Origin of the sequence: Parasedimentitalea maritima (assembly GCF_005771405.1) — a bacterium.
Classification (GTDB): Bacteria; Pseudomonadota; Alphaproteobacteria; order Rhodobacterales; family Rhodobacteraceae; genus Parasedimentitalea; species Parasedimentitalea maritima.
This window is the reverse complement of the sequence record NZ_VAUA01000005.1, coordinates 1-57,671: the sequence shown is the minus strand read 5'-3', so window position 1 is coordinate 57,671 and position 57,671 is coordinate 1. Positions and strand designations below refer to the sequence as shown.

The 57,671-nt window shown below is 50.4% G+C and carries 49 protein-coding genes and 1 tRNA gene (1 of these 50 running past the window's edge); 26 read left to right on the top strand and 24 right to left on the bottom strand.

The window, feature by feature from the left end; genetic code table 11:
- Positions 1–130, bottom strand: the 5' portion of a protein-coding gene (locus FEE96_RS10870; RefSeq protein ID WP_138163076.1) for a hypothetical protein. It extends 92 nt beyond the left edge of the window; only the first 130 of its 222 coding nucleotides appear in the window; its start codon is at positions 128–130; its stop codon lies beyond the left edge, outside the window.
- Positions 131–465: 335 nt separating this feature from the next.
- Positions 466–2,283 carry an extracellular solute-binding protein gene (locus tag FEE96_RS10865; protein ID WP_138163075.1) on the bottom strand — a complete coding sequence of 606 codons (1,818 nt, stop codon included), beginning with the start codon at positions 2,281–2,283 and terminating at the stop codon, positions 466–468.
- A 422-nt stretch (positions 2,284–2,705) separates the two neighbouring features.
- On the opposite strand from FEE96_RS10865, the gene FEE96_RS10860 reads away from it, so the two are divergent.
- The gene (locus FEE96_RS10860; protein WP_138163074.1) at positions 2,706–3,479 is read left to right on the top strand and encodes a 3-hydroxybutyrate dehydrogenase; all 774 of its coding nucleotides are present in this window, start codon (positions 2,706–2,708) and stop codon (positions 3,477–3,479) included.
- A gap of 59 nt (positions 3,480–3,538) precedes the next feature.
- Here the strand turns inward: FEE96_RS10860 and FEE96_RS10855 are convergent, their stop codons facing one another.
- The 4 genes from FEE96_RS10855 to FEE96_RS10840 form a co-directional block, all read right to left on the bottom strand.
- Positions 3,539–4,228, bottom strand: coding sequence for a DUF502 domain-containing protein (locus tag FEE96_RS10855; RefSeq protein ID WP_138163073.1), 690 nt, complete (start codon positions 4,226–4,228; stop codon positions 3,539–3,541).
- Between the two features lie 79 nt (positions 4,229–4,307).
- Positions 4,308–5,222 carry a pseudouridine-5'-phosphate glycosidase gene (locus tag FEE96_RS10850; protein ID WP_138163072.1) on the bottom strand — a complete coding sequence of 305 codons (915 nt, stop codon included), beginning with the start codon at positions 5,220–5,222 and terminating at the stop codon, positions 4,308–4,310.
- The gene (locus FEE96_RS10845; protein WP_138163071.1) at positions 5,219–6,127 is read right to left on the bottom strand and encodes a PfkB family carbohydrate kinase; all 909 of its coding nucleotides are present in this window, start codon (positions 6,125–6,127) and stop codon (positions 5,219–5,221) included. The genes FEE96_RS10850 and FEE96_RS10845 overlap by 4 nt, the downstream gene beginning before the upstream one ends.
- Before the next feature lie 45 nt (positions 6,128–6,172).
- Positions 6,173–6,985, bottom strand: coding sequence for a DUF4198 domain-containing protein (locus FEE96_RS10840; protein ID WP_138163070.1), 813 nt, complete (start codon positions 6,983–6,985; stop codon positions 6,173–6,175).
- A gap of 49 nt (positions 6,986–7,034) precedes the next feature.
- Between FEE96_RS10840 and FEE96_RS10835 the strand changes: the two genes are divergently transcribed.
- Entirely contained in the window at positions 7,035–8,129 is a 1,095-nt protein-coding gene (locus FEE96_RS10835; RefSeq protein WP_246079405.1) for a HupE/UreJ family protein, read from the top strand.
- A gap of 10 nt (positions 8,130–8,139) precedes the next feature.
- Here the strand turns inward: FEE96_RS10835 and FEE96_RS10830 are convergent, their stop codons facing one another.
- A complete protein-coding gene (locus FEE96_RS10830) occupies positions 8,140–8,760 on the bottom strand; it encodes a thiamine phosphate synthase (RefSeq protein WP_138163068.1) in 621 nt (206 codons plus the stop codon).
- A gap of 162 nt (positions 8,761–8,922) precedes the next feature.
- Here FEE96_RS10830 and FEE96_RS10825 point away from each other — a divergent pair, with 162 nt between their 5' ends.
- From FEE96_RS10825 to FEE96_RS10815, 3 genes are read left to right on the top strand one after another with little or no spacing between them, the layout of a single operon-like run.
- Positions 8,923–9,672, top strand: coding sequence for an RNA methyltransferase (locus FEE96_RS10825; RefSeq protein WP_138163067.1), 750 nt, complete (start codon positions 8,923–8,925; stop codon positions 9,670–9,672).
- 60 nt (positions 9,673–9,732) lie between these two features.
- Positions 9,733–10,878: a heme A synthase gene (gene ctaA / locus FEE96_RS10820; protein ID WP_138163066.1), complete on the top strand. Its 1,146-nt coding sequence runs from the start codon at positions 9,733–9,735 to the stop codon at positions 10,876–10,878.
- 1 nt (position 10,879) lies between these two features.
- Complete coding sequence (locus FEE96_RS10815) at positions 10,880–12,349, top strand: carboxypeptidase M32 (RefSeq protein WP_138163065.1); 1,470 nt, start codon at positions 10,880–10,882, stop codon at positions 12,347–12,349.
- 101 nt (positions 12,350–12,450) lie between these two features.
- On the opposite strand, the gene FEE96_RS10810 is transcribed toward FEE96_RS10815, so the two are convergent.
- Together FEE96_RS10810 and gyrA are read right to left on the bottom strand one after the other, a co-directional pair.
- Positions 12,451–13,209, bottom strand: coding sequence for a class I SAM-dependent methyltransferase (locus tag FEE96_RS10810; protein ID WP_138163064.1), 759 nt, complete (start codon positions 13,207–13,209; stop codon positions 12,451–12,453).
- A gap of 93 nt (positions 13,210–13,302) precedes the next feature.
- Positions 13,303–15,984 carry a DNA gyrase subunit A gene (gene gyrA / locus FEE96_RS10805; protein ID WP_212744761.1) on the bottom strand — a complete coding sequence of 894 codons (2,682 nt, stop codon included), beginning with the start codon at positions 15,982–15,984 and terminating at the stop codon, positions 13,303–13,305.
- A 224-nt stretch (positions 15,985–16,208) separates the two neighbouring features.
- Between gyrA and FEE96_RS10800 the strand changes: the two genes are divergently transcribed.
- Positions 16,209–16,478 carry an usg protein gene (locus FEE96_RS10800; RefSeq protein ID WP_138163062.1) on the top strand — a complete coding sequence of 90 codons (270 nt, stop codon included), beginning with the start codon at positions 16,209–16,211 and terminating at the stop codon, positions 16,476–16,478.
- Positions 16,479–16,506: 28 nt separating this feature from the next.
- Here FEE96_RS10800 and FEE96_RS10795 read toward each other — a convergent pair whose 3' ends face one another.
- A complete protein-coding gene (locus FEE96_RS10795; RefSeq protein WP_138163403.1) occupies positions 16,507–17,460 on the bottom strand; it encodes a radical SAM protein in 954 nt (317 codons plus the stop codon).
- Between the two features lie 148 nt (positions 17,461–17,608).
- Here FEE96_RS10795 and zwf point away from each other — a divergent pair, with 148 nt between their 5' ends.
- Together zwf and pgl are read left to right on the top strand one after the other, a co-directional pair.
- Positions 17,609–19,084, top strand: a complete 1,476-nt coding sequence (gene zwf, locus FEE96_RS10790; RefSeq protein WP_138163061.1) for a glucose-6-phosphate dehydrogenase — start codon at positions 17,609–17,611, stop codon at positions 19,082–19,084.
- Positions 19,081–19,752 (top strand): 6-phosphogluconolactonase, encoded by a 672-nt coding sequence (gene pgl / locus FEE96_RS10785; RefSeq protein WP_138163060.1) that lies wholly within the window; start codon positions 19,081–19,083, stop codon positions 19,750–19,752. The genes zwf and pgl overlap by 4 nt, the downstream gene beginning before the upstream one ends.
- A 7-nt stretch (positions 19,753–19,759) precedes the next feature.
- Here the strand turns inward: pgl and FEE96_RS10780 are convergent, their stop codons facing one another.
- Together FEE96_RS10780 and FEE96_RS10775 are read right to left on the bottom strand one after the other, a co-directional pair.
- Complete coding sequence (locus FEE96_RS10780; protein ID WP_138163059.1) at positions 19,760–21,991, bottom strand: Hint domain-containing protein; 2,232 nt, start codon at positions 21,989–21,991, stop codon at positions 19,760–19,762.
- Positions 21,992–22,267: 276 nt separating this feature from the next.
- The gene (locus FEE96_RS10775; protein ID WP_138163058.1) at positions 22,268–23,161 is read right to left on the bottom strand and encodes a LysR family transcriptional regulator; all 894 of its coding nucleotides are present in this window, start codon (positions 23,159–23,161) and stop codon (positions 22,268–22,270) included.
- 91 nt (positions 23,162–23,252) lie between these two features.
- Between FEE96_RS10775 and FEE96_RS10770 the strand changes: the two genes are divergently transcribed.
- The 3 genes from FEE96_RS10770 to FEE96_RS10760 all read left to right on the top strand — a co-directional run bounded on the left by FEE96_RS10770 (position 23,253) and on the right by FEE96_RS10760 (position 26,936).
- A complete protein-coding gene (locus tag FEE96_RS10770) occupies positions 23,253–24,044 on the top strand; it encodes a HalD/BesD family halogenase (RefSeq protein ID WP_138163057.1) in 792 nt (263 codons plus the stop codon).
- Between the two features lie 105 nt (positions 24,045–24,149).
- Positions 24,150–25,409, top strand: a complete 1,260-nt coding sequence (locus FEE96_RS10765) for a M24 family metallopeptidase (protein ID WP_138163056.1) — start codon at positions 24,150–24,152, stop codon at positions 25,407–25,409.
- Between the two features lie 45 nt (positions 25,410–25,454).
- Positions 25,455–26,936 carry an aromatic amino acid lyase gene (locus FEE96_RS10760; protein WP_138163055.1) on the top strand — a complete coding sequence of 494 codons (1,482 nt, stop codon included), beginning with the start codon at positions 25,455–25,457 and terminating at the stop codon, positions 26,934–26,936.
- 284 nt (positions 26,937–27,220) lie between these two features.
- Here FEE96_RS10760 and FEE96_RS10755 read toward each other — a convergent pair.
- Positions 27,221–27,294 (bottom strand) — tRNA-Gly (locus tag FEE96_RS10755).
- A 58-nt stretch (positions 27,295–27,352) separates the two neighbouring features.
- Complete coding sequence (locus FEE96_RS10750) at positions 27,353–29,395, bottom strand: ASKHA domain-containing protein (protein WP_138163054.1); 2,043 nt, start codon at positions 29,393–29,395, stop codon at positions 27,353–27,355.
- Between the two features lie 259 nt (positions 29,396–29,654).
- Between FEE96_RS10750 and guaB the strand changes: the two genes are divergently transcribed.
- The 3 genes from guaB (at position 29,655) to FEE96_RS10735 (ending at position 34,732) form a co-directional block, all read left to right on the top strand.
- The gene (gene guaB / locus FEE96_RS10745) at positions 29,655–31,103 is read left to right on the top strand and encodes an IMP dehydrogenase (RefSeq protein ID WP_138163053.1); all 1,449 of its coding nucleotides are present in this window, start codon (positions 29,655–29,657) and stop codon (positions 31,101–31,103) included.
- 51 nt (positions 31,104–31,154) lie between these two features.
- Positions 31,155–32,333 carry an RsmB/NOP family class I SAM-dependent RNA methyltransferase gene (locus FEE96_RS10740; RefSeq protein ID WP_138163052.1) on the top strand — a complete coding sequence of 393 codons (1,179 nt, stop codon included), beginning with the start codon at positions 31,155–31,157 and terminating at the stop codon, positions 32,331–32,333.
- A gap of 92 nt (positions 32,334–32,425) precedes the next feature.
- Positions 32,426–34,732, top strand: coding sequence for a hybrid sensor histidine kinase/response regulator (locus tag FEE96_RS10735; RefSeq protein WP_138163051.1), 2,307 nt, complete (start codon positions 32,426–32,428; stop codon positions 34,730–34,732).
- A gap of 58 nt (positions 34,733–34,790) precedes the next feature.
- Here FEE96_RS10735 and FEE96_RS10730 read toward each other — a convergent pair whose 3' ends face one another.
- Positions 34,791–35,387, bottom strand: a complete 597-nt coding sequence (locus tag FEE96_RS10730) for a gamma-glutamyl kinase (RefSeq protein WP_138163050.1) — start codon at positions 35,385–35,387, stop codon at positions 34,791–34,793.
- Between the two features lie 191 nt (positions 35,388–35,578).
- Between FEE96_RS10730 and recA the strand changes: the two genes are divergently transcribed.
- The 3 genes from recA to FEE96_RS10715 all read left to right on the top strand — a co-directional run bounded on the left by recA (position 35,579) and on the right by FEE96_RS10715 (position 39,740).
- Complete coding sequence (gene recA, locus FEE96_RS10725; protein WP_138163049.1) at positions 35,579–36,646, top strand: recombinase RecA; 1,068 nt, start codon at positions 35,579–35,581, stop codon at positions 36,644–36,646.
- A gap of 149 nt (positions 36,647–36,795) precedes the next feature.
- Positions 36,796–39,450, top strand: coding sequence for an alanine--tRNA ligase (alaS, locus tag FEE96_RS10720; protein ID WP_138163048.1), 2,655 nt, complete (start codon positions 36,796–36,798; stop codon positions 39,448–39,450).
- A 2-nt stretch (positions 39,451–39,452) separates the two neighbouring features.
- Complete coding sequence (locus FEE96_RS10715) at positions 39,453–39,740, top strand: DUF1330 domain-containing protein (protein ID WP_138163047.1); 288 nt, start codon at positions 39,453–39,455, stop codon at positions 39,738–39,740.
- A gap of 102 nt (positions 39,741–39,842) precedes the next feature.
- On the opposite strand, the gene typA is transcribed toward FEE96_RS10715, so the two are convergent.
- A complete protein-coding gene (typA, locus tag FEE96_RS10710; protein WP_138163046.1) occupies positions 39,843–41,663 on the bottom strand; it encodes a translational GTPase TypA in 1,821 nt (606 codons plus the stop codon).
- 123 nt (positions 41,664–41,786) lie between these two features.
- Complete coding sequence (locus FEE96_RS10705) at positions 41,787–42,122, bottom strand: DMT family transporter (RefSeq protein ID WP_138163045.1); 336 nt, start codon at positions 42,120–42,122, stop codon at positions 41,787–41,789.
- A gap of 257 nt (positions 42,123–42,379) precedes the next feature.
- On the opposite strand from FEE96_RS10705, the gene FEE96_RS10700 reads away from it, so the two are divergent.
- Positions 42,380–43,159, top strand: coding sequence for a class II glutamine amidotransferase (locus FEE96_RS10700; RefSeq protein ID WP_138163044.1), 780 nt, complete (start codon positions 42,380–42,382; stop codon positions 43,157–43,159).
- Here the strand turns inward: FEE96_RS10700 and FEE96_RS10695 are convergent.
- The 4 genes from FEE96_RS10695 to FEE96_RS10680 form a co-directional block, all read right to left on the bottom strand.
- A complete protein-coding gene (locus tag FEE96_RS10695; protein WP_138163043.1) occupies positions 43,149–43,718 on the bottom strand; it encodes a TetR/AcrR family transcriptional regulator in 570 nt (189 codons plus the stop codon). The two genes, FEE96_RS10700 and FEE96_RS10695, sit on opposite strands and share 11 nt — an antisense overlap.
- A gap of 255 nt (positions 43,719–43,973) precedes the next feature.
- Complete coding sequence (locus tag FEE96_RS10690) at positions 43,974–45,134, bottom strand: HD domain-containing protein (protein ID WP_138163042.1); 1,161 nt, start codon at positions 45,132–45,134, stop codon at positions 43,974–43,976.
- Complete coding sequence (locus FEE96_RS10685) at positions 45,131–45,379, bottom strand: hypothetical protein (protein WP_138163041.1); 249 nt, start codon at positions 45,377–45,379, stop codon at positions 45,131–45,133. The genes FEE96_RS10690 and FEE96_RS10685 overlap by 4 nt, the downstream gene beginning before the upstream one ends.
- Positions 45,379–46,032, bottom strand: coding sequence for an alpha/beta hydrolase (locus tag FEE96_RS10680; protein WP_138163040.1), 654 nt, complete (start codon positions 46,030–46,032; stop codon positions 45,379–45,381). Before FEE96_RS10680 ends, FEE96_RS10685 begins: the two co-directional genes overlap by 1 nt.
- Before the next feature lie 191 nt (positions 46,033–46,223).
- On the opposite strand from FEE96_RS10680, the gene iscR reads away from it, so the two are divergent.
- The 8 genes from iscR (at position 46,224) to FEE96_RS10640 (ending at position 53,789) form a co-directional block, all read left to right on the top strand.
- On the top strand, positions 46,224–46,685 hold the full coding sequence (gene iscR / locus FEE96_RS10675) for a Fe-S cluster assembly transcriptional regulator IscR (RefSeq protein WP_138163039.1): 462 nt from the start codon (positions 46,224–46,226) through the stop codon (positions 46,683–46,685).
- A gap of 55 nt (positions 46,686–46,740) precedes the next feature.
- The gene (locus tag FEE96_RS10670) at positions 46,741–47,784 is read left to right on the top strand and encodes a cysteine desulfurase family protein (protein WP_138163038.1); all 1,044 of its coding nucleotides are present in this window, start codon (positions 46,741–46,743) and stop codon (positions 47,782–47,784) included.
- A gap of 15 nt (positions 47,785–47,799) precedes the next feature.
- Positions 47,800–49,323: a Fe-S cluster assembly protein SufB gene (gene sufB, locus FEE96_RS10665; protein WP_138163037.1), complete on the top strand. Its 1,524-nt coding sequence runs from the start codon at positions 47,800–47,802 to the stop codon at positions 49,321–49,323.
- 147 nt (positions 49,324–49,470) lie between these two features.
- The gene (gene sufC / locus FEE96_RS10660) at positions 49,471–50,226 is read left to right on the top strand and encodes a Fe-S cluster assembly ATPase SufC (RefSeq protein ID WP_138163036.1); all 756 of its coding nucleotides are present in this window, start codon (positions 49,471–49,473) and stop codon (positions 50,224–50,226) included.
- Positions 50,227–51,507, top strand: a complete 1,281-nt coding sequence (gene sufD, locus FEE96_RS10655) for a Fe-S cluster assembly protein SufD (protein WP_138163035.1) — start codon at positions 50,227–50,229, stop codon at positions 51,505–51,507. It abuts the gene before it with no gap.
- Positions 51,507–51,992: a YIP1 family protein gene (locus tag FEE96_RS10650; RefSeq protein ID WP_138163034.1), complete on the top strand. Its 486-nt coding sequence runs from the start codon at positions 51,507–51,509 to the stop codon at positions 51,990–51,992. Before sufD ends, FEE96_RS10650 begins: the two co-directional genes overlap by 1 nt.
- Positions 51,989–52,576 carry a YIP1 family protein gene (locus FEE96_RS10645; protein ID WP_138163033.1) on the top strand — a complete coding sequence of 196 codons (588 nt, stop codon included), beginning with the start codon at positions 51,989–51,991 and terminating at the stop codon, positions 52,574–52,576. The genes FEE96_RS10650 and FEE96_RS10645 overlap by 4 nt, the downstream gene beginning before the upstream one ends.
- Entirely contained in the window at positions 52,569–53,789 is a 1,221-nt protein-coding gene (locus FEE96_RS10640) for a cysteine desulfurase (RefSeq protein ID WP_138163032.1), read from the top strand. Before FEE96_RS10645 ends, FEE96_RS10640 begins: the two co-directional genes overlap by 8 nt.
- Positions 53,790–54,033: 244 nt before the next feature.
- Here FEE96_RS10640 and FEE96_RS10635 read toward each other — a convergent pair whose 3' ends face one another.
- The 3 genes from FEE96_RS10635 to FEE96_RS10625 all read right to left on the bottom strand — a co-directional run bounded on the left by FEE96_RS10635 (position 54,034) and on the right by FEE96_RS10625 (position 57,251).
- Positions 54,034–54,897 (bottom strand): acyl-CoA thioesterase, encoded by an 864-nt coding sequence (locus tag FEE96_RS10635; protein WP_138163031.1) that lies wholly within the window; start codon positions 54,895–54,897, stop codon positions 54,034–54,036.
- Positions 54,898–54,915: 18 nt separating this feature from the next.
- On the bottom strand, positions 54,916–56,127 hold the full coding sequence (locus FEE96_RS10630) for a serine hydrolase domain-containing protein (protein WP_138163030.1): 1,212 nt from the start codon (positions 56,125–56,127) through the stop codon (positions 54,916–54,918).
- Between the two features lie 95 nt (positions 56,128–56,222).
- Positions 56,223–57,251: a phosphotransferase family protein gene (locus FEE96_RS10625; RefSeq protein WP_138163029.1), complete on the bottom strand. Its 1,029-nt coding sequence runs from the start codon at positions 57,249–57,251 to the stop codon at positions 56,223–56,225.
- Positions 57,252–57,671 lie beyond the last annotated feature (420 nt).

Below are 57,671 nucleotides of genomic sequence, written 5' to 3'. Positions count from 1 at the left end.
CTAGATAAACCACAAACGCCTCCGGATCCTGTAACAACGAAGGTGCTAAGCTTGGTTGCAAATAGGGGAAACGGTTTTGGATACGCGGCAGGCAATTGGCCCAGTCCTTGGAAGCGTTCAAAACGGTCATAGCCAGTCCTCCCACCGGGCAACAACGGTTCTTTTGTCAGTTTAGTGTAACTAGGATTAATCAAAAAAGATACGGTCACAAATTTGAAGGCTGTATCACGTTCCAATGTTTAGCTTAGAGGCCGATCAGCTACGCATATAGACAGGCCTAGGCCTCAAAGTTTGAAATTCAGGATGGCAATTGACTTCGTGACTTGGAGTGAAGTTTTTATTCGAAATAGGGTGGACAGTGCAAAGTGCTTGGGCCCTAACCAACCGGTGAAACAATCTGCCCTTATACTCAGTGTAGTAAAAAGGCAGATTCAGTAAGCATATCCCAAACGCGATAGAGCTGGCTCAGTTTGGTTCGTACCACCAGACATCGGGCATAAAGCCGAGACGGTCACCATAAAGCGGTAATCTATCAGGAAATTGTAACTCTTTGGCATGGGCAATACGACCCTTATCGAACTGCCAGATTGGAATCACGTACCGTCCGGTTGTCAGTGCCCGATCTAGAGCCCGAACAGCAGAAATGAAATGCTCAGCGCTGATTGCATTTAGCATCTCAGGGATCAGAGCCTCTACGGCGGGGCTATCTACGCCCATTAGATTACGTGTCCCGGTTTGGTTTACACCACTACGGCCCCAGTACAGGTACTGCTCATTACCGGGACTTAGTGACAGATCACGGCGATAGCGCGTCATATCAAAATCATAGTCGTTTTGCCTAGAGACATATTGTGCGTTATCAACCGTTTCCGTGGTTATTATGATACCTAAACGTTCAAGAGAACGGGCATACATTTCAACGATGGTCTGCATTTCGCCATCGCCCTGGCGCAAAAGAACTGAGAACTCGAACGCCTCACCAGTTGAATTTTGCAAAACTCCATCTTGGACTTTCCAGCCTGCCTCGCTTAACAATTTAGTTGCGATACGGAGGTTCTTGCGATTGCGTTCGGTACCGTCGCTCATTGGTAAGCTGTACCCGTCCAAAGCACCTGGCAGCAGGGTATCCGCATAAGGTTCTAGTAGATCGCGTACACGACCTTTGGCTGGGCCAGGGTTCATACCGAGAGCAGAATTGGAATAGTAGGAGGTTATACGAGGCTGTGTCCCGCCGGTAACTGTGCCGTTTATGTATTCGAAGTTGAATGCATAAAGGAGAGCTTCTCGTACCCGCCAATCGTCGAAAGGTGCGCGACGGGTGTTCATTGCCAAACCAGTGATGCCCGAAGGGCGCTGGTGAGGGATTTCGGATTTCACTACATCGCCACTCTGAACAGCGGGGAAGTTATAGCCTCGGTCCCATTTGCCAGCGTTGTATTCGCGCACGGCCGTCAATTCGCCAACTTTGAAGGCTTCAAACAACACCGTTTGATCGCCAAAGAATTCAACACGCATTTCGTCAAAGTTCTGTGTGCCCTTCCGAAAGGGTAAGTTCTCCCCCCAATAGTTGGGATTGCGCTGCAAGCTCACATAGCGGCCAGGATCAGAGGCAGCGACGACATAGGCACCTGTACCGATGGGGGCTTCGCTAGGGCCACTGGTTGTGAAATCTTTACCCTCCCATTGTCCTTTTTTCAGGATGGGGCGTAGTCCTGCAATCAAGGCCAATTCTCGATCTTCAGTGTTGAAGACGATCCGAACCTTTCGAGGACCAGTTTGCGTTATGCTCTCAATTTTTGACCAAAAGCCGCGGTACCTAAGGTGGCCAACTGTGCCCAAAGTTTCATATGACCAGATTACGTCGTCGACGGTGACTGGTGAGCCATCGGAAAACCGAGCTTCAGGACGAAGGGTGAATTCAACCCATGAGCGATCGTCAGGGGTTTCGATTGATTCAGCAAGTAGCCCATATAGCGAGAACGGTTCGTCCCATGATCGTCCCATCAGGCTTTCATAACCCCAGAACCGAAGCTGCCAAGGGGCAGTACCTTTTTGTACAAATGGGTTGAGCGTATCAAAGCCACCTGTATTACCGAACACCACACGCCCGCCTTTGGGTGCGTTGGGATTGGCATAAGGGAGGGATGAAAAATCCTCTGGTAGATCGGGTTGTCCGTACATGGCTATTCCATGTGCTGATTCTGCCGTAGCGTGATTAACGCTTAGAAGCAGGGTGATACCTGCCAGCGTTGAAGCGATTTTTGAGAAAAAGTTTGATCTCATTTGGGCAACAATCCTGCTCTGCCTATATTTCCTTGTATTATCAAGCTACCCTTGCCGTCACGCCTTTTCAAACTTTTAGCTTGGATAACGTCAGATTATTGCGTATAACAGTGTTACTGCTCGATAGGTTTCTTGCCTGTATGAAACCTGCCTCAATAACTTGACGCCCGCTTCGCGCGGGCGTTTTTTTGGTTTGACCGTTTTTCTGTTGTCGTGAGCCGTTCATCTTTGAAAGTCCAAGCAATGAAATTTTGAGCTCATTGAGAGTTTTCTCAAGTAGTCGAAGTTAAAGATATCTACAATGTTCGGCCAGCCAGATAAATTGTAAGAACAGCAGATGACGAGCGTTTTCTTTGCAGTTGCAGCATGCCACAATGTGCAAAATTCAAATCCTAGCCATATCGTAAAAAGGGAAGAGATCTATGTCTTTGCGAGGGAAAACTGCTGTTGTCACCGGATCCAATTCGGGAATTGGACTAGGCGTTGCACGAGAGCTGGCGCGTGCAGGCGCAGATCTGGTTTTGAACTCGCTTACTGAGCGAGACGAAGACCATGCATTGGCAGAGGCCATATCAACGGAGTTTGACGTTGTTGCCAAGTATGTCAAAGCGGATATGTCTGTGGGAGAGGAATGCCGCAGCCTAATAGAATCTGCCGGCTCTTGCGATATTTTGGTTAATAACGCCGGAATCCAGCATGTCGCTCCGATTGATGAGTTTCCAAGAGATAAGTGGGATGCGATCATTGCCATCAATCTCAACTCCGTGTTCCACACCACTGCCGCTGCGTTACCGATGATGCGTGCGAAGGGGTGGGGACGGATTGTCAATGTCGCTTCGGCACATGGCCTGACGGCCTCACCTTACAAATCTGCCTATGTCGCGGCCAAGCATGGTGTCGTGGGAATGACCAAAGCTGTGGCATTAGAAACGGCACAGGAGCCGATCACATGTAATGCTGTCTGCCCAGGATATGTGCTGACTCCGTTGGTTGAAGCACAGATACCTGACACTATGAAGGAATACGGCATGGACCGCGAAACAGTCATCAAAGAGGTAATGTTGGCGCGGCAACCATCCAAAGAGTTTGCAACTGTAGAGCAGTTAGGTGGCACGGTTGCGTTTTTGTGCTCTTCAGCGGCAACGCAGATTACTGGTACGACGCTAAGTGTCGACGGCGGATGGACCGCTCTATAAAAAGTGCAGGAGCGGGGCCTTGCCCCGCTTCCTTTGGATATTCGCTATATGAAGCTAACTTAGTCCGCTGCTATTTCAGCTGGTTGGCTTGGATCTTTGGAATTTGGGTAGACCAGCCCGGCTGAGATCACCAGCTTAGCGGCATCTTCAACACTCATTTCCAGCTCAATCACATCTTCTTCCGGAAGAAACAACAGAAACCCAGAGGTCGGGTTTGGAGTGGTAGGTATGAAAATACTCATCAACTTCCCACTGGTTTTGGTATGCGCATATACCTCGCCTTTGGCGGTGGTCGAGACAAAACCGATGGCCCAGATACCAGGGCGCGGATACTGAATGATGCAGGCTTTTTCGAAGCTGCGTTCAGACTGAGCAAATACGGTTTCCGAAATCTGTTTGATTCCAGAATAGATTGACCGCACCACTGGCATACGCTGGACCAGACTTTCGGCGAAAGAAATCAGAGAACGACCCAAAATCCCTTTGGCGATCCAGCCAATGACGATGGTGAACAACAAAAAGATGATCAACCCGATGCCGCGCAGATTGATACCGATGTACTGTTCCGGAAGGATTGTTGAGGGAACTAGCGGCAACACCACACTATCAACCCAGCCCATAACTGACCATAAAAGCCAAATGGTCAGCCCAACCGGGGCGATCACCACGATCCCAGTCAGAAATGATGAGCGCAGGCGGGCAAACAGGCCCGGACGGCGCTGGGGTTCTTGGTCAAATGGCGTTGTCATGGTTCTTTTCGCTGTTGGTTCTGTGCAACCTAGGAAGTTTGAGAAGGCGCGGCAATGGCGCCTCTCTAATCTGTGTCTGTTAACTGCGAAGAGTGATCAGTTCTTTGGCAACATTAGAAGCTAGTCGGGCATTATTACGTACCAATGCAATGTTTGCAGTGAGAGACTTGCCCTCAGTCAGTTCAAATATTCGCTGTAACAGGAATGGAGTGACGGACTTACCACTGATACCCTTGTTGTCGGCCTCTGTCTGGGCTTGAGCGATGATCGGTGCCAGAATTTCGGCAGCGATTTGATCGGTGTCTGGGATCGGGTTGGCAACCAGTTGGCCACCCGGCAATCCTATGGCCTGACGTAGAACATGAGCACTGGCGATCTGCACAGCGTTATCCATTCGTAGCGGTGCAGCAAGGTCGGATTGTGCGGACCAAAACGCCGGAAAACTGTCTTGGCCATAAACTATGACTGGCACGCCATGCGTCTCAAGGACTTCAAGGGTTTTAGGGACATCCAGAATAGCTTTGGCACCCGCTGCAACAACTGTCACCGGGGTTGCAGCCAGCTCCAACAGGTCGGCAGAAATATCGAATGTTTGTTCAGCACCTTTATGGACGCCACCGATGCCGCCTGTTGCGAAGACTTCGATTTCAGAAAGTTTCGCCGCAATCATGGTTGCCGCAACGGTGGTTGCGCCGGTTCCGCCAGTCGCAAGGCAGGCTGCAAAATCTGCCCGTGACAGCTTGGCAACATTTTTTGCCCGGCCCAGTGACTGCAATTGATCTGCCTCGAGACCAACATGCAAACAACCGTCAAGTACAGCGATCGTGGCAGGTGTGGCGCCAGTATCGCGGATGTCTTGTTCAACCTGTGCAGCCACTTCTACGTTCTGCGGATAAGGCATACCGTGTGTGATGATGGTGCTTTCCAGCGCAACAATTGCAGTGTTGTTGGATCTGGCGTCCTGGACCTCGGCAGAATATTTGATGTTGATCACAGTGGTGGTTCTCCTGAAACATAGGTAGCCGCAGCTTTAAGCGCTGATGCGAGAGCTATCTCGCGGGCTTCTCCGCGGGCCTCGGCGGCGATATGGGCGGCCATAAAGGTATCTCCGGCTCCGGTCACACGGGCGACGGTTACGCGGGGCGGGGAAAGGGTGATTGGCGTGTCTGGACCCGCTTCGGTGGCTGAACTGCCGCCGTCGGTCACCAGAACACGGGATGCGCCTCGATCGAGCATAGCCTGCGCGGCGGTTAGACTGTCAGAGAATTCCGCCTGACACATCAAGCCGGCCTCTTCTAGGTTGACGTAAAGCGTTCCACGATTTCGGTTCAGGAATGGGCGTAAACGTTCGGCTTTGCCTGGCGAGGCAGGAGCAACCCGAAGATCAGCAGCGGAAAATTCTGGGGCGGCAGCGATGTCGTCAAGCAGAGACAAAGTCAGATTGCCATCTAACGCTACAAGACCAGAGTAGGGATGTGTCGATGAACCAAGGCTACCATCACGTAAGGGGCGCAGAATTTTGTCGCCGGCCGCTTCAAGTGAGTGTGCGTCAGCAATAGCTGCGATCAGTCCATTTGCGCCTTCTACGGCCATGTAACGATCGGTGGGCAGGTCTTCTGAGCGGTAGATATGGTCAGTCAATAAACCAAGTCGGAGGCAGGCATTGACCAATTCGTTGCCTTCTTCATCTCGGCCAATTGCGCTGAGCAGGGCAGGCTTTAGGCCAAAACGGGCCAAGGTCATCGCAATGTTCATGGCGACGCCGCCCGGTAACCGGGTGATCCTGCCTGGCATATCTGAGCCGCGCCGCATTTCCATGCGCGATCGGCCGATGATGTCCCAAAGCACGGAACCTATGCAAAGGATATTGGTTTCGTCTGATTTGGAGTTCTGTATCATACGCCAGTACTGCCTATTTTTGATCCAGCTCGCAAGGCGCAACCGCTATTCAGGCACTGCAAATGTTAGGGCGGCCCAAAGGGTTTCCCAAACCTGTTCAACGTCATCAGTTGCAGGTCGCAGAACAACTGCATCAACAAGATAAGTGAAACCGGGCTTTACTGGAATGTTTGCCAGTCCTTGAGAGTCTGTATGAAGTTTGGAAACAGTGACTGCATTATCGCCGGCGCGTTCATACACTTCAATCTGTGCATGTGGTCGCACTTTACCTTGGTAAAACAGCCGAACCATAAAGCCTTGTGCTAAATCATCAGTGTACGGGTTGGCGTATGCAAGAAACTCGGTTTCGAGGCCCAACAAACGGTCACTGCCAGTACCGGTGCCAATTGAAACCAATGCTTTGGCATGACGTGAGTAAGACTCGGTAAACCCTTGCCTAGGCAAGCCTCTTAATTGATGTTTTTGGTCTATATCAGCAAAGCCTTTGTGGCCTGCAAACGTCTCAAATTTCTCCCAGGTATCGTACGTAAGCATTTCAGGCACAGTTTCATGGCTGATAATCAGCAGACCATCATCCATCTGATCAATTTGCAATGCGGGAAGGTCTCCCATGCGACCCTGATAAGGGGTGCTGTGGTCACCCAGGGTAACGTCAAAACGATGGGTGCGCCTTGCAAAGTAGACTAGCTTAGGTCCCGCGAAATTCTGCCCGCTGCGCAGGTCTGCGATCACTGGCATGTCTGATTCAACTTGATATTTCTGTGGTTCGATCCAAAACTCGTGAGAAAGAGCGGGTAGGGCAGTTAAAGTCAGCCCGACAATAACAAAGACGAGACGGCGGTACAGGCGAGTGAACATAGACATGACCTTATTGAGAATAGGCCACAGGCTTGCATCTGTGTTTTTGATGTCAAGTCTTGCCTTGTTTGCTCTCGTTTCTACGGCGCGTGCCCATGAGGTTACGCCTACTATTGCAGATTTCCGCGTTGAAAATGGTCAGATTGCCTTTGATCTCCGGCTAAACATTGAGGCGTTTGTCGCCGGGATCAATCTGGATGGCATGAATGATACCAATGACGCGGCACAGGCTACGGATTACGACAGCCTGCGTGCGTTGGACCAAACTGAGCTTGAACCAATGGTGCGCCAGTTTGCTGAAGAATGGCTGGAAACACTAGAACTAACCGCGAATGGCAGCATTCAGCTCAGTGTCACCGAAGTGGTAATCCCTGAAGTTGGGAATGTGGACCTTCCTAGGGCAACCTATCTGTTGCTGAATGGGAGTATTCCGTCCAGCGCGCGAAGTTTGACGATGACCTGGCCGAAAGGGTCAGGCAGTGTGGTGTTGCGGCAGAATGGGGTTGATCAACCCTATACGGGGTTCCTGCAAGGTGGTGAGACAACGCCACCGATTCCTTTGACTGGGGGGGCAGCATTGACACCTTTGGAAGCGTTTGTGGACTATCTGCCCGTAGGCTTCGAGCATATCCTGCCCAAAGGCCTAGACCATATTTTGTTTGTGCTTGGGTTGTTCTTCCTCAGTTCTCGGCTGCGTCCACTAATTTGGCAAGTCAGCGCCTTTACTCTGGCGCATACAATCACACTGGCGCTGGGCATGTTGGGGGTGGTGACTGTCAGCCCTGATATCGTTGAACCACTCATCGCAGCGTCAATAGTATATGTCGCGGTCGAGAATATCTTTACAAGACACCTGAGCCCATGGCGACCATTGGTAATCTTTGGTTTTGGCCTCTTGCACGGGCTAGGATTTGCCTCGGTTTTAGGTGAGTTTGGATTGCCAAGGGACCAATTTATTGCTGCACTTGTTGGCTTTAATGTTGGCGTCGAGCTGGGGCAGTTATGCGTAATTGCAATAGCCTTTGCAGTTGTGGGTGTTTGGTTTAGATCTCACCCTAAGTATCGCGGTAGAATTGCAATACCGGCGTCGATCACCATTGCAGTGATCGGAGCCTATTGGTTTGTCGAACGGGTGTTTCTATAGGACGGATGTCTCAGCCCATTGCAGCGGTCAAACGCTGCAATGCTGCAACGGGATCATCACCACGCCATATTTCATCACCGATCCCGAAAAAATCTGTGTAAGGCGCAATGTTTCGGATCAGGTCTTCTGTCAAACCACCTTCTGCAACCATCGGAACTTCGATCATTTCTGACCACCACTGAAACAATTCTGTTTCTGCGGTGCCGCCATCGCCCAGACCCGAAATCCCCACAGGGCCAAAACAGACGTAGTCGGCACCGGCCTCAGCGGCTGTGATGCCGTCATGGTTTGAGGTACCACAAAAACTTCCAACGATGGCATCCGCGCCCATCGCTTTACGGGTAGCACGCACTGAGCGAGCCGAGTCAGTTAGATGGACCCCGTCAAGACCGAGGCGCTCGGCCAGGATTTGGTGGTCGGAAACTACAATAGCTACATCCCGAGCATGGGCGACTTCCCGAAGGGCATCACCAGCGCGGCTTAAGGTATCCTCGTCACGGCTGGCCATATCCAACCTGAGACAGGCAACGTCGACAGTATCTAGCACTCTGGCCAGTTGATTGGGAAACCGGCCCAGCTCAAAACTCGGTGGCGTGATCAGGTAGATCTGTGGTTTCTCGGGGCTATCCATGAGTTTGATCCTTGTGCTGTCATGCGGCTGTTTAGCGAATAAAGCCGTATACGCAAGTTTTATGGGCATGAAGCAGGGTAATTGAGACTCAGAGATAGTACCAGATCTTGCTCTGACGGCGATTGCGGACTAAATCGAGGAGAATTCTTCAGAAAGAGCAACATGCCCAGCCAGACCCCTCAACCTGCTTTTGTATTGGTGCGCCCACAGATGGGTGAAAATATTGGCGCCGCGGCGCGTGCAATGTGGAACTTTGGTCTGGATCGAATGCGTATTGTGGCGCCTCGGGATGGCTGGCCCAACCCTAAAGCTGTCGCTATGGCATCTGGTGCTGGGCGCTTACTGGATGAGGCACGGTTGAGCCCAGATGTCTCTGATGCGCTCGCCGATTGTTCGTTTGTCTTTGCAACCACTGCGCGGCAACGCGGATTGACCAAACCAGTGTTCAGTCCAGAAGCAGCCATGAAATTGGCTGCAGAGAAGATTACGGCAGGTGAGAAGGTCGCTGTGATGTTTGGTCCTGAACGTGCGGGACTGGAAAATGAAGACATAGCCAAGGCCAATGCCATTATTTCGGTTCCGGTGAACCCGGCTTATGGATCGTTGAACCTGGGTCAATGCGTGTTGTTGACCGCCTATGAATGGCAGCGTCAGGTTGGAGAAATCGAACACGAAACGGTCGACATGGGCAAAGCCAGTTGGGCGACAGGTGTTGAAATCGAAAAACTATCCGAACATTACGAAGAGCGTCTAGAACAAGCCGGCTTCTTTTTCCCACCCGATAAAGCGACAAACATGAAGGTAAATCTACGAAACCTATGGAGCCGTATGGCGCTGACCAATGCGGATGTGCAGATGCTCCACGGAGTGATGCGCCAGATGGTACGTTGGAAGCAGCGCGGTGAAGATTAAGCCGTCTGGACCTCTGCTCAACAGGGAACTAGCGTGGCCACAGATTAAGACGAGGCAAGCATGAGCAAGCGCAATATTTTTGAAGACGTGGAAGGCGATCGTTCTGTCGCCCCAAAAGTACAGTCCGGATTGATTGAGCGAAACAAGAGTGGTGCGCGTAGAGCAATCCGCGCCTGGCTGATGGTACTGTTCGCGCTAGTCGTTGCAATGATTGTTGTAGGTGGATTGACCCGGCTGACTGACAGTGGCTTGTCCATTACCGAATGGAAGCCAGTGACAGGTGCGGTGCCGCCGCTAAGCGAGTCTGATTGGCAGGCCGAGTTCGACAAATACCAACAGATTGATCAGTGGCGTATCGAAAACCAGTGGATGCAGCTTGAAGATTTCAAAGCGATCTATTGGTGGGAATGGAGCCACAGGCAATTGGGCCGGGTCATGGGGGTGATCTGGGCGCTAGGGTTTCTTGGTTTCTTGCTGGCCCGCAAAATTCCAATTGGCTGGACCAATAGACTCGCACTGCCCGGTGTACTAGGCGGATTGCAGGGAGGGATCGGCTGGTGGATGGTTGCGTCAGGTGTCACCCAGGGCGAGGGAATGGTCTCTGTCGCATCCTACCGTCTGGCTGTGCATCTAGGGTTGGCCTTTATCATTCTGGGTTTCATCGCTTGGTACATTCTGATGCTATCGCGTGAAGATCGCGTTTTGATGCAGGCTCGCCGCGCAAAAGAAAAGAAGCTCTTCAGCCTTTCGACTGGTTTGATGCATTTTGCGTTTTTGCAAATTATTCTTGGCGCATTGGTTGCTGGCATAGATGCGGGCCGTACGTATACCGATTGGCCATTGATGGGCGGACAGATAATTCCGCAAAACCTTCTCATGCTTGAACCAATGTGGAAGAATTTCTTTGAAAATCCTGGCCTTGTCCAGTTTATCCACCGTGTCACTGGGTATGTTTTGTTGGTTTTTGGAGTGATTGTCTGGCGCCGTGGACGACATAGCGCACATCCAATTACGCAAAATGCTTTTCATGTCGTATTTGCAATTTTGCTCCTGCAGATTGTTCTTGGCATCACTACCGTCATTTATGGCGCCCCTTGGCAAATCGCCATTCTACACCAACTTTTGGCAGTCGTTCTTTGGTCAGCAGTGCTGCGCGCAAGATTCTTGTCTGCCTATCCCATAACAACTTCGATCAAGGACATCTGATATGAGCGCATTTGACAAACTTATGGCATTCCAGCGCGACACTCAGGCGCTAGGGCAGATTGCCGGGCGATTGGGATGGGACCAGGAAACTATGATGCCACGAGGTGCCGCATCCCAGCGTGGCGATGAAATGGCTGCTCTTGAAGCTGTATTGCATGCCCGTCGTATGGCTCCTCAGGTCGGGGATTGGCTGGAACAGGCTACAGCCTCCGATGAGTCAGGTGCTGCCCAATTGCGTGAAATCCGACGGAGTTACGAACGGGCGAAAAAAGTGCCAGCGGATTTAGCCAAAAAACTGGCACAGGTCACGTCCGAAGCGCAAGGAAAGTGGGCAGCTGCACGGGCAGATGAGGATGTCTCTGCCTTTATACCAGTCCTTCAGGAAGTCGTGGAACTGAAGCGGGAAGAGGGGGCAGCACTTGCTGCTGGCGGTAACGTGTACGATGCTATGGTTCAAGATTATGAACACGGCACCACCAGCGCTCAGATTGCGGAAATTTTCGATGCGATGCGGCCCCGATTGGTCGATTTGCGGGCTACAGTTCTGGAACGTCCTACTCCGAAGCGATTGGAAGGGGTGTTCGACGAAGCCAAACAGATGAAGTTGACCCGTAAGTTGGCTAAGGCGTTTGGCTACGATATGAACCATGGCCGCGTCGACAAGGCCGTGCATCCGTTTAGTTCCGGCAGTGGACAAGACGTGCGCATCACAACGCGTACCAGTGCAAGTGACCCATTTAGTTGTATCTACTCTACCATCCATGAGGTTGGTCATGCCTGCTACGAGCAAAACATTGACAATGACTACCTGCTAACACCACTAGGCTGCGGTGTATCTATGGGCGTGCATGAAAGCCAAAGCAGAATTTATGAGAACCAATTGGGGCGTAGTCGAGCCTTTACCGGTTGGTTGTTTGAGCAGATGGTTGATGTCTTTGGGGATATTGGTGTTGCGGACGCCGATGCATTTTATGCTGCCGTCAATTCTGTACTCAATGGCTATATCCGTACCGAGGCTGACGAAATCCAGTACAATCTTCACGTCATGCTACGGTTCGATCTGGAAAGAGCCTTGATGTCTGGTGACCTCCAAGTTGTTGACCTTGAGGCGGCCTGGAATGACCGTTTCAAAGCCGACTTTGGCTATGATGTCGACAAGCCATCAAATGGCTGCTTGCAGGATGTCCATTGGTCGGTCGGACTATTCGGTTATTTCCCAACCTATTCTTTGGGCAATGTATATGCAGGGTGTTTACACCAGGCATTGCGGAAATCTGTGCCAAACTTGGATCAACAGCTTTCAGTTGGCGATACCTCTGGCGCAGTGAGTTGGCTTCAGAAGAACCTACAGCAACATGGAGGGCTGCGATCTCCTCTGGAGACAATTACCCATGCGGCAGGTTCCCAGCCGACCCATGAACCTTTGTTAGAATACCTGGAAACCAAATTTGCTGATATCTACAATCTCTGAGCTAGCTATTGGGCTTGAATAGCCGAACCTCTGCTTGAAACGGCAGAGGTTCAATTTGAATCAGCGAGGACAAAGTAATCTTTATTCTCCTGAGCCTCTTGTCACTTCTTTTCAAACAGCATCCGTGTTGATTTGTTGTCGTTGTAGACTTCGGTTGTTTTCGACATTTCGAATAGATTTGAAACTGCAGCAGTGTTTGACCGTAAGTACTGTTTTCTCAAATCTAAGCAAACGTAACCACCCTTGTTAATCGTCTCGGCCATCAGGTCTAAATAGTCGTCAATGGGATAGTGAAATCCACACGAGTAAAAGCTGGTGGCGAGATCAAATCCATTTTTAGGAACACTAATGTTTGCCTTGGTAGGGTTGATTTCAGTCACATCGTTAGCGTCCACACCGTTTGCAATAAGCAGGTTGGACGCCGCTTTCAAGCTGGCGTAACCGCTGCCACTCTCTGCCCAGTTATGGTACATCTCGGGGGATTCCTCGATGTCGACTAGGGTGAACTTGGATTTGAAGTCGCGAAACAAGAAGACATCGTTGATCCCCTGACCACATCCAATATCACAGGTATGTTCAATTTTTTTGTTACCCAAAGCGTGCTTAAGAGGAATGTACTCTTGATATATTTCAAGAAATGCACCTTCGATGATACTTTGCTTTCGGGACTTCACTTCATCAGACAAGACTGTCTGGTTCCCCTGTTCCCATTGGAGGCGAGATTTTCGGGAAATTTGCTTTGTTCTCTGGTAGCCCAGTAGCATGCATTCTTCATCAGTAATGCTGCTATAATTCAAAGACAACGTGGCAAGCTCTTCAAGTGAGGAAAGCAGATCAATTGCTGGTCTATCAAAATTCATTTTATCTCCAAGTCTACCAAAGCTGCTGATCCAAAGCATTTTGGATCAGCAGATAAAAAGAGAGCTCAGGTTCTAGAAACACCCTGACAACCGTTAGGTCTCGTTTTCCTCGTCACCATTTTGCTCAGCGATCCAAGCAACCGAAACCACATCTTCGCCTTTACCTGTGTTAAACACTTTAACACCGCCGGCGCTGCGTGATCGGAAGGAAATGCCCTGAACAGGGACCCTGATCGACTGGCCTTTAGAAGTGGCAAGCATGATCTGATCAGCCAATTCGACTGGGAATGTCGCAACAATCTCGTTGCCTTTCATCGCGGCGACCCCTTGTCCTCCACGCCCACTTACGCGGTAATCATGCGAGGAAGTCAGATTTCCTGCACCACTTTTGTTGATGGTGACCAAAAGTTCATTTGCAGCCAGCATTTCTTGATAACGGTCCTCAGGCAATGCGCCGTCGACCTCTTCACCGGTCTCATCTTCGGTAATTTCGCTACCAAGTTCTGTCCGGAACCGCTTGATAAAGGCACTACGCTCAGATGGTTCTGCCTCAAAATGACGAATAACCGACATAGACACCACTCGGTTGTCGTCATTCAGGCGGATGCCTCGTACTCCAGTGGATTTGCGACCCTTGAAGACCCGTACATCTGTTGTTGAAAACCGGATAGCGCGACCTGCATCAGACACCAGCATGACATCGTCATCTTCTGAACAGATCCGCGCATTGACCATCTCAACCCCCTCGGGCAGGTCCATGGCAATCTTACCGTTGCGTTTCACATTGACGAAATCGGACAATGCATTTCGACGGACATCGCCAGCCGTGGTGGCAAAGATGATCTGCAAATTGGCCCAATCATCCTCGGGAACGTCTACCGGCATAATGGCGGCAATCGATACTCCGGGTGGAATTGGCAGGATATTGACCACAGCCTTCCCTTTGGAGGTCCGACCGCCCTGAGGCAGGCGCCAGGTCTTTAGTTTGTAAACCATGCCATCGGTGGTGAAAAACAACAGCTGGGTATGGGTATTGGCAACAAAGAGGGTGGTGATGACATCCTCTTCTTTAGTCTGCATCCCTGACACCCCCTTGCCACCGCGCTTTTGCGCGCGGAAGTCGGCCAGGGGCGTACGCTTGATGTATCCACCTGAGGTCACGGTCACCACCATGTCCTCACGCTCTATCAAATCCTCGTCGTCCATATCACCGGACCAGTCGACGATTTCGGTGCGACGTGGAACAGCAAACTGTTCGCGAACTTCAGTCAGTTCATCCGCAATGATGCCCATGATGCGTTCACGGGAACCAAGAATTTCAAGATACTCTTTGATCTTGCCAGCAAGCTCTTCCAACTCGTCGGTGACTTCTTTGACGCCGATTTGGGTCAAACGCTGAAGCCGCAGTTCCAGAATAGCGCGGGCCTGAGTTTCCGACAGGTTGTAGGTTCCGTCGTCATTGGCAGTGTGGGTCGGATCATCGATCAGGGCAATGTACTGAAGGATCGGCTGGGCCGGCCAACGCCGGGTCATCAGTTTTTCACGCGCCTCAGCGGCATCTGCTGACGCACGGATGGTGGCGACAATTTCGTCGATATTGGTCACGGCAACGGCCAGACCACATAGGATGTGGCTGCGTTCGCGGGCCTTGCGTAACAGATAAGCTGTCCGTCGTGCTACCACGTCCTCGCGGAAGTCGATGAACGAGGTCAGAAACCGGCGCAATGTTAGAGTTTCGGGCCGACCGCCATTCAGCGCCAGCATGTTGCAGCCAAAATAGGTTTGCATGGGGGTGAACCTGAACAATTGATTCATTACCACTTCGGCGGTGGCATCTCGTTTCAACTCGATCACCACACGGACGCCGTTGCGATCAGATTCATCCTGAACGTGGGCCACACCCTCAATCTTTTTATCACGAACCTGCTCGGCGATCTTTTCGATCATAGCCGCTTTGTTCACCTGATACGGAATCTCGTCGATAACAATTGCATAGCGATCACGGCGGATCTCTTCGACACGGGTTTTGGAGCGAATGATGACGGAGCCGCGGCCTTCAAGGTAGGCCTTGCGGGCACCAGTGCGGCCCAGCATTACACCACCGGTAGGGAAGTCGGGGCCGGGAACGTAGTCGATCAGCTGTTCGCTGGTCAGATCTGGGTCCTCGATTAGCGCAAGGGTTGCGTCGATCACTTCGCCCAGGTTGTGTGGTGGAATATTGGTGGCCATGCCGACAGCAATACCACCAGCTCCATTGACCAGCATATTCGGGAACCGGGCCGGCAGAACTGTTGGCTCCTGGTCCTTACCGTCATAGTTATCTTGAAAATCGACTGTGTCTTTGTCGATGTCGCTCAGCAAAAATGCAGCCGGCTTGTCCATCCGGACTTCGGTATAGCGCATCGCTGCAGCGTTATCGCCGTCCATCGAGCCGAAGTTGCCTTGACCATCCAGCAGCGGCAGCGACATAGAAAAGTCCTGCGCCATCCGAACCAGTGCGTCATAGATCGCGCTGTCGCCATGCGGGTGATATTTACCCATCACATCGCCAACAGGTCGAGCCGATTTTCGGTATGACTTGTCGTGAGTGTTACTTGTCTCATGCATTGCATAAAGAATGCGACGGTGGACCGGCTTCAAGCCGTCCCGCAGATCAGGAATGGCACGGCTAACGATGACAGACATCGCATAGTCGAGATAGGAGGTCCGCATTTCGGATTCGATAGAGACGGAAGGACCATCATAAATCGGCCGCGAAGGGGGTGTTTCATCCATATTTTCAGGAGTTTCCGGCGTATCGCTCACGTGTGCTGCCCGTTGTTATTGATGGGTCTATATCTTGTGTATGCACCCTAACAGAGAGGGTATATGGGGCGCAAGCAAGCAGAATTTTTCAGTGCTATTTACACGTTAATATTTTCGTAACCCGCTGTTTTTGAGATAAATTAACATCTTTCGCGCTACCATTGCTTTGTACACTCTAATTTTGGAGGTTTTTGATGGAGCGTAGCGAAACTGAATTGATGCTAAAGGGCTATGGTTTGACCACTGCGGAATTCACTTACCACATGCCTGACTATACCCATGTGTTGAACACTTTTGTTTGGCAAAATTATGATTTGCTGCCAGATCATCCCAAACTGTTTGAGTTTGTCGAATTCTGGCAGCGGGAGATTGAGGGCCCTTTACATTCGGTGCGCTTTAGTCACCGCAAAATGATTAGTCCCGGTGAGTGGCGCAATGTTAAAGGTGTGCTGACCTTGCATTAAAATAGGTCGCCGAATTTGCAGGCTGGAGCTATGCAGAACAGCTGGCTCCACCTAGTACACAAAACTTTGCGCAGTGGGGGTGGTTCAAAGAAACATCCTGTTCTGCGCTAGCCAAAGTCTCACCCAGTTCAAACTCGGCTGTATAGGGCAATAAGGTGCAAGCAAGAACGGTCGGTCGTCTGGCACCTTTGCGTTTCACAACCATGCGAGAGGTTGAACACATGACATCTTTGGGTGATTTACCAAGAATACCCCAGCACGCAGTGGTGATTTCTGGAACTTCGACAGTGTCATCCATTTCCGGAAACAGAACGGTTTGGCTGGGGTTCTGGGCATCTATACTAAAACCATACTGAGCAAACAATTCTTCAAATCCGGCCCGAGAGGCCGCATCGCTCGCCCCCCATTGGCTACGCGCAGCAACGGCTATTTTGAAGCCATTTTCCTGCAACCAACGCATACCCAACAATGACTTTGCAAAACTGCCACGGCCACGTTCTGCGTCGTGTATTTCTTCACTAAAATGATCCAGTGAGACACGTAACACCATCTGTCCTGGGAAATCGGTAAGTAGCTGTATCAACCCAGCCTGCATTGATTTTCGCATCAATGGTTGCATTGCGTTGGTCAGAATCAACACTTTATAGCCACGCTCTAACGCAAAACGGATCATGCCAATGATCTGAGGGTTCATAAAGGGCTCACCACCGGTAAAACCAATTTCTTTGACCGGCCAATTCCTTGCTTCAATCTGATCAAGGTAGTCTTGGACTTCACCTGCGGTCAGATAGACCAGAGCATCGTTGCTTGGTGAACTGAGAATGTAGCAATTTGCACATTCAATATTGCAAAGGGTTCCAGTATTGAACCAAAGTGTTTCGGGATTACTGAGAGCTACTCTCGCACGCTCGTCTCCGTTGGACGTTAGATAGCTATCTTGAAATTTTCCTTGGTTGGCCGCTGGTTGGGGCAAGTCTTTCATCAGGTAATCCCGGGTGGTTTCTTTCATTTAGGTCTAGCCTATACTCGTAGGCGAGTTAAAGTCTGCGAACTAATATATGATGAGGTCGTGATCCAGAGTCATACTAAAATTGGAATGCGTCATACGACGCGGTAGGTAAGGGCAAAGTATGGTTTCGCGCGTCATCCCAGTGGATTTGTTCGATCTGGTAATTTTTGGTGGCACCGGAGATCTTGCTCAGCGTAAGATTTTACCTGCATTGTTTCGCCGTTTCTGCGGTGGGCAGATGCCTAAAGGTGCCCGCATAATTGCAGCCGCACGGACAAACCTGTCTCAATCCGATTATAAGGCTATGATAACTAACGCTATTCAGGCCTATGGCGGCAATCAAGCGAATGACGCTGTTGCATTAGAAGCGTTTCTTGATTGCCTTACCTATACCCGTGTGGACGCTACCGGAGATATCGGTTGGCCCGAGCTCTCTACGTTGATGGCTCAGGGGCAGGGCGCCCGGGTTTCAATCTTCTATTTTTCAGTTGGTCCCAACCTGTTTGGCCCATTGGCCGAGCGTTTGCACAAACATGGCTTGGCTCAAGATAGCAGCCGAATTGTAGTAGAAAAGCCCTTTGGTCGCGATCTTGAGTCTGCTCGCGCCTTAAACGCCACGCTTGCAACTCATTTTAGCGAAGGCCAGATCTATCGGATAGATCACTATTTGGGCAAAGAAACCGTACAAAACCTTATGGCGATCCGATTTGGTAATATGCTGTTCGAGCCGCTGTGGAACAGTCAGTATGTTGATCATATTCAGATTACGGTTGCTGAAACTGTCGGAATTGCAGGGCGTGAGGCCTATTACGACCGGTCAGGTGCCATGCGGGACATGATGCAAAATCATTTGATGCAATTATTGTGCCTTATCGCGATGGAACCTCCTGCAAAATTCGACCCAGACGCGGTACGTGATGAAAAACTAAAGGTAATTCGGGCGCTAGACACTGTTGAGCCACATCACATCGTGCGGGGACAGTATCAGGCTCAGCAAGGTGCTGATGATCGGCATGACTCTTATCGCGAAACTGTTGGTAATCTCCGGTCTACAACCGAAAGTTACATCGCTCTGCGTGCTCATATCAGCAATTGGCGTTGGGCGGGCACACCGTTTTATTTGCGAACTGGTAAAAAACTGGTTGCACGATCCTCAGTGATCAATGTGTTTTTTAAGGATGCGCCACATTCGATTTTTGGAGAAGAGGCAGGCCGCCACGCAAATCTGTTGTCCATCCGCTTACAGCCGAATGAAGGTATCACTTTGAAGGTAACAATCAAAGAGCCTGGCCCTGGTGGCATGCGATTGATGGATGTGCCTTTGGATATGACCTTTTCGGAAGCTTTAGGGGCGGCAGGGGGTAATCCTCCGGACGCTTATGAACGCTTGATCATGGACGTGATCCGCGGCAATCAAACGCTGTTCATGCGTGGAGATGAAGTCGAAGCAGCCTGGGCCTGGACCGACCCGATCATTGCGGGTTGGCAAGCCCGTGGAGATGTGCCCAAACCCTATGATAGTGGCAGCACAGGACCGGATGACGCAGATCTGTTGATGCGTCGCGATTTACGTGAATGGCAAGGGATAAACCCATGAATACTATAGAATACCCAGATCGTGACATGTTGGCGATTGATGTGGCCAATCGATTAGCCGGAGATCTTGAAACCCATTTGTTGAACCACGAAAGAGCCTCTCTTGCCGTTGCAGGCGGCACCACGCCAGCGCCCATATTTGATGACCTCTGTGCCGCTGATCTCGATTGGTCCCGGGTTCGGGTGTTGGCGACTGACGAGCGATGGGTGCCCGTTACCAGCGAACGTTCTAACGCTCGAATGATTGCCAAGCGCCTACTGGTTGACCGTGCAGCGGCAGCCCAATTTTTACCTTTTCATGTTCCAGATCAGGTACCCGAAGATGTAATTGCAGAAGTTGAATCGATAATAGCGCCTGAATTGCCTATCTCAGTTCTGCTATTGGGTATGGGGTCGGATATGCACACGGCTTCGTTGTTTCCTGGTGTGCCAGGACTTGAGGCCGCTCTGGAGGCGACAGCCCCGGTATTAGCAATACTACGACCAGACAGTCAGCCGGAAGCCCGTATAAGCCTGTCAGGGAGGGTTCTGGATGCTGCCATTTCGAAACACTTAGTGATTTACGGTGATGACAAACGAAAAGCGCTTGAACAGGCTATGCTGTTGCCGCCTGAAAAGGCCCCAATACAAGCGGTGTTATCTGAAACCACTGTTCATTGGGCACCGTAAGGCAAAACTAAGGATGCGCGATATTTGCTTGAAGCACGAACGCTTCATGGGATTTTAGCGCACGCCGAGCAGTTGGATAATGGTAGTCTTGGCATTGGAGTTCCGGAAACAGGTCTACCAGTTCCTTGCGTTGTTTTACATCCATACCAACCAATGTCTGGTCCCCAGGCTGAAAACTTTCACTCCATGTTCGATCAGCTTGAATAATTTCATGCTGGTCAAACAGAAGGTGGATGTAAGTAACATCGTTAGAGGTTGCACGTAAGATATTATAATCATTGATTAAGTGCAGCGCTGGGACCAGTACTTCTGGATCACCGAACAGCAGTTCAGACAGAGCACCAGTGATGAGCATTCGGTGTTGAGGTGACACGTACATATCGCGCTCAGGCATACCGTTGCCTAGGGCGTTTGCACGAATTTGTACCGGTGCAAACTGAGGTTTGCTCGCAAGGTCGTGTTCATTCAGATTGCGTCGACCGACCCACCGAATTGTCTGATAGCCGTTGTCGCGTGTAAGCACTTTATCGCCGACGGATAGATGTTCAACCGGAACCTCGCCGTGTGCAGTCAGAATTAGTGACCCTGGTGTGAAGCAAGCGATGACCTCCTCTATATTTGAGAAGGTGAGGCTGCCAGTCACATTTCCAAGCTCATCCAGAATCTCAACTGTTCCAGATTCGTTGTTGTCGGAATCGTAAATGATATTGGTGCGGCTAGGTCCACCAAGCGCGCTAATATCCAGTTGGTCGTAATCATCGCCACCCTCGCCACCGTCGACGACATCACCATCACCGGCAATAATCAGGTCCCGATCATCGCCCCCTGACAAAGTGTCACCGTCATCGCCACCAATCAGGGTGTCATTTCCAGAGCCACCATTGATGCTATCGGATCCAGAACCCCCATCCAGGTAATCATTCCCAGACCCACCATTCAGGGTATCGCGACCCTCGTCTCCATACAGCGTATCGTCTCCGACCCCGCTGTTCATGTAATCGTTACCTGTACCGCCTTCACCATAAAACGAAGATCCTGCAGACGCACCATCGAGGAAGTCGTTTCCAGCATCGAGAAAAATTCGATCTGAGTCTTCGTAGACGCCTATAAATACAAGGTCATTTCCGTCGCCACCATGTATTTCATCATTTCCTTGGCTGCCTGCAAGGGTGTCATGCCCGTCGCCGCCATAGACCGTATCCACGCCCATGCTACCAATCAGCGTGTCGTTACCTTCTTCGCCATAAATCAGGTCATCTTGGTCGCGGCCAAATACGTGGTCATCGCCAGCGCCGGCATAGATCAAATCGTTGCCATATAGCCCTTCAAGACGGTCATCACCATCACCGCCAAGAAGGGTGTCGTCGCCCCAGCCGCCAGTTAGGGTGTCATTGCCGCTACCACCAGAGATTAGATCATCGCCATCACCGCCACTGTGGTAGTCGTGTCCGTCACCTCCATAAAGAGTATCGTTGCCATCGCCGCCTAAAATGGAGTCGTTGCCAAGCCCGCCGTTAACGGAATCGTTTCCATCGCCAGCAAGAATTGTATCGTCACCATCTCCAGCAACAATTTCGTCATCGTTTGATCCATCTAAAGCGTCATTATTGTCGACTCTGTCACCCTCAGGGTCGCCCAGATAAGATGTATCGATCAGGTCAGAACCGTCAGTTCCTTCAACAACGTGGCCAAGAGCGGCGGGGATGGAAAAGCTTAGATCAGATAGGCCAACGCCGCCTGAGATTGGTGCATCTTCTCCATTGCTTAGGGCCACAGCTAACTGTGAAATTGGCCCGGGTAAGAGAACGGTAATATTAGCTGGATCGGCCCCCTCGGCCTCAATCGAAATAGATCCGTCTGGATTAACCGAGACTATTTGATCCGTCACGCCTCCTAGGGACGCAATTACTGTCTCCGAAGGTATTATAACCCCGTCAGCATCGTACGCCCACAAGGTCAGCTTGTCGTCAAACGACGAGCCAATTGAGTTAACATGCTCAAGTTGAAAACTCAGGTTGGTGACCGGATTAGAAAATCCAAAACTGGCAGTTACTGGATCGCTGGCGCCAAACGACCCGAAATCAGAGACGTTATTACCGGATTGGCTTGCATCCCAAGAATCCGCTGAAAATGTCCCCGTAACAGTTGTGCTGTTGCCACCGTCTTCCAGTACCATACTGGCGCTCTCAGCTGTACCGTTTGATCCAGTGAGCCAAATATCGTTGTCGAGGCTTAACATGATCGAAAACACCACTTGGAAGCATTGAACATTACAGGGGCCCAACTATTTAAATTCTGCATATTTGGAGCCCCACGGTCACAATGAGCTGGCCTGACAAAAATGTACTCTCGCCGCATGATGAAGTTTCTTTCACGTCAAAGAGACCATGGCGCGACAGAGGTAAGGTCAACCAGCGCCAGTAATATGGTGAAACTGTGACCAAAATTATTGGATCAGCTGTTTCTTTAGGGGCGGTAGTCGAATGGAGCGGCTGTTTTGCGGCGCGTCAGAGGTCTAATCCAGATCGAGGTATTTCAAGAACAAACGGACTGCGGGTGCCTCTGCCCGTGCATTGGGATAGATGCAAACATAGTCCTTTTTCATTGGCAGTGAGACGCTGGAGGGTGAAACCAACGAACCTGAAAAAAGAGCCGAGCTTACAAGAATGGAAGGTGCAAGGGCGATACCGGCGCCTTGTTTTGCAGCCGAAATTGCAAGCGACGTATCACTCAGAACAAACCCAGGACTTGTGAGAGCTGCGCCGCCAGTGCCCGCTTCACGACGCCAGTCTAACCAAAGCGGTTCGCTGGCGTAACTCGGGCCCCATTTGTTATGGATAAGCTTGGCATCAGGAACATTGGTGAGCATTCCTTCAGGATCGGAGTGCCGCGCCCAAAATGACGGTGCACAGACCGGAATTGCTAAGTCAGAAAACAAGGGGGTTTGGCGGTATTCTGGATAGAACACGGAGCCAAATGTCAGACGAACATCAATCGATTCCCGCTCGAAATCAATTGGATCTTCCTGGACACGTATATCCAAGCAGATACCCGTCTTGTTACTGAATTCTAGCGCCTTCGGGAGAAACCAAAGCTCAGACAGGGCGGGGAGTACACTGACCACCAACTGACGGGAGCGTTTGTTGCTACGCACGATTTGGGCTGCATCAGATAACTCGCTAAAGGCATGCGCAAGTTTCGGGTACATTTCCTCTCCGGCATCGGTCAGAGAGATGCGGTTTCCTTTGCGTAGGAAAAGCTTTTTACCCAAGTGATCTTCGAGACTCTTTACCTGCAAGCTGACGGCGGCAGAGCTGACGCCAAGTTCATTGCCTGCCAGAACAAAACTGCCGCATCTGGCGGCGACCTCAAATGCACGCAATCCATTTAATGAAGGTAGGTTTCGCATCTACACCCTAATTTTTCTTATGGTACCCAATAATTGATCTGGTTGTGATCGTCCAGCACTTGCATTCAATTGAGACAACGGAGGACGAGACATGAACCAGTTTATCGATCTTGAAAAATACCCATTGGACCGGCCGGACAGTGCGGCATACGCCAAATTGGTTGGAAAGTGTCAGACTGACCTTGCCAACGATGGAATGTTCAATCTGCCGGGATTTTTAAAGCCTGGTGTGGCGCAAGCTGCGGCGGATGCTGTCAAACCGGCAATGGACAACGAGTCGTTCAGGCATGCTCGGTGTCACAACGTCTATTTCAGAGACACGGTGCCGGGTATCACCGATGACCACCCAGCGATGAAGAAAGTTGAAACCGTGAACCACACCTTGTGCGCCGACCAGTTGGAAGGCAACCCGGTGATTGATGTTTATGAATGGGCACCTTTTGCAGCGTTTCTGGCGGCAACCAAAGGCAAAGAAAAGCTATATCAGATGGCAGACAAAATGGCCTGCGTAAATGTGCAGGCGACCCGTGACGGCGAGGGTCTGAACTGGCATTTTGACCGGTCGGAATTCACTACAACGATCCTGCTTCAAGCCCCACAAACAGGTGGGCAGCTAGAATTTCGCAAAGACCTGCGTTCGGAGAATGATCAGAACTTTGACGGTGTTGCGGCTGTGTTGGCTGGAAAAGACCCGGAAACCAAACAAATAATGCCCGAACCGGGTGCTCTGAATGTTTTTCGTGGGGTGAATACACCGCACCGTGTGGTTCCGGTTCAGGGCCCAATCGACCGAGTGATTGCTATCTTTTCCTTTTATGAACAGCCCAATGTAATCTTTTCAACCGAAGAGCAGCAGGGCTTCTACGGGCGCTCTATTGGTTGACCTATTCGCTCGCCATCTGAAAATTCAGGTGCGGACTACAACAAAACATGACGGCAAGGTCGCCACTTACTGGTAGAAGCCAGTTCTTCATTACAGGATGTCACAATGACTCAATCCCAGAGTGTCTTCAAAGATGACCGTAAGTTGACGTATTTGAATGGTGAAGGCGCAGATAAGCCGCTGATTAGCCCGGTGCCCAAGACAACGTTGGACAAAGCTCGTTCTTACCGCTTGGATCGTCTACGAGAGCAAATTGTGGTGCATGATGTGGCAGGGCTTTTGCTCTATGATCCAATCAACATCCGATACGCATTTGACAGCTCTAACATGCAGGTCTGGACCAGCCATAATCCAGTTCGGTACGCTCTGATCCTAGCAGATGGTCCGGCGATCCTATGGGAGTTCAAGGGCTGCGAACACTTGAATGATGGTTTAGATGGTATTGACGAAATTCGTACTGCAGTCTCATGGATGTTCATGACCAAGGGCGATAAGGCACCGACAGGCGTCAATATTTGGGCTGACGAAATTGCAGATGTTTTACGTCAACATGGCGGCGGAAACACACGCTTTGCCGCGGATAAACTGGATGGCCCAGGTTTACATGCTCTTGAAAATGTCGGTTTCACCTTTGTTGAGGGGGCAGAGCTTACTGAACGCGCCCGGTCTATCAAGTCGGTTGAAGAAGTCGATTTGATGCGCTGGACAATCCGCGTTTGCGAAGCCGGTATGGCACGGATCTACGATCACTCTGTCCCTGGTGCTACCGAACGTGAACTCTGGGCTCATCTTCACTTTGAAAATGCGCGTTCTGGCGGCGACTGGTTAGAAACCAAACTGTTGGCTTGCGGACCGAACACCAACCCGTGGTACGCCGAGTGTTCCGATCGCATCTGTCAAAAAGGGGAAATGATATCCTTCGACACCGACATGATTGGCCCATACGGCTATTGCGCGGACCTGTCGCGCAGTTGGACTTGTGGCTACACGCCGATGAATAGTACGCAGAAACGGATATATTCAACGGCGCTGAATCAGATCAACCACAACCTGTCCATCCTAGGCCCGGGGATGAGTTTTGCCGAGTACAACGATAAAAGTTGGCGTATCCCTGAGCAACATGCCGATTACCGTTATTCCCTTGCTGTACACGGGGTTGGAATGGCCGATGAATGGCCCGTAATTCCTCTGCATGTAGACTTTGACGACACAGCTACGTCAGGGCAGATCGAACCGGGCATGGTGTTATGTGTTGAGAGCCTGGTTGCCGAGCAGGGATCCGAAAGCGTTAAGCTGGAAACGCAGGTTCTGATAACGGAATCCGGCTATGAAAGACTGGATAGTTTTCCGTGGGAATCCATTTGATTGGGTAGGTTTCTACGCGTGAAAATCCTGCATTGAAAGTGAGCTATGGACGAAGTTTCACACCTGCCGACCCGCGATCCAATTGTTCTGAACGGGGTGTCGCTGACCTGTGAACAGCTGGTTGAGGCGGTACAGCAGAACTCTAAAGTAACGTTTGCACAAGAATCCAGAGCACGGATTCAAGACGGTCGTGAGGTCGTACAGGAGGTCGTGGCCAGCGGTGTCCCTGGATATGGGATCACCACTGGTGTCGGATCGCAAAAGGATTTCATGGTCGCTGCAGACCATGTGCAGGATTTTAACCGTCGACTGGCTCGGGCACATGCAACCCATATCGGCGGCGCAGTGCTGCCAAAAAGTCGTGTACGGGCCGCTTTGATTATCCTCGTCAATGAGTTTTCACTTGGGTTATCCGGCGTTTCGGAACCTTTGGTTCAACTGCTCACTGACAAAATCAACACAGCAATAATGCCCGAGGTATCGCCATACGGGACTGTGGGTGCGGCAGATCTCATACCGATGTCTCAGATCGCGAATTGGCTGCAAAGCACGCCAGAATCTCAGAAACTTGGCATTCCCGGACCCAAAGAAACGTTGTCACTTATCAATACCAACGCGATCACCCTGGCCACCGGAGCTGAAGTTCTGATGGAAGCACGCGCGATCTTGGACTTGGCAAATCTTTCGTTGGCATTTTCGCTTGAAGCGTTTCGCGGTAATCTAGATTCAATCTCTGAACAGGTGAACCTTGCCCATCAACGTCGAGGGCAGGCGCAGGTCAGTGAGAAAGTGCGTTATCTTCTACGCAACAGTAAACTTTGGAACACGGATCAAGCCCGGCGCATTCAGGATCCGCTGAGTTTTCGCTGTGCATCGCAGATCCATGGTTCGCTTAGGGAGTTGCTAGACCGAGCAATTGAGATTTGGGATCAAGAGTTGAATTCCGTAACAGACAATCCGATTGTTGATACTGCTGAACAGTGTGTCCGCTCGCACGGCAATATGGATTCAACCCGTATGACTCTGGCGATTGATGGGTTACGGCAAGCCTTTGCCAAAACACTGGATATCTCTGGTGAGCGGCTCCACAAGCAACAATGGACCGAGTTTTCCGGTCTGCCCACTGGTTTCGCCGATACAAAAAGCCCATTGGGCGGGGTTCAGTTCCTGAACCTTGGACATTTGGCAGCGTCCCTGATCACATCTACAAAGATATGGGCGGCGCCTTCGTTGCTATTGTCTGTAGGCCAACTCGCTGACGGAGTAGAAGATACCGCAGGTCATGCATTACATTCAGTTGCTGATTTTGAACGTATTCTTGAAGCCGCCCGTCAGATTTTGTCCATAGAAATCATAGTATCAGTCTGGGCGATTAACAAACGTGAGTTACCAGTATCAACACTGGGCGAAGGTCTATGGGACTTTGCTGCACAAATTACCCCGCTATTGCCAATCGGGACTGAAGGAATGGATGTTTTTTCAATCGTACCGATCATTGAAACCCTGCGTTCCCACAGACAGAATTGAATTTCTAAGTTATGTTTGATGAGCGCTCATGCAAAAGAGTAAAAAGGCGGTCAATACGGCAATAGTGTCGAATTTTCCGATGCTTATACGGGACAATCGTCAAGCCTGAGGTGAAGTAGATAACGCAGTAAACAGAAAAGTAGGGGGGGGGCTGTAGTAGAGCTTTAAAGAGCTCAACGGCTTGTCCGTCGTTTCTTTGCAACGAAATTTTGTCTAGACCTAAGTATCCGAATAGAAACGCACTTTAGGCAGTTGGAAAGTCAGCGGAAATTTCATGATCTTGATGGAGCGGGTAACGAGAATCGAACTCGTAACTTAAGCTTGGGAAGCTCGCGTGATACCTTTTCACCATACCCGCACATCAAGGATTGGGTATTCCGGCTGAGATGTAGCGTCAATACCCGTTTCTTGATTATTTATTCGCGGCGGCGGCGGCGTTTACGGCCGCCAGACTGTTCACCACCACCTGTGTTGAAATTAACGTCCGGTAGCGTAACAATGCTATTTAGAATGGGGAAAGGCTCGGCCGAGTTCGGGATCGCCGATGCGTTGACAAAATGCTCTTGAAAGCGTGACTCAACTGCGGTCTCAATTTTTTCAATCCGGCGTACTGTGTCTTCGATTTCGGTTCGGGCTTTCGTGTTTAGTAATGCGATGCGGGCTCCGGTGCCGGCGGCATTTCCTGCACTGGTCACCTTGTCCAAGGGGCAATCCGGGATCATCCCCAAAACCATGGCGTGTTTTGCAGAAATATGCGCTCCAAAGGCTCCCGCAAGAATGACCTTGTCAACTGTATCGACACCGAACTTATCCATGAGCAAGCGAGCGCCAGAATACAATGCTGCTTTGGCCATCTGAATTGCACGGATATCCGGGTTTGTGACAGTGATGTTGAGGCCACCTTCTTCTCTGCCATCCCAAATGACGTAAGAGTTGGTGCGCCCATCAGCTATGCACCGCGAAGTTCCTGTTTGTTCGGCTGACCCAATGAGGCCTGATGCATCTAAAAGCCCGGCAAGACGCATCTCAGCAATAGCCTCGATAATGCCTGACCCACAAATCCCAGTGACGCCGGTGGTGGCTATAGCATCGGCAAACCCATCTTCGTTTGACCAAATATCTGATCCAATCACCCTAAAACGAGGTTCCTTGGTTTCTGGGTCTACCTCGATGCGTTCGATAGCACCAGGCGCGGCGCGCTGGCCCGAACTAATCTGCGCCCCCTCAAAGGCTGGACCTGTGGGGGAAGAACATGCCAGTACTTTGTCTGTGTTACCCAAAAGGATTTCGGCGTTGGTGCCAACGTCAACGACCAGCATCAGGTCTTTGGATTTATCGGGGGCCTCAGAGAGTGCCACAGCGGCGGCGTCCGCCCCGACATGCCCTGCAATACAGGGCAGAATGTACACACGGGCAGTGGGATGGATCTCTAGATCCAGTTCTTTCGCATAAAGAGATAAGGCACCGGACGACGTCAGCGCAAAAGGGGCTTGACCCAACTCAAACGGATCAATGCCAAGAAAGAGGTGGTGCATCACAGGGTTGCATACGAACACAGCGTCGACAATCAGTGCTTTGTCAATTTCTGCTTCGTCGGCTACCTGCGCAAACAGTGTATTCATTCCTTCACGGACGGCCTGCGTCATCTCCTGATCGCCGCCTTTGTTCATCATCGAATAGCTGACACGGCTCATCAGGTCTTCACCAAACCTGATCTGAGGGTTCATGATACCCGATGAGGCAACAACATCTCCGGTTTGAAGGTCACACAGGTGCGCAGCGATAGTTGTTGATCCAAGATCAATAGCTAGCCCGTAGATCGAGCCATCATAAAAGCCGGGCCAAATATGCATGATTGTAGGCGGGTGAATTTCATCACCTAAATGTACGGCAACCGTGACTTTCCAGTCTCCCTTTCGCAAAACGGGCTGCATGGATTGCAATATGTGCAGGTCAGCTTTGACGTCTTGCAAGTCCCACTGGGTTTCCAGCGCTTCAATCAACCGTTCCAGATCGCCATTGGGCTTGTGCATGTCGGGATGTTCAACATCGACGTAATACAGCCGGGTTGATGGGTTCATAGTGATATCTCGGACCTCGGCCCGTTTGCGGACCACTTGCCGGTGGACCTGACTTTCTGGAGGAACATCAATCACGATGTCGCCTTGGACCAAAGCCTGGCACCCCAGGCGCCGTCCTTTTGTCAGTCCTCGTATATCATCATACCGTTGCTCGACTTTGTTCCATTCACTTAGTGCAGCCTCTGCGACTGTAACTCCGTGCTTTGGGAACTCTCCATATGATGGGGTGATTTGGCACTTGGAACAAATGCCTCTGCCTCCACAGACCGAATCCAGATCAACACCCAACTGCCTTGCTGCAGTCAGAACTGGTGTTCCAGCCGGGAAGTGGCCGCGTTTACCCGAAGGGGTGAAAAGGACGAGAGGATCGGTGGTCATGATGGCGTCTTCTTGTTGTGTAGGTAAGGCGGAGAATATTGGGTTTTTCTAGGAGCGAAAGGCAGGTTACGCCATTTTCAGGCCTTGCGGCGGCATTTTGTTGTAAACATGTGAGTCAGATGCTGATTTCTGCAGTCAGCGAGTGGAGAACAAACCACTTTCGGCAGCTCCTTGTCGTTTTTTGCGACAGCCCCTTTCCCCCGATCAACATCCATGCGATAGGGTGGCCGCCAAACGGGGCTTTGCATGGGGACAAAAAATGCAGATTCGTGAGGCATTCACCTTTGATGATGTTCTTTTGGTGCCGGCGGCGTCGAGCGTACTACCAAGTACGGCCGATACGCGTACCAATGTAACGCAATCTATAACACTGAATATTCCGTTGCTGAGTTCAGCGATGGATACAGTGACCGAGGCTCGTATGGCAATTGCCATGGCACAGGCCGGTGGAATGGGTGTTATACACAAAAACCTTGACGCTGATGAACAAGCAAAACAAGTTCGGCGGGTCAAACGGTTCGAAAGTGGAATTGTTTATAATCCAATTACTTTGACGGCGGATCAAACGTTGGCCGACGCCAAATCACTGCAAGAACGCTATCGGGTTACCGGTTTTCCCGTTGTGGACGCACAGGGACGGGTGGTCGGCATCGTTACCAATCGAGATATGCGGTTTGCTTCGGATAATAAAACACCCGTCTCAGTGATGATGTCGTCCGATAATCTTGCGGTATTGCAGGAGCCCGCTGATTTGGCCGAAGCCAAATCCCTCATGGAGGCTCGACGGATTGAAAAACTTTTGGTCACCGATGGCGAGGGTAAACTAACCGGGTTGCTGACCTTGAAAGATATTGAACAAGCCGTGCTAAATCCCACTGCGTGTAAAGATGATCTTGGTCGCCTGCGCGTGGCGGCCGCTAGTTCTGTCGGAGATTCAGGTTTTGCCCGCACCGAGGCATTAGTGGACGCAGGCGTTGATATCGTTGTGATTGATACAGCGCATGGTCACTCGGCCGGCGTGATAGAGGCAGTCACACGAGCCAAGGCATTATCGAGCTCGGTTCAAGTGATTGCTGGCAACGTCGCAACTGGTGCTGCAACCAGAGCCCTTATTGATGCCGGGGCGGATGCGATCAAAGTGGGCATTGGCCCTGGTTCGATCTGTACAACCCGAATGGTTGCAGGTGTAGGCGTGCCGCAGCTCACCGCCATCATTGATTGCTCTGCAGCTGCAGGCGACATACCTGTCATAGCAGATGGTGGTATTAAGTTCTCAGGCGATTTTGCTAAAGCGATTGCTGCTGGAGCCTCTTGTGCAATGGTTGGGTCTATGATCGCCGGAACGGATGAAAGCCCTGGAGAAGTCATTCTGTATCAGGGACGTTCGTTTAAGTCATACCGCGGTATGGGAAGCATCGGAGCAATGGCGCGCGGGTCTGCTGATCGCTATTTCCAGAAAGACGCTGCCAGCGATAAGCTAGTCCCTGAGGGCATCGAAGGGCAGGTTCCCTATAAAGGATCTGCGGGCACGGTTGTTCACCAATTGGTCGGCGGCCTGCGCGCTGCGATGGGGTATACTGGCTGTGCCACAGTCGCCGAGATGCGCCAAAATTGCGAGTTCGTTCGTATCACCGGCGCTGGGCTTAAGGAAAGCCATGTGCATGACGTTCAGATTACTCGCGAAAGCCCAAATTACCGGATTGGCTGACCAACAAGGAGCGTAGACGATGAGCAATGAGATAGACCAAAGGGTATCGGCGTGACCCCCGGTGCCCGTTTGCAAGCGGCGATTGAAATTCTCGATCAAATCCTGGACGGCGATGCCGCCGAGAAAGCTCTGACAGGCTGGGCGCGGCGTAGTCGCTTTGCTGGATCTAAAGATCGCGCCGCTGTTCGTGATCACGTATTTACCTCTTTGCGTTGTCTACGCTCACATGCTGCGTTGGGCGGTGCCAGCACTGGACGCGGGTTGATCCTTGGTGCTTTACGCGAGGCAGGAATAGATCCTGATACTCTGTTTAATGGCGTAGGTTATGGTCCAACCGAGCTTAGTGACGACGAGGGTTTGATCGCGCGAGATCCTAGCAGCCCTGCTGAACGCCTTGATATCCCTGAGTGGCTTTGGCCTCAATTCGCGGCCAGCCTGGGCGATGCCGCAGAGGCAGCGGCTGAATCGCTGCGCCATAGGGCCCCAGTTCATTTGCGTGTAAACGCTCGCCGTTCAAAAATTGACCAGGCAATCGAAGATCTAGGCGAAGAAGGTGTCACCTGCGTTGCTCATCCTGCTTCTGAAATGGCGCTGGAGGTAAACGAAGGTGCGCGTAGAATTCGCAATTGCGATGCCTACCAATCAGGTCTGGTTGAATTGCAAGATGCTGCAAGCCAGGCAGTGGTTGAAATTTTGCCACTAACCAATGGCATGAGAGTGCTGGACTATTGTGCTGGCGGAGGTGGAAAAAGCCTGGCAATGGCTGCACGCGCAAACCTGTCACTTTTTGCCCACGACAAAGCACCGCAAAGGATGGAAGATTTACCGTTGCGCGCCGACCGGGCAGGGGTCGATTTGACAGTGCTTACAACCGATACTCTTGACCAAACAGAACCGTTTGACCTTGTACTATGTGATGCGCCCTGTTCTGGATCCGGATCCTGGCGGCGCTCTCCCGAGGGTAAATGGCGCCTAAACGCTGTGCAACTGGCAGAGCTGCAGGATGTTCAGGGTGAAATACTAGACAAGGCTTCGCAGCTGGTCGCTCCTAACGGAGTTCTCGCTTACGTTACATGTTCGGTCCTGGATGGCGAAAACACACATCAAATACAACAATTTATGGAACGTTCATCAGGTTGGAAATTGGAAACGGAACAGGCCTGGCCGGTTCAAGGAGGCACAGATGGTTTCTATGCAGCCGTGTTGACGCGCACAATTACCGATTGCTAGGTGTTCTATAGGGAAAGCTTCCTTTTCTTAACGTGGTCTTAACCCTGAATGCCGCGAAGTAGGCGGCGAAGAATCCAGCTAACGGAGCCGTAATGATCGGTCGCCAAAACTCACCTGTTCCTGACTTTCGCGTTTCTGCGCCTGAAAATGCCCGGCTCGCCGCTACGGTGCTGCTTGCAATCATGATGGTTTCTGCCTCCTGGCTTTTTGGTTGGCCAGATTGGGTGGCGCGCGGTCTGATCGCAGTTGGGCTGACTTTGGTTGCAGTTGCTGCGATGATGGCAGCACAGGCTCGGCTCCGGCTTCGCGCGCGCGCGATGGCTACCGATCTGTTGACTGGGTTCATCGAAAAGGACGCGAGTCCTAGTTTTGTTGCCGATGATGACGGTGTGATTCATGCAAGAAATCCAGCGGCTGCTAAACGGTTTACGGATGCAGAAAAGGAGACTCTTGCAGGAACATTACGGGCAGTACTAGCAAACCCATCCGCGGTTTTGTTTCGGTTACAAAGTCGGGCCCGTGCAGACGGCGCTGCGCAAGAGGATGTCATTACACGTCGTGGCCATGTCAGGCTGTCTGTTCACCAGATGCACGGCGGCAGTTTTTTGTGGCGGGTTGAAGATATTGTTGAACGTAGCAGTTCGGGTAGAAATGCAGAGAGTATTCCAATACCGCTTATGACTGTGGGGCGCACTGGCGCCGTATTATTTATGAACGAGGCTGCACGCAGCTTGGTTGGCAGTCGTGTAAAATCATTGGACCGTGTTTTTGTTGATCTGCCAGTGAGATCTGGACAGATCAATACCATGACGACTGCGAACGGTCCTATTCAGGCGTTGGTGGTTGAAAATACGCGCACCCAAGGGCGCAATGAACTGTATTTCCTTGAAACAGATAGTGCAGAAGGCTCTGAAGGTGGCACCACTTTTGAAAACCTACCGGTGCCGTTCCTAAAAGTAGCGCCCAGTGGTGAGGTTTTATCCGTCAACAAGCTTGCACTTGCCCTAATGGGCGTTGCCAATTGTAACGATAAAAAATTGGGCCAGTTGATGGAGGGGCTAGGGCGGCCAATGTCTGATTGGCTACGCGACACTGCAGATGGTCTTGCCCCTAACAAATCTGAGTTTTTGCGCTTGTCACGCCGGGATAAGGAAGTCTTTGTACAAGTTACTTTGAGCCGGGCGATTGAAGATGGCGTTACTGTTCTAATTGCAGTTCTGAATGATGCAACCGAACTAAAGACCTTGGAAGCACAATTTGTGCAAAGCCAGAAAATGCAGGCGATTGGCCAATTGGCGGGTGGCGTTGCCCATGACTTCAATAACCTTTTGACGGCCATCTCAGGTCATTGCGACCTTTTGCTATTGCGTCATGATCAGGGCGACCAGGACTATGGTGATCTAATTCAGATTCACGAAAATGCCAATCGTGCTGCTGCGTTGGTAAGCCAACTTCTGGCCTTCTCACGTAAGCAAACGTTGTTACCTGAAGTGCTTGATCTACGAGATACTCTTTCCGACTTGACACACCTGTTGAACCGCTTGGTGGGTGAAAAAGTTACGCTTACGCTTAGCCACGACCCTGTCATGCGGTCCATTCGCGCTGACAAGAGGCAGTTGGAACAAGTGTTGATGAACCTTGTTGTGAACGCGCGCGATGCCATGCCTCAAGGGGGGGAGATCCGTATCGAGACAGAGGTCGTCTCCCTGGATCGACCAATTGAGCGCAACCGCGCTACTGTGCCAGCCGGAGATTGGGTTACCGTCAAGGTGCTGGACGAAGGTGAAGGTATTGACCCTGACAAGCTGCAAAAAGTGTTCGAACCGTTTTACACAACTAAACGAACCGGTGAGGGGACAGGCCTAGGGCTTTCCACCGCTTACGGAATCATCAAACAAACTGGCGGATATATCTTTGTCGACTCCATTAAGGGGTCGGGAACAGAATTCACCCTCTATTTTCCTGTTCACAATGCACAAGTCTCACAAGCCAAGACGGCCAAATCAAAGATCGAGGATACCGCTCCAAAGCATGGTGAAGGTGTTGTACTTTTGGTCGAAGACGAAGCACCAGTGCGAGCCTTTGCATCTCGTGCATTGCGACTTCGCGGCTATACTGTACTAGAAGCTGAATCTGCTGAGGATGCGTTGCGTACTCTGGAGGACCCCGGTTTGAATGTAGATGTGTTTGTCACTGATGTGGTGATGCCCGGCATGGATGGACCCAGCTGGGTGCGTGAGGCCCTAAAAACACGCCCGGACACCCGTGTAGTGTTCGTTTCCGGCTACGCAGAAGGAGCGTTTGGCGAGTCACAGCCCAATGTGCCCAATTCGGTTTTCTTGCCAAAGCCGTTTTCGCTAAATCAGCTGACCGAAACAGTACATGAGCAACTTAACTGATTAGCCATCTATTCAAACTTATCTGGGCCGCCGCAAACGGGAGACCAGTTTGCTTCGGCTACAAATTTATACTATTATATAGGGCAAATTCATCTGCACATTTGCGTCGTAGAATGGATTCGGTTTTAGTCGACAACGACAGCTCCATAACAGGACTGACATTTTCTTGTTTAAGGCAAATTTCAGTGTCCAGTCTTTGCTGCAGGAAGGCAATCAGACGCTCCTGCTTTTCATACTTAAACAAGTGAGTCACGGCACACCCATTTGGTTGAGCTGCAAGAAACACGGCCTGACTTCCAACATTTGCAAATGGCGGCTGTTTACCCTTGCAATACGAACGTACGAACTCATCAAATTCAATATCTGTGGTTGCGTTGTCCTTACCCACCATGAATGGCCGACGGCGAAAGCGATACCAACTTCCCAACCAGCTTATAGGCTCACGCATGACTGCAACAACTTCCATTTCAGCATCGCAAACTCTCTGAAACATCGGTCTTACCCAGCGATTGTATCTATAAAGAGGTGCGTGTTTTAGATCTGGTGGACTCGAAATCACCATATCAGCTCGCTCACGCAAGGCGGAATGCAAAGCTGTTGTCCCGGTTTTAGGAACAGATAGGAGAACAAGACGTTCTTTGAAGAAAACCAGCATTTTGTTAGTTCCGGTCGTAAGATCATATGGTTAACACTCATAAACTATTCTTTAACAGTATTGATGAACAGTAAAGGCGTGAAGAATTAATTTGCAATGTTCTCACTTTGATCTCATAAGGAACATTAAGGGAACAAAGCAGTGATTGCCGCCCGCTTTAGGGTGTGACACATAGGGAAGGACTGGGGACAATGGCGGATCTTTTGACCATGAAAGACAAGAAAAGCGGCGATAAACAAAAAGCCCTGGATAGCGCTTTAGCGCAGATCGAGCGTCAGTTCGGTAAGGGTTCAATCATGAAGCTCGGTGATGGCAACGCCATCCAGCAAGTCGAAGCGAGTTCGACTGGCTCGTTGGGGCTGGACATAGCTCTTGGAATTGGCGGTTTGCCAATGGGACGCATAATCGAAATTTACGGACCAGAAAGTTCCGGCAAAACTACCCTGACTCTGCATTGTGTTGCTGAACAACAGAAAAAGGGCGGTGTTTGCGCTTTTGTGGATGCCGAACATGCTCTCGATCCCATGTATGCGCAAAAGCTGGGTGTTAATCTTGATGAATTGTTGATTTCTCAACCTGACACCGGCGAGCAGGCTTTGGAGATTACCGACACATTGGTCCGTTCTGGCGCGGTTAACATGATTGTTGTCGATTCAGTTGCGGCACTTACTCCCAAGTCTGAACTTGAAGGTGATATGGGGGATAGCAGTGTTGGTGTTCAGGCCCGCCTGATGAGCCAGGCAATGCGGAAATTGACAGGTTCGATCAGCAAATCTAAATGCATGGTGATCTTTATCAACCAGATTCGCATGAAGATTGGCGTGATGTTTGGATCACCGGAAACAACCACTGGCGGTAATGCGCTGAAGTTTTATTCATCAGTTCGCCTTGATATTCGCCGTATAGGTGCAATCAAGGATCGAGACGAGGTTGTTGGCAACGCAACCCGGGTGAAAGTGGTGAAAAATAAGGTGGCTCCGCCCTTCAAGCAGGTTGAGTTCGACATCATGTATGGTGAAGGCATCTCCAAAATGGGCGAACTTCTGGATTTGGGGGTGGCAGCCGGTGTCGTCAATAAATCTGGTTCTTGGTTCAGCTATGGTGATGAGCGCATTGGTCAGGGCCGTGAGAACGCCAAGACCTATTTGCGTGAACATTCGCATATTGCCTTTGATATCGAAGACAAGATTCGAGCCGCTCATGGATTAGAATTTGACCGTCCAGCAGTTGCGGATGGAGACGATATCCTAGAAGCCTGAAATTGAAGACTATGGGTACGAGAGGGCGCAATTTTGGTTGCGCCCTTTTTTCGTTTGTATCGGGTCAATGGCAACTGTGGACAGCAACCGACGTGGCAGCTAAACCTGATTGAAATGCTGTCCAAAGCCCGCCAAGAGATCATAAAAACATGCCGACTCTGAACGAAATTCGATCAACCTTTCTGAACTACTATTCCAAACAAGGGCACGAAGTGGTTGCATCTAGCCCGCTGGTGCCGCGAAATGATCCGACATTGATGTTTGTCAATTCGGGGATGGTTCAGTTTAAAAACCTGTTCACGGGTCTGGAAACACGTGACTATAGCCGTGCGACGTCGGCTCAGAAGTGTGTAAGGGCAGGCGGCAAGCACAACGATCTAGACAATGTTGGCTACACTGCTCGTCATCACACTTTCTTTGAAATGCTGGGCAATTTCAGCTTCGGAGACTATTTTAAAAAAGAAGCAATCCCTTTTGCTTGGGAACTGTTGACCAAAGAGTTCGATATTCCCAAGGATCGGTTGTTGGTCACGGTCTACCATACTGATGACGAAGCCGCAGAGATCTGGAAAAAAGTTGCTGGGCTAAGCGACGACCGGATTATTCGTATCCCAACCAATGACAATTTCTGGCAGATGGGTCCGACTGGCCCTTGTGGTCCATGTACTGAAATATTCTTTGATCATGGCGATCATATCCCCGGAGGCCCCCCAGGGAGTCCGGATGAGGATGGTGACCGTTTCATCGAGATCTGGAATGTTGTTTTCATGCAGAACGAGCAGTTTGAAGATGGCTCGATGACAGCACTTGATATGCAGTCGATAGACACCGGCATGGGGTTGGAGCGGATTGGTGCGTTGTTGCAGGGCAGCCATGACAATTATGATACGGATCTGTTCAAAACATTGATCGAAGCCTCGGCCAATGCCACCTCAGTTGATCCCTATGGCGACCAGAACGTGCATCATAGAGTGATTGCAGACCATCTTCGCTCCACGTCCTTTTTGATCGCTGACGGTGTAATGCCCTCAAACGATGGCCGCGGCTATGTTCTTCGACGTATCATGCGCCGAGCCATGCGGCATGCACATTTGCTCGGGGCTAAAGATCCTGTGATGCATCAGCTGGTTCCTACGTTGGTGCAACTTATGGGTAGTGCATATCCTGAGCTTGGCCAGGCTCAGACGTTGATCGAAGAAACCCTGAAACAAGAAGAAACTCGGTTTAAGCAGACTCTGGATCGAGGGCTGAAATTACTTGATGATGAACTGGATGGGCTAGATGAAGGAGCACCTTTATCTGGCAGAGCAGCCTTCAAGCTATATGACACCTACGGATTTCCATTGGACCTGACACAGGATGCTTTGCGCGAAAAAAACCGCAGTGTCGATACCGAAGGCTTTGACAGCGCTATGGCTGAACAAAAGGCCAAGGCCCGAGCCGCTTGGACTGGTTCGGGTGAAGCAGCAGATAGCACCGTTTGGTTTGATATAGCCGAAGAACACGGGGCAACAGATTTCCTAGGTTACGACACTAACGTTGCTGAAGGCCAAATCGTTACACTCGTCCAAAACGGAAACCAGGTTCAAACCGCAGCTCTTGGGAAAGAGGTTCAGATCGTCCTCAATCAAAGCCCGTTTTATGCAGAATCGGGAGGCCAAGTTGGCGACAGCGGTATGGTCCGCAGCGACACTGGAAAAGCACGTGTTACAAGCACGCGTAAGGTGGCAGGAGTGTTCATTCACTTTGCAAATGTCACCGAAGGCAAGATCGATGCGGGCACTGGTGCACAGCTACAGGTCGATCCGGAACGTCGTGCCAATATCCGTGCAAACCATTCTGCCACTCACCTGCTACATGAGGCCCTACGGGAAACCCTTGGAACTCACGTTGCACAGCGCGGATCGCTGAATGCTGACGATCGTTTACGTTTTGACTTTAGTCATTCAAAAGCCATGACAGCTGAGCAATTGTCAAAAGTTGCCGCTGATGTGAACGCCTATATTCGACAAAACACTGTCGTTGAAACTAGAATAATGACGCCTGATGATGCGCGGGAAATCGGTGCGCAGGCTTTGTTCGGCGAAAAATATGGTGACGAGGTTCGTGTTGTGTCAATGGGGCACGCCAACACTGGCAAAGGTCGCGATGGCATGACTTATTCCATCGAGCTTTGCGGCGGTACGCACGTACGCCAGACAGGCGACATTGGTACATTTGTATTGCTAGGTGATAGCGCCTCTTCGTCCGGGGTACGCCGGATCGAGGCCCTGACCGGAGCAGCTGCCTTTGCACATCTTGAACGCGAAGCGTCCCAACTGGGAGCTGTAGCCAGCGCGCTAAAGGCACAGCCTGCGGATGTTCTAGAGCGGTTGAAAGGTCTTATGGATGAGCGCAAGTCTTTGCAAAATGAAGTAGCTCAATTGCGCCGTGAGCTTGCGATGTCTGGCGGATCAGGACCGAGTGTCGAAGCAAAACAGGTTGGTGGGGTAGCCTTCATTGCACAGGTGTTGAACGGTGTGTCCGGTCGAGATCTTCCAGCCCTCATTGACGAACATAAAGAACGTCTGGGATCGGGTGCGGTGTTGTTGATTGCTGATACTGGTGGAAAAGTGGCCGTAGCGGCGGGCGTAACAAAGGATTTGATCGGCAAGGTATCTGCCGTGGATCTGGTTAAGGCTGCTGTGGTTGAGCTGGGCGGGAAGGGTGGCGGAGGCCGCCCTGATATGGCGCAGGGCGGTGCAAAAGATGTAACAAATTCTGACGCGGCGATCTCAGCCGCTGAAAACGTACTGGGAGATTAATGATGGGCGCACTTTGGATAGCACATGTAACTGTGACTGATGACGAGGCATATGGCAAATATGCAAAGCTGGCCGGCCCGGCAATCGCAAAACATGGTGGCGAATTTGTTGCCCGTGGTGGACGTTTTGTGCAGCTGGAAGGCAAGGAACGTCCACGGAATGTTGTCGCCAAATTTCCCTCAGTTGATGCAGCCGTTGGCTGCTACCACAGCCCGGAATACCAAGACGCCTTAAACCATGCGCGTGGAGCGTCGGAGCGTGAACTAATGGTTGTCGAAACCAGCGAATGATTCTTTATAAACCGTCTGTCACATCTGTGGGTGTGCGTTATTAAATGAGTTAGGGGCGCCGGTGAAAACCGACGCCCCTGACTTTTTTATACCAATTTAGTCTTAACCCGCTGCGCGGGCGGCACGTTTACGTTCGTGTGGGTCCAGATGACGCTTACGCAAGCGGATCGCATTTGGCGTGACTTCAACCAATTCGTCGTTGTCAATGTAAGCGATCGATTGCTCCAGAGACAGCGTTACGGGTGTTGTCAAACGTACAGCTTCGTCGGTGCCGGATGCACGCACGTTGGTAAGTTTCTTACCTTTCAGCGGGTTCACTTCCAAATCATTTTCACGGCTGTGTTCGCCAATAATCATGCCTTGATAGATATCAGCCTGAGCGCCGATGAACATTTTCCCACGCTCTTCTAGGTTCCATAGCGCAAAGGCCACGGATTGACCGCTCTCCATAGAAATCAGAACACCTGCTCGACGGCCTGGGATCTTGCCTTTGAAAGCTTCCCAGTCATGGAATACGCGGTTTAGTACACCGGTACCGCGCGTATCTGTCATGAATTCTCCTTGGTAACCGATCAAACCACGAGACGGCACATGGGCAATAATACGGGTCTTGCCGACGCCAGCTGGCTTCATTTCGGTTAGAACGCCCTTACGAACGCTGGTCAGTTTCTCGATTACGACACCAGAGTATTCGTCATCAACATCGATGGTGACTTCTTCAACGGGCTCCATTTTTTGTCCATCAACGTCACGGAACAGAACCTGAGGGCGTGAGATCGATAGTTCGAAACCCTCACGACGCATGTTTTCGATCAGAACACCCATCTGGAGTTCGCCGCGGCCGGCAACTTCAAAAGCATCTCCACCGGGAGTATCGGTGATGCGGATCGCAACGTTGGTTTCTGCTTCTTTCAACAAGCGGTTACGGATCACGCGTGATTGAACGTGTTTGCCATCGCGACCCGCCAATGGGCTGTCATTGATCCCAAAGGTGACGGTGATCGTTGGTGGATCAATCGGCTGTGCTTCCATAGCTTCGGTAACCTGAGGATCGACGATGCTGTCAGCAACGGTGACTTTTGCCATACCGGCGATTGACACAATGTCTCCGGCCTCGGCAACATCAATTGGTTGCTGTGTCAGGCCACGGAACGCCATGACTTTAGTTACCCGAAAGCTCTCTATCTGAGTCCCATCACGGGAGAGGCCCTTCATTGTTTCGCCAGCTTTCAAGGTACCACTTTCTACGCGGCCCGTTAGTAGGCGTCCGATAAAGGGATCATGTCCCAAGGTGGTGGCGAGCATCCGGAAAGGTTCATCTTTGCGAGCTTGCTGTGCCGGCGCAGGTACATGTTCGACGATCAAGTCGAACATTGCAGACAAGTCCTTGCGTGGTCCTTCAAGGGTCATATCTGCCCAACCAGAACGCCCAGACGCATACATAGACGGGAAGTCCAGTTGTTCATCTGACGCACCCAGGTTTGCGAACAGATCAAAGCACTCATCCAGAGCACGGTCAGGCTCACCATCAGGTTTGTCGACTTTATTGACCACAACAATTGGTTTCAGACCCAATGCAAGAGCCTTTGAAGTAACGAATTTTGTTTGCGGCATAGGACCTTCGGCAGCGTCCACCAAGAGAACCACACCATCGACCATCGACAGGATCCGTTCAACTTCTCCGCCAAAGTCTGCGTGGCCCGGAGTATCGACAATGTTGATACGCGTCCCATTCCATTCCACCGAAGTGGCTTTAGCAAGAATGGTGATGCCGCGTTCACGCTCCAGGTCATTGGAATCCATGGCCCGTTCAGCCACAGCTTGGTTGTCGCGGAAAACACCGGATTGTTTTAGCATTTCATCCACGAGAGTGGTTTTACCGTGGTCCACGTGGGCAATGATCGCAATGTTGCGCAGGTCCATGAAGTCAGCCTTTGTATGGGAGTTGATGCGCCCATAGCCTGATCACAGCTCAAAGGCCAGAGAAAACACATATCTGTTGCATCAAACCTGTCAGATCACCGGTTCAAAGCAGCTTTTTGCCACTTAATGATGTGATGAATCCGAATAGAGGTGGATGATCAAAATTCCGATAAGAATGAGAGACATTCCAAATATCGCGGGCAGATCCAATCGTTGGCCAAAAACTGCATAACCAATTGCCGCTATCGTAACGATGCCTAATCCAGACCAAATAGCGTAAACTATGCCAACAGGCATGACCTTAAGCGTAAGTCCCATCATGTAAAACGAGAACCCATAAGCGAACAGGACGATAAGTGACGGAAGCAACCGTGAAAACTGTTGGCTGGCCTGTAGAGCCGTGGTGCCGATTGTCTCCGCGATTACTGCTACAAATAGATAAATATAGTGGATGGGCATGTGGTGTCTTTCGAACAGTTCACGAGGAGGTGGCTCCTAAATAGCGCCTTTGATAGCGTTTGCGACGAACCGTGCTGATCAGAAAACGGCGTCAGCTGTCGTACCTTGACCGATATCGATCAAAGGTCTGTATGAATGAACAACGGTCTGTGCGTTCGAACACTCGACCTGTTTGCGGCTGCGGTATAGTGGAGTCCCGAAATCGTTTGACTAAACCAGATGATACTAATTCGCCATGAGTTCAGGAAGGAAACGCTATGTGCCGCTGGGCTGCCTATTTTGGAGAACCAATTTTTTTGGAAGATATCATCTCCCGACCTGATCACTCCTTGATTGCGCAAAGCCAAGAGGCGGAGGAAAGCAAAACATCAACCAACGGAGACGGGTTTGGAGTGGCTTGGTATGAAAACCGTCCGACTCCTGGGCAATATAGAGATGTCTACCCCGCTTGGTCGGATCCAAATCTACGGGCCGTAGCACACCAGGTTCGTTCTGGCCTGTTTTTAGCCCATGTCCGTGCCTCCACTGGGTCTGCAATTAGTCGTAACAATTGTCATCCGTTCACGGCCGGGTCATGGAGTTTCATGCACAACGGCCAGGTTGGGGGATTCGAACACTTTCGTAAGCAAGCCGATATGTGTGTACCTGATGATCTGTATCAACATCGCAAAGGTGCCACTGACAGTGAAATCCTGTTTCTGCTGGCCTTAGGCGAAGGGTTGGACAAGGACCCGCAGGCGGCGCTTTCTCGCGCTGTCGCCCGAATGGAAAATCTATCTCGCCAAAGCGGGATCTCACCACATATGAGGTTATCAGTCGCTTTTTCTGACGGGGAACGACTATTTGCGGCCCGATATTCTTCGGATCATATTGCGCCTTCGGTCTATTACCGCTGGTGTGAAACCCGGCAAGGCTGGGCTGTTGTGTCTGAGCCATTGGAACCAGATGAGGAGGGCTGGACAGAACTCCCACCGGGGAAGTTTCTCGAGCTAAATGGCAAAGGCACGGTGCTATCCGAGTTCCATCCTAGCTTTTAGGGTTGGCGCCCTCTAGGATCGTCTCGGCAATGGTCTTCGCATCCTGCGCGGCCGTTTCGCTTTGGCTAACGTGGGCTGCTATGATTGCGCCTTCTTTTAATACCATTAGCTGCCGGGTCAGGGTGTTAGTGTTGTCGTAGCCTGCCAAAACAAGCAACTTTTCAATATGCTCTGCAAGGAGCAGCTTATGCTCGGCGGATTGTCGACGAATGGGATGGTTTGGTTCTTGAAATTCTGATGAGGCTTTGATGAACATGCAGCCATGGAATTCAGGACTGTTGAACCATTCCCCCAGCACATCAAACAGTGCCAAAACTTGGCCTTTGGGTGTCTCTGAAAGCTCTTCTTGACGCCGTTGTATCATATTGCGGAATAGTTCATCCCTAAGGCGTAACGACGCAAGAATGAGGTCTTCTTTCGTTTTGAAGTGCTTATACATGGATGTTTTAGAAATCCCGGTTTCTTTCACCAGCATATCCATGCCAGTTGCGTGAAACCCATTCAGATAAAACACTGAAAGTGCTTTTTGGACCAGTTCATCTCGTTTGTTTGCACGCATTTTGTAGCCACCCAGATAAATGAACCATATTCGGCTGCCTTCATTGGCAAACTAGGGCGATGCATACTGGTATTCAAGTGTTCATTCTTTACAGATCAGTACACTGCAAATTGGGGTCTACTGATCTGTTCATTTTTTAATCAGACCGAAACAATAAATGGGATGGAAACAACAGAAAAGGTCGAGGTTTTGCAATGTAAACGGGCGCCAAAGCTAGGCACCATGAAGTCATACTTGAGAATATATGTGGAACAGCTAGTCGAGCCCTTGGCTCACAAACCAAGGTTCGATTTGGGAACGCACAAAATCCCAAACTCTTGGCGCTCCCAGTTTAACCTTATCGCCGACACGATAATCGACCTGAGCAAGAGACACCGAATACTCGATCCAGCTACCACCGCCATTTTTCAGGTTCAAAAGAACAGGCTGAACTCTGTCGATAGATTTAGCATAGATTGCATCATTGCTTTGAGCGGCTTCGAATTCATGCCACAGTGCAGTGAATGACACTTTCTGCGCTTCAGGAAGCAAACCAAACAGGCGCTTTGCAGCGGCCTCTTCCTTGGCAGCCATCTTCTTATGATCGATCTCACCGTGAATAGGCGTATCTCCGGCATCAATCTCAACTAAATCATGCAAAAGAAGCATTTGCATCACTCGGTTAATGTCGATTTCAACAATTGAGTGTTCAGCCAATACCCACGCGTACAACATGATATGCCAGCTATGCTCCGCGGAATTTTCCCGGCGCGAACCGTTACCCAATAACGTGGCACGGAGAACGTGTTTCAATTGGTCTGCTTCATTTAAAAACGGCAGCCGCGAAGTAAACGCTGTGCAATCTAAGGTATTTGGCCGCCCCAATAACAACGAGGCGTGGGCAAAGGCTGTGGGGAAATTCTGCTCTAGTGAAGCAGCGCGACCACCATCAATGTTGCCTTTAACTATCTCTAAATGTTCAGGAACTGGATCAATGCCATAGAGGGTTTGAAAAATTGGCTGACAACGGTCCAATTGCTTGGCAAATATTGCATCAATGCTTTGGTTTGCCTCAAACTCGCGCCAAAGGTCTAACATTTCCGAGCCAAGATCATCAGGGAGAAGGCCAAACAAACGTTGCGCGGCGACTTCTTCAGCCTGTGCAACTTTTTGCCAGTCTGTAGCTTGATGTATGGGGTGGTCCCCTACATCAATTTCAACCAAGTCATGCAACAGCAGCATTTTGATGACACGTGAAATCTGCACCTCTGGGGCGGCGAGTGAGGCGAGAATAAGGGCATAGAGCGCTAAATGCCAACTATGCTCAGCCGAATTTTCACAACGTGAACAGTCTATAACTAGATTTGAGCGTACAACATTGCGGAGCTTGTCAGCTTCCTGAAGAAACTCAAACTGCGCCGCTAGCCGTTCGTTCACGTTTTTGTCTTCGCGGCTGTTTCGGCCGCAACTTGAGCTTCGGAAATTTTGGAATTGAGGAATTTACGCGCTATCCGCTCAGCCAAGCGCACACGCATTTCGGTTAGAAAGGCTTCTTCCAGTGTTTGTGAGGAAGCGGCCAATACGCCGCTTACCTCCATGAACAAACGGTCCTGACCAGTGGCATCCTGCACTTTCATAGTGTCGTCTGCCAGTTTTTCAGCGAGCCGCTCTAGCGTACCCATCAGCGTGTGTTTTCTGTAAGTCTGCGCTTCACGTATTCAGACACGTTACCAATCATAGTGTCCATATGAGGCTCTTGGAAAAAGTGGTCAGCCCCTGGGATTTCCTGATGGGTAATTGTGATACCTTTCTGCTCATGAAGTTTGTTCACAAGGTTAACGGTATCAGCAGGAGGTGCGACGCGGTCAGAGGTACCGTTGATGACCAGACCCGAGGACGGGCAGGGCGCAAGGAATGAGAAGTCATACATATTCGCCGGCGGCGAAACTGATATGAAACCTGTAATTTCTGGGCGGCGCATCAACAACTGCATGCCGATCCAAGAGCCAAAAGAGAAGCCCGCAACCCAGCAATGTTTCGAGTTGTTGTTCATCGATTGCAGATAATCGAGTGCCGAAGCTGCGTCAGACAGCTCTCCAACTCCTTGATCGTATTCACCTTGACTGCGCCCAACACCTCGAAAATTGAAGCGTAGAACAGTGAACCCCATGTTGTAGAACGCATAGTGGAGATTATAGACCACTTTGTTGTTCATGGTGCCGCCGAATTGAGGATGTGGATGCAAGACGATGGCGATGGGGGCGTCTTTTTCTTTTTGTGGATGATAGCGGCCTTCAAGGCGGCCTTCGGGTCCGGGAAAAATGACCTCAGGCATGGGCGGTTGGATCCTACTCTGACTTTTGCGGGAAGTACCTGCAGGGTAAACTTGACGAATTCCCTAGGGCACCTTAGAACAGTTCTAAATTCTGGCGCAAGCTAATGCATTGCACTGTGTCGCTGAGATACTCAACGATGTGGTGAAGGTCAATGTTTTCGCAAGGCTCAATCCGTTTGGAGACCATAAACATGAAGCTTTCGACAAAAGGACGCTATGCGATGGTGGCCTTGGCCGACATAGCGTTGCATTCAGAAGGTAATTTGGTTGTTCTTGGCGATATCGCCAAACGTCAGGATGTTTCACTTCCTTATCTAGAGCAGCTTTTTGTAAAACTTCGTCGGGCAGAACTAGTTTGCTCGGTTCGCGGGCCAGGTGGTGGCTATCGTTTGGCTAGACCTGCTTCGGAAATTAGAGTTGTCGACATATTGTCGGCAGTGGATGAAACTGTCGACGCTATGCATAAAGGGGCGGGTGCTTCTGGCGGTGCTTCCGGTAGTCGTGCACAGTCTTTAACCAATCGCCTGTGGGAAGGCTTAAGCGCGCATGTCTATGTTTTTCTTCATCAAACCCGATTGTCGGATGTGATAGAAAACGAATTGGCACCTTGCCCAGCAGTTCCTAGCTTGTTTTCGGTTGTTGACGCGGAATGAATGCTTCACAAGACCATTCTGTCGCTAGACGACACAGCTTGGAAAACATACATCCATGACTAGGATTTATCTGGATCATAACGCGACTACGCTCTTACGACCCGAAGCACGCGTTGCAATGATTGCTGCAATGGACATTTGTGGCAATCCGTCTTCGGTACATGGCGAAGGTCGCGCTGCCAAAGCTTTGGTTGAAAATGCACGTGCTCAAGTTGCATCCGCATTTGGTGCGGATGGAGCAGATGTGGTGTTTACCTCTGGATCGACAGAAGGAGCTTCGTTGGCTTGTAGCGGACGTGGCTTACAGGGATCAGAAGTTGAACATGATGCTGTAAGAGCTTGGATAGACGAAGTTCTACCCGTTTCGACGAATGGAGAGGTTTCGGTAAATGCCCCTCAAAACTCGGTCCTGCAGCTTGCCAACTCTGAAACTGGTATTTTGCAGAAATTGCCGCAAGGCCTTGCTGTGACCGACGCCACGCAGGCATTTGGAAAATTGCCGATTGCGTTCAACTGGATGGGTGCCACAATGGCGCTGATTTCTGCTCATAAGCTGGGCGGTCCCAAAGGAATTGGTGCAGTAGTATTGAAGCGAGGAACCGAACTAAGGACCCAGATTAAGGGAGGCGGGCAGGAAATGGGGCGACGGTCCGGCACCGAAAACGTAGTCGGGATCGCTGGGTTTGGAGCTGCCGCCGAAGCCGCAAGTCGAGATTTGGAAAATGGAGTCTGGGAGCGGGTAGAGGGGCTGCGAAATCTTCTTGAACAGGCCCTTGCGGCGGGAACTAAAGATACTATTTTTGTCGGGAATTCTGTGGAGCGCCTGCCAAACACATCGTGTTTTTCGACGCCTGGTTGGAAAGGCGAAACACAGGTAATGCAAATGGACTTGGCTGGCTTTGCGATAAGCGCCGGTTCAGCCTGTTCTAGCGGTAAGGTACGTGCAAGCGCAGTCCTGACCGCTATGGGATACGGTGAGACAACTGCCCAGGGCGCCATCAGGGTGTCACTTGGCCCCGAAACAAGCGAAAGCGACGTGCTGCGGTTTGCAGACACTTGGCTGGCAAAAGAGAAGATATTCCGCGCTCGGGTAGCGTGAGTTTAGGAGACTAAAATGGTTGCTTTGGATCAGACACAAGTAAAAGACGGCGTTGATCAAGAGACTGTTGATGCCGTTCGGGAAGTGGGCGGCGAATACAAATACGGTTGGGAAACCGAGATCGAAATGGAATACGCGCCTAAAGGTGTGTCGCCAGATATTGTCCGGCTAATTTCGGAAAAGAATGAAGAACCCGAATGGATGACAGAATGGCGTTTGCAAGCTTATGAACGCTGGCTTCAAAAAGAAGAACCGACCTGGGCTATGGTAAATTATCCGAAAATTGATTTTCAGGATATCTACTATTATGCGCGCCCAAAATCGATGGAAGTCAAACCAAAGTCGCTTGAAGAAGTTGACCCTAAGCTTCTGGCAACATACGAAAAGCTTGGGATCCCCCTGAGGGAGCAAATGATACTTGCTGGTGTTGAAGGCGCAGAGAAAGCCCCGGCGGAAGGACGCAAAGTGGCCGTCGATGCGGTTTTTGATTCCGTGTCCATTGGCACAACTTTTAAGGAAGAGTTGAAAGCCGCAGGGGTTATTTTTTGTTCCATATCCGAAGCGATTAGAGACCATCCTGAGCTTGTTAAAAAGTACTTGGGTACTGTCGTCCCAGTGACCGATAACTATTATGCGACACTGAATTCGGCGGTGTTTTCTGACGGCTCATTCGTTTACGTTCCGCCTGGTGTCAGGTGTCCCATGGAACTGTCTACATATTTCCGTATCAACGCGGAAAACACTGGCCAGTTTGAGCGCACTTTAATCATCGCAGATAAGGGTTCATACGTCTCTTATCTAGAGGGTTGCACAGCTCCTGCTCGTGATACAGCACAACTGCATGCCGCTGTGGTTGAAATTATCGTCGAAGAAGACGCTGAAGTAAAATATTCCACTGTGCAGAACTGGTACCCTGGAGATGAAGACGGCAAGGGCGGAATTTACAATTTCGTGACCAAGAGAGCGGATTGTCGTGGTGACCGATCCAAGGTGATGTGGACACAAGTGGAAACAGGTTCGGCGGTGACTTGGAAATATCCATCTTGCATCCTGCGAGGCGAGGAAAGCCAAGGTGAGTTCTACTCGATCGCCATTGCAAACAACATGCAACAGGCTGATACTGGTACAAAAATGGTGCACCTTGGTAAAAACACAAAGTCACGTATCGTGTCGAAGGGAATCAGTGCTGGTAAAGCTCAGAATACATATCGCGGGCTTGTATCTATGCACAAAAAGGCCAAAGATGCCCGTAACTACACCCAATGTGACAGTTTGTTAATCGGCGACAAATGCGGTGCCCACACAGTGCCCTACATTGAGGTCAAAAATAATTCTGCACGCGTTGAACATGAGGCAACAACTTCTAAAGTCGACGAAGACCAGCTTTTCTATTGTCGCTCTCGCGGAATGGACGAAGAAGAGGCGGTTGCACTGGTGGTAAATGGATTCTGCAAAGATGTTTTGCAGGCCTTGCCGATGGAGTTTGCTATGGAAGCTCAACAGTTAGTGGCAATTTCTCTCGAAGGATCAGTGGGGTAACAACCTCTAACGGGGCAGTCTCATCTGAATTTATCCTGGTCGGCTCCTGCCGCCAGGGAGTGATAGACGCCTTGGGGAATTTTGAGGACTAGCCAATGGCTTGGCCCGCCCCAAGGTAAGTTGAATGTTCGCGATAAGGAGCGAAAAATGTTGAATATCAATAACCTGCACGTCCAGCTTGAAGAAGAAGATAAGCAGATCCTAAAAGGTGTTAACCTGACTGTTGAGCCTGGAAAAGTACATGCAATTATGGGGCCGAATGGCTCCGGCAAGTCGACACTTTCTTACGTTTTGTCAGGCAAAGGCGGCTACGAAGTCACTGAAGGTTCAGCCACTCTGGATGGCCAGGACCTGCTGGAACAAGAAGCTGAAGAACGGGCAGCTGCTGGCCTGTTCCTAGCTTTCCAATATCCTGTTGAAATTCCGGGTGTTGGTAACATGACGTTTCTACGTACTGCCGTAAATGCCCAGCGAAAGGCGCGTGGTGAAGACGAATTGAGTGCAGCCGAGTTTCTAAAGGAAGTTCGCGCTCAAGCAAAATCTCTGAAAATCGACGCGGAGATGCTGAAGCGTCCGGTAAACGTTGGATTTTCTGGGGGTGAGAAAAAGCGTAACGAAATCCTTCAGATGGCGATGCTCCAGCCAAAGATGTGTATTCTGGATGAAACCGACTCTGGTCTGGACGTGGACGCGATGAAATTGGTCGCCGAAGGCGTAAACGCATTGCGTAGTGAGAATCGTGGATTTCTTGTTATCACTCACTATCAACGTTTGCTGGATCACATCAAACCGGACGTAGTTCACATCATGGCCAATGGGCGCATTGTGAAAACAGGTGGCCCTGAACTGGCGCTGGAAGTTGAAAACAACGGTTATGCCGATATTTTGGCAGAGGTGGGATAAATGGCACTGCCTGAACTGAAACAAACGGCCACTCAAGAACGGCTGTCGTCGCTTTCTCAACCCGAAGGTGGATGTCTTGCTGGTGCACGTCATGCGGCGTTGTCGCGCGTTCAGGCAACAGGGTTGCCCGGCCGGCGTGATGAATATTGGAAATATACGCGACCTGATACGCTGGTGCAGGCTACGGCGCCGGAAGCCTCGGTGTTTCATCACGATGAAGAACCGATGTTTGACGGTTTTGATCGTTTGAAAATTGTGTTCGTTGACGGTGTGTTTGACGAAAGTGCTTCGGATGACCTAGAACTGGAAGGTGTTCGAATTGACCGTATCTCAGACATTTCGAAGCAAGACATTCATTGGGTCAAAGACTTGTACGGTGTTCTTGAAGCGCGTGGCCAATCCCCCGTGGCTCGCCCGTTGGCTGCGTTAAACACAGCCTTTGCCCGCGAAGGTGTTGCAATCCACGTAACAGGTAAACCAAGTAAGCCGATTAACCTGATCTACATCCACAAATCAGAAAAATCGGATGCAATGTTGCATCATGTGATACGGGTTGACCCTGGGGCCGAGGCCACGATCCTTGAAAACGGTCCAGCCGCCTCGCGGTTCAATAAATGTACTGAGATCGATATCGCTGACGGCGCATCGTTGCATTTAATTTGCGCCCAAGGTCGAGACCATGAACGCCGCGCTGCAACTCATATGTTCGCCAGGTTGGGCAAGGAAACGACATTCAAGAGCTTTACCTTGACCGTTAACGGCGTTTTGACGCGCAATGAGACTGTCGTGGAGTTGTTAGGGGATGACGCTGTAGCCCATGTTTCTGGCGCTTGTGTCGGCGACGGTGATTTTCACCACGATGATACGGTTTTTGTAACGCATGATGCAGTCAATTGCGAAAGTCGGCAGGTTTTCAAAAAAGTGCTTCGCAATGGAGCAACTGGGGTATTCCAAGGCAAAATTCTGGTTAAGAACAAGGCGCAAAAAACTGATGGATATCAGATCAGTCAAGCGTTGATGCTCGATGATGACAGCCAGTTTCTCGCAAAACCAGAGTTGGAAATCTACGCTGATGATGTTGTTTGTTCGCATGGCTCGACATCAGGAGCGATTGATGAAAATGCCTTGTTCTATCTAAGGTCTCGAGGCGTTCCAAATGATGCGGCAACAGACTTGTTGACACTGGCTTTTCTTGGAGAGGCGGTCGATGAAATCGAAGACCATGAGATTGCCACAGACATTGTTGAGCGCCTCGAAAATTGGTTGATCCGGCGGCGCTGATGTCGGTTATTACTGATATTGCAGCCACATATCGAAGGCCGCGCCGCGTTGTGGCGCGTCTTTTGTCGTACGGCAAACGTGAAGATAGCGCCTTAGCAATTCTGATGGGTAGCTGCATTTTTGCTTTTATTTCTCAGATGCCAAATTTGGCGCGAAAGGCCCATTTGGATGGACAAGAACTCAATATGTTGCTTGGCGGGGCGCTGTTTGGTTGGATATTTATCGCACCACTGATGTTGTATACTGTTTCATGGTTGACGCATTTGGTAGCCCGCTTGATTGGCGGTGAAGGCGATAGTTTTGGGGCCAGAATTTCGCTGTTTTGGGCAATGTTATCAGCCAGCCCACTGATACTTCTTAACGGTCTAACCGCTGGGTTTATCGGACCCAGCCCAGCCCTGAACCTTGTTGGCATACTTTGGTTGGTGTTTTTTCTGTGGTTTTGGATTTCTGGTTTGTTCGTGGCGTACTGGAGCAAAAAATGAACATTCAGTTACAACCTCTGGTGATGTTAACACTTACCGCACCAGGCCAAGCCGCAGGTAATATCCTGACCTTGAAATGGCCTCGGCAAGTCCTATGGACCGGTCTCATCTTGGCAATAGCTCTAAACGCAATTGTTTATTCGTTTCAGGAACTTGTGTTTCCTCTCCCCAGTGATTTAGGCCTCCCCAAACTCTCGCCCCTTACTTACTTCGGTGTAATGTTGGCTATTCAAGTGGTGTTTGTATTTGCACTATTTGTTATGGGACGCTGGCTAGGCGGGCAGGGGAGTCTTGAGGACCTTCTGGTCCTCGTTGTTTGGCTTCAACTGCTTCAGGTAGCTTTGCAGATTATCATGACGCTGTTGTTTCTTGTAGCCCCCTTATTGGCAGGTCTCTTGAACCTTGCTGCAACGCTGTTTGGGCTATACATCTTTGCCAATTTTATCAACGAAGCGCACCGGCTGGGTTCCCTGTGGCGTGCTTTTGGCGTTTTGTTGATGGCCAGCATTGCCATAGCACTTGTGCTGTCATTTATTCTAGGCCTCGCAGGGCCTTCCTTACTAGGACTTTCCGCCAATGTTTGACGTGGACAAAATCCGTTCTGAATTCCCGATCCTCTCGCGAGAAGTGAACGGAAAACCCTTGGTCTATCTGGACAACGGTGCTTCAGCGCAAAAGCCAAAAGTGGTTATTGATGCAATAACACGGGCCTATGCAGAGGAATATTCCAATGTACACAGGGGCTTACACTTCCTTTCTAACCTTGCAACTGAAAAGTACGAGGCGGTTCGACAAACCGTATCGCAGTTTTTGAATGCTGGCGACGAAAATACAATTGTTCTGAATTCGGGCACGACTGAGGGCATCAACCTCGTGGCTTATGGTTGGGCAATGCCTCATCTCCAGCCTGGAGATGAAATTGTGTTGAGCGTCATGGAACATCATGCCAACATAGTTCCCTGGCACTTCCTGCGAGAGCGCCAGGGGGTAGTATTGAAGTGGGTTGATCTTGAGGCTGACGGAAGCCTGGATCCACAGGCCGTAATAGACGCAATCGGACCTAAAACAAAACTGGTTGCAATTACGCAATGTTCCAACGTTTTGGGAACCGTTGTAGATGTAAAATCTATCACAAAAGCCTCACAAGAGAAAGGCGTCCCAGTACTGGTAGATGGGTCTCAAGGTGCAGTTCATATGCCTGTGGATGTTCAGGACATAGGTTGCGACTTTTATGCAATCACAGGACACAAGCTTTACGGACCATCTGGTTCAGGAGCCATTTACATACGACCTGAGAGAATGGCGCAAATGCGTCCATTCATAGGTGGCGGTGACATGATCAAAGAAGTCACCAAAGACCACGTTACCTATAACGACCCGCCAATGAAGTTCGAAGCTGGAACGCCAGGTATTGTCCAAACGATTGGTTTTGGTGTTGCGTTGGACTACATGATGAATTTGGGGATGGAAAACATCGCAGCGCACGAAGCAATGTTGCGCGACTATACTACCCGACGTTTTGCAGAATTGAATTGGCTGAAGGTTCAAGGGCAAGCAGTTGGCAAGGCTGCGATTTTCAGCTTTACAATGGAGGGCGCAGCTCATGCGCACGACATTTCAACTATCCTTGATAAGAAAGGTGTAGCAGTCCGTGCAGGACATCACTGTGCAGGTCCGCTGATGGAGCATCTGGGCGTCTCAGCGACGTGTCGAGCATCCTTTGGACTGTACAACACTAAGGCTGAAGTTGACACGCTAATAGAAGCGCTTGAACTGGCACATGAGTTGTTTGGTTGACTGATTTTGTAGTTGGTTAGAGAACTGCAGTTAAACGCCCTGTAAGCAATTTCTACGAGCACGGTGCGGCAGCCAGACACCTGATCTGCCGCACCGTCTTTGGCAATTCTGGGCCAGAGAAATTATTGCGTTTTCAACTCTCGGAGGGTCGCTCACACCAAAAAAGCTAAAACATGCGTATAATCGGTATTATGTAATATCAGTAAGGAGTCATCTGAAGATATTTGATCCGGCACCTTCAACATTATGATCTCAATGGACGCATCAAACCTTCTTGCGCAACGCTGGCCACTAACTGACCGTCCTGAGTATAAATTGAACCACGATTGAAGCCACGACCTCCGCCAGCAAACGGTGAATCCATGGAATACAAATGCCAGTTTTCAAAATGAACTGGTGCATGAAACCACATTGTATGATCCAGGCTCGCGGTCATAGCTTCAGGACGATACCAGGTTAACCCATGTGGGCGTAACGCAGATCCGAGTAAGCCAAAGTCAGATGCATAGGCCATTAAAATGTGCTGCAGTTGCGGATTAGCTCCTTTGGCTGCTTCCATTCGTATCCACATATGGTTGATATCGCTGGTCTCCACAGGATTAAGTGGATCGCGCGGATCAACTTCTCGAATTTCGAACGGACGCTCGCGTGTGAATTCAGTTCTTTGGCTCGCTGTTATACGATGTGCGTGCTGGCTGTGCTGCTCAGCCCTGGAAACCAACTGTTCAGGTCCAGGAACGTTCGGTATAGAATGCTGATGCTGCCAACCACTTTCAGAAATGTGAAACGAAGCAGCAAGGTTCAAAATCTGCTTGCCATTCTGCATAGCGACGACACGTCTGGTCGTAAAACTACCACCATCTCGGGATGGATCTACTTCATAAATCACTGGCAATGACGGATCACCAGCGCGAATGAAGTAGGCATGAAGCGAATGACATAGCCTGTCTGGTACAGAGGCATAAGCAGCTGCCAATGCCTGCGCAATGACTTGCCCCCCGTAGATACGGGTTGGCGTTTCTCCGCCCGATCCAATGCCTCGATACAGGTTTCGATCAAGCCGCTCTAAGTCAAGCAAGTTGAGTAAGATCTTTGCAGCATCAGTCATTTACAGCGCCCCATTAATTCAATCTAAGATCGCCGCATGGACTAGCGCTTTCAATTCGGCTCGCGCAGGATACGAACTTGAAGGCGACAACTGGGTAAAGAACACGACGGAAAGGTCCAATTTTTGGTCAACCCAAAAGAACGTTGAAGCCATCCCTCCCCAACCAAAGTCACCAACCGATCCAGCACAGCGCGTACGTCTTGGATCCAAAACAACGGATCCCCCCAAACCAAATCCCATGCCTTCCATCGGTTGTTCGGCGAAGCTTTTAGGACCCATTGAAGCGATGTCACCTGCCAAATGGTTGTTCATCATGAAGTCAACTGTTTGAGGCGCAAGAATTTGTAAATCCTGATGTTTGCCGCGGCAACGTAACATTTCAGCAAACCGCACATAGTCATCAATGGATCCTGTTAGCCCACCTCCCCCCGACATCATTTCAGCTGCCAGAAATGGCGAGTTATCATAGCTATCTATCAACCGTAGGCTTTCTCTGCCCTTTTGGGCCGCTGTCAAGGCCATGGCCTCACCCTGGAGTGGTGTATACAGTGATGCAAACCGATTTCCGGCCCCGTTAACAACTGAAAAGCCTGTTTCGGTCATTCCCAGGGGAGTGAAAATTTCTTCATCGAAGAATTTGGCTAACGTACGTCCAGAAATAACTTCAATAACCCGCCCAATAATATCTATGCCGATGGAGTATTCCCACCTCGCCCCAGGCTGGAATGCAAGTGGATAGCTGGCGGCATCTGCTGCCAGATCAACAAGTTTCCCCTGATCAGCTTTAAAAACTAAATCGTCTTTTGCCATCGATTCTCCCAGTACACCTGGGTTGAAGGGATAGCTCAGGCCACTGGTATGGGTCAGTAGTTGGTGTAGCGTTGGCGAATAGCTAGGTTCGGTTTGATCAATCGATGTCGCACTTGGTATCAACGCCGTCATTCGGCCAAATTCCGGAATAAAATCTGAAACAGGCGCATCCAAATGGACTAATCCACGTTCAACCAACATCATCAATGCAACTGAAGTTACGGGCTTGGACATCGAATATATTCGGACCAAGGTGTCGCGGTCGAACGAAAGGTTTTCTTGGACGTTGCGTAGCCCAACAGCGTTAAAAAGGACTTCATGCCCAGCCCGCTGGATCAGAACAGAGCTACCAGAAAACTTTCTTTGATCTACATAGCGTTGCTGCCATTCTTTTAAGTATTTGAGGCGCGCTTGATCCATCGAAGGGCCTTTTCAGTTTGGTATGGATTTTCGTTTTTGCTGGCATTGTTTAGTGCAAATCGTCGCCCTATAAAAGTGATCACTCCAACTCCAGGCTACTTTACAAGAGCTTCCAGTCCCTTGCGGGCAAAAACAGGTACATACTCTCCTAATTTCTGGGCATGATCAGGATTAGAGGCGTTGCCCTCTAGTGCCCGTTTGAGCACACCTTGAAGGATTGCCGCCATCCGAAAAAAACTGAATGCCAAGTAGAAATTGAAGTTTTCAATCACTTTCAATCCTCGGTATTCACAATAGGTATCAATGAACTGCTGATCAGTAGGCAGCCCAAGTGCTTTTCGATCAACGCTGGCTAGTCCACGACCCTCCTGCCCCGGCGGCATTTGCCACTGCATGATCACTGCGGCCAAATCAGCATACGGATGGCCGATCGTCGACAGTTCCCAATCTAGCAGCGCTTGGCAACTGGTACCATTGTGCTGAAAAATCATATTGTCGATGCGATAATCGCCATGAACTAGACTGCGTTGCCCATCATCTGCAGGCATCTGCGTTTGTAGCAATGATATCAATTGGTCCATCGCAGTGATGGGTTGCGTTTGAGTAAGAAGGTACTGCTTGGACCAACGTGCCAATTGCCTTTCAAAATAGTTCCCCGATGGGCCATAGTCCGACAGACCAACCAAATCGATATCTACCTTGTGGAGTTCAGCCAAAACCCTGGCCATCTCATTGATCACCAACCTTCGACTGTCATTGTCTAGCTCTGCTAGTGTTGGTTCCACAAAATTCCGTCCGTTAACATGATCCATAATATAGAAAGATGAACCGATAACAGCGTTGTCTTCACATAAATGCAACATGGTAGCGACCGGTACACTGGTCTCTGCAAGTGCTTTCTGAACACGAAATTCGCGCTCAACTGCATGGGCCGATTTCAACAAAACGCCAGTTGGTTTTCGTCTGAGAACATAGTTTCGGGAAGGAGTGTTGAGTAAGAAAGTTGGGTTCGACTGGCCGGTTTCGAATTTTTTTGCGTCCAATGGCCCTTCGAATTTACGCAGATGCACACGCATGTATTTTTCAACAGCCGCTAGATCCAGTATTTGGCCGCTTTCGTTCATTTTGAGCTCCCATTTTTCTGCTTCAGGCAAACGTTCAGCTGAAAATTGCAACAGATTTTCATATCGGTTACGCCACGGATGAACTAGGGTTTACTACTTAGCGCGCCCCCAGCTCAGATTTGCATTTACCAATTGGGTTGACAATGTGTGAGCTGGCACAAAGACCTTACGTAAATTAGCCCCAGAGGCCATGCATTCCAGAGGATAATCAACTGGTATCCGCTTCTAGATCAACAGTTTAACCTTTCCACGCAAAAACACTCTCTTCCAGCTTAGTGGTTCTGCGTACAGTTGCATTGTCTGACGTCAGCGCCTATGGGTCCAAATAGGGTAATTTGATAAGAGAGTGTTTCTGGCTCATCGTCACCACTGAGGAGTGGAAGATGAGAAAGACAACCAAGAGCCCTGGCGAGAAGATCG

What these genes read in the sequence shown, in the direction of transcription:
- FEE96_RS10865 (WP_138163075.1), bottom strand. Translation starts at nt 2,283, where the DNA reads ATGAGATCAAACTTTTTCTCAAAAATCGCTTCAACGCTGGCAGGTATC.
- FEE96_RS10860 (WP_138163074.1), top strand. Translation starts at nt 2,706, where the DNA reads ATGTCTTTGCGAGGGAAAACTGCTGTTGTCACCGGATCCAATTCGGGA.
- FEE96_RS10855 (WP_138163073.1), bottom strand. Translation starts at nt 4,228, where the DNA reads ATGACAACGCCATTTGACCAAGAACCCCAGCGCCGTCCGGGCCTGTTT.
- FEE96_RS10845 (WP_138163071.1), bottom strand. Translation starts at nt 6,127, where the DNA reads ATGATACAGAACTCCAAATCAGACGAAACCAATATCCTTTGCATAGGT.
- FEE96_RS10840 (WP_138163070.1), bottom strand. Translation starts at nt 6,985, where the DNA reads ATGTTCACTCGCCTGTACCGCCGTCTCGTCTTTGTTATTGTCGGGCTG.
- FEE96_RS10835 (WP_246079405.1), top strand. Translation starts at nt 7,035, where the DNA reads ATGTCAAGTCTTGCCTTGTTTGCTCTCGTTTCTACGGCGCGTGCCCAT.
- FEE96_RS10830 (WP_138163068.1), bottom strand. Translation starts at nt 8,760, where the DNA reads ATGGATAGCCCCGAGAAACCACAGATCTACCTGATCACGCCACCGAGT.
- FEE96_RS10825 (WP_138163067.1), top strand. Translation starts at nt 8,923, where the DNA reads ATGCCCAGCCAGACCCCTCAACCTGCTTTTGTATTGGTGCGCCCACAG.
- ctaA (WP_138163066.1), top strand. Translation starts at nt 9,733, where the DNA reads ATGAGCAAGCGCAATATTTTTGAAGACGTGGAAGGCGATCGTTCTGTC.
- FEE96_RS10815 (WP_138163065.1), top strand. Translation starts at nt 10,880, where the DNA reads ATGAGCGCATTTGACAAACTTATGGCATTCCAGCGCGACACTCAGGCG.
- FEE96_RS10810 (WP_138163064.1), bottom strand. Translation starts at nt 13,209, where the DNA reads ATGAATTTTGATAGACCAGCAATTGATCTGCTTTCCTCACTTGAAGAG.
- gyrA (WP_212744761.1), bottom strand. Translation starts at nt 15,984, where the DNA reads ATGGATGAAACACCCCCTTCGCGGCCGATTTATGATGGTCCTTCCGTC.
- FEE96_RS10800 (WP_138163062.1), top strand. Translation starts at nt 16,209, where the DNA reads ATGGAGCGTAGCGAAACTGAATTGATGCTAAAGGGCTATGGTTTGACC.
- FEE96_RS10795 (WP_138163403.1), bottom strand. Translation starts at nt 17,460, where the DNA reads ATGAAAGACTTGCCCCAACCAGCGGCCAACCAAGGAAAATTTCAAGAT.
- zwf (WP_138163061.1), top strand. Translation starts at nt 17,609, where the DNA reads ATGGTTTCGCGCGTCATCCCAGTGGATTTGTTCGATCTGGTAATTTTT.
- pgl (WP_138163060.1), top strand. Translation starts at nt 19,081, where the DNA reads ATGAATACTATAGAATACCCAGATCGTGACATGTTGGCGATTGATGTG.
- FEE96_RS10780 (WP_138163059.1), bottom strand. Translation starts at nt 21,991, where the DNA reads ATGTTAAGCCTCGACAACGATATTTGGCTCACTGGATCAAACGGTACA.
- FEE96_RS10775 (WP_138163058.1), bottom strand. Translation starts at nt 23,161, where the DNA reads ATGCGAAACCTACCTTCATTAAATGGATTGCGTGCATTTGAGGTCGCC.
- FEE96_RS10770 (WP_138163057.1), top strand. Translation starts at nt 23,253, where the DNA reads ATGAACCAGTTTATCGATCTTGAAAAATACCCATTGGACCGGCCGGAC.
- FEE96_RS10765 (WP_138163056.1), top strand. Translation starts at nt 24,150, where the DNA reads ATGACTCAATCCCAGAGTGTCTTCAAAGATGACCGTAAGTTGACGTAT.
- FEE96_RS10760 (WP_138163055.1), top strand. Translation starts at nt 25,455, where the DNA reads ATGGACGAAGTTTCACACCTGCCGACCCGCGATCCAATTGTTCTGAAC.
- FEE96_RS10750 (WP_138163054.1), bottom strand. Translation starts at nt 29,395, where the DNA reads ATGACCACCGATCCTCTCGTCCTTTTCACCCCTTCGGGTAAACGCGGC.
- guaB (WP_138163053.1), top strand. Translation starts at nt 29,655, where the DNA reads ATGCAGATTCGTGAGGCATTCACCTTTGATGATGTTCTTTTGGTGCCG.
- FEE96_RS10735 (WP_138163051.1), top strand. Translation starts at nt 32,426, where the DNA reads ATGATCGGTCGCCAAAACTCACCTGTTCCTGACTTTCGCGTTTCTGCG.
- FEE96_RS10730 (WP_138163050.1), bottom strand. Translation starts at nt 35,387, where the DNA reads ATGCTGGTTTTCTTCAAAGAACGTCTTGTTCTCCTATCTGTTCCTAAA.
- recA (WP_138163049.1), top strand. Translation starts at nt 35,579, where the DNA reads ATGGCGGATCTTTTGACCATGAAAGACAAGAAAAGCGGCGATAAACAA.
- alaS (WP_138163048.1), top strand. Translation starts at nt 36,796, where the DNA reads ATGCCGACTCTGAACGAAATTCGATCAACCTTTCTGAACTACTATTCC.
- FEE96_RS10715 (WP_138163047.1), top strand. Translation starts at nt 39,453, where the DNA reads ATGGGCGCACTTTGGATAGCACATGTAACTGTGACTGATGACGAGGCA.
- typA (WP_138163046.1), bottom strand. Translation starts at nt 41,663, where the DNA reads ATGGACCTGCGCAACATTGCGATCATTGCCCACGTGGACCACGGTAAA.
- FEE96_RS10705 (WP_138163045.1), bottom strand. Translation starts at nt 42,122, where the DNA reads ATGCCCATCCACTATATTTATCTATTTGTAGCAGTAATCGCGGAGACA.
- FEE96_RS10700 (WP_138163044.1), top strand. Translation starts at nt 42,380, where the DNA reads ATGTGCCGCTGGGCTGCCTATTTTGGAGAACCAATTTTTTTGGAAGAT.
- FEE96_RS10695 (WP_138163043.1), bottom strand. Translation starts at nt 43,718, where the DNA reads ATGCGTGCAAACAAACGAGATGAACTGGTCCAAAAAGCACTTTCAGTG.
- FEE96_RS10685 (WP_138163041.1), bottom strand. Translation starts at nt 45,379, where the DNA reads ATGGGTACGCTAGAGCGGCTCGCTGAAAAACTGGCAGACGACACTATG.
- FEE96_RS10680 (WP_138163040.1), bottom strand. Translation starts at nt 46,032, where the DNA reads ATGCCTGAGGTCATTTTTCCCGGACCCGAAGGCCGCCTTGAAGGCCGC.
- iscR (WP_138163039.1), top strand. Translation starts at nt 46,224, where the DNA reads ATGAAGCTTTCGACAAAAGGACGCTATGCGATGGTGGCCTTGGCCGAC.
- FEE96_RS10670 (WP_138163038.1), top strand. Translation starts at nt 46,741, where the DNA reads ATGACTAGGATTTATCTGGATCATAACGCGACTACGCTCTTACGACCC.
- sufB (WP_138163037.1), top strand. Translation starts at nt 47,800, where the DNA reads ATGGTTGCTTTGGATCAGACACAAGTAAAAGACGGCGTTGATCAAGAG.
- sufC (WP_138163036.1), top strand. Translation starts at nt 49,471, where the DNA reads ATGTTGAATATCAATAACCTGCACGTCCAGCTTGAAGAAGAAGATAAG.
- sufD (WP_138163035.1), top strand. Translation starts at nt 50,227, where the DNA reads ATGGCACTGCCTGAACTGAAACAAACGGCCACTCAAGAACGGCTGTCG.
- FEE96_RS10650 (WP_138163034.1), top strand. Translation starts at nt 51,507, where the DNA reads ATGTCGGTTATTACTGATATTGCAGCCACATATCGAAGGCCGCGCCGC.
- FEE96_RS10645 (WP_138163033.1), top strand. Translation starts at nt 51,989, where the DNA reads ATGAACATTCAGTTACAACCTCTGGTGATGTTAACACTTACCGCACCA.
- FEE96_RS10640 (WP_138163032.1), top strand. Translation starts at nt 52,569, where the DNA reads ATGTTTGACGTGGACAAAATCCGTTCTGAATTCCCGATCCTCTCGCGA.
- FEE96_RS10635 (WP_138163031.1), bottom strand. Translation starts at nt 54,897, where the DNA reads ATGACTGATGCTGCAAAGATCTTACTCAACTTGCTTGACTTAGAGCGG.
- FEE96_RS10630 (WP_138163030.1), bottom strand. Translation starts at nt 56,127, where the DNA reads ATGGATCAAGCGCGCCTCAAATACTTAAAAGAATGGCAGCAACGCTAT.
- FEE96_RS10625 (WP_138163029.1), bottom strand. Translation starts at nt 57,251, where the DNA reads ATGAACGAAAGCGGCCAAATACTGGATCTAGCGGCTGTTGAAAAATAC.